55 protein-coding genes (1 of these 55 running past the window's edge) are annotated in these 57,671 nt (G+C 34.4%); 26 read left to right on the top strand and 29 right to left on the bottom strand.

Going from position 1 to position 57,671, the window contains the following annotated elements; all coding sequences use genetic code 11:
• The 6 genes from ACRDEC_RS12825 to ACRDEC_RS12800 form a co-directional block, all read left to right on the top strand.
• Positions 1–744: the 3' portion of a 3-hydroxyacyl-CoA dehydrogenase family protein gene (locus ACRDEC_RS12825; RefSeq protein WP_431498753.1), read on the top strand. Its footprint begins 144 nt before the window's first position; the window shows 744 of its 888 coding nt (coding positions 145–888); the start codon falls outside the window, past its left edge; it ends in the stop codon at positions 742–744.
• Positions 745–831: 87 nt separating this feature from the next.
• Positions 832–2,052 (top strand): DUF1015 domain-containing protein, encoded by a 1,221-nt coding sequence (locus tag ACRDEC_RS12820; RefSeq protein ID WP_431498752.1) that lies wholly within the window; start codon positions 832–834, stop codon positions 2,050–2,052.
• A gap of 29 nt (positions 2,053–2,081) precedes the next feature.
• A complete protein-coding gene (locus ACRDEC_RS12815; protein WP_431498751.1) occupies positions 2,082–2,741 on the top strand; it encodes a YggS family pyridoxal phosphate-dependent enzyme in 660 nt (219 codons plus the stop codon).
• An 85-nt stretch (positions 2,742–2,826) separates the two neighbouring features.
• A complete protein-coding gene (locus tag ACRDEC_RS12810) occupies positions 2,827–4,188 on the top strand; it encodes an exonuclease domain-containing protein (protein ID WP_431498765.1) in 1,362 nt (453 codons plus the stop codon).
• Positions 4,189–4,283: 95 nt separating this feature from the next.
• Positions 4,284–5,207 (top strand): tRNA (adenosine(37)-N6)-dimethylallyltransferase MiaA, encoded by a 924-nt coding sequence (gene miaA, locus ACRDEC_RS12805; protein WP_431498750.1) that lies wholly within the window; start codon positions 4,284–4,286, stop codon positions 5,205–5,207.
• Between the two features lie 167 nt (positions 5,208–5,374).
• Positions 5,375–6,115: an acyl-[acyl-carrier-protein] thioesterase gene (locus tag ACRDEC_RS12800; RefSeq protein WP_431498749.1), complete on the top strand. Its 741-nt coding sequence runs from the start codon at positions 5,375–5,377 to the stop codon at positions 6,113–6,115.
• A gap of 37 nt (positions 6,116–6,152) precedes the next feature.
• On the opposite strand, the gene ACRDEC_RS12795 is transcribed toward ACRDEC_RS12800, so the two are convergent.
• The 16 genes from ACRDEC_RS12795 to ACRDEC_RS12720 all read right to left on the bottom strand — a co-directional run bounded on the left by ACRDEC_RS12795 (position 6,153) and on the right by ACRDEC_RS12720 (position 26,721).
• Positions 6,153–6,863, bottom strand: coding sequence for a response regulator transcription factor (locus tag ACRDEC_RS12795; protein ID WP_431498748.1), 711 nt, complete (start codon positions 6,861–6,863; stop codon positions 6,153–6,155).
• 3 nt (positions 6,864–6,866) lie between these two features.
• Positions 6,867–8,450 (bottom strand): sensor histidine kinase, encoded by a 1,584-nt coding sequence (locus ACRDEC_RS12790; protein WP_431498747.1) that lies wholly within the window; start codon positions 8,448–8,450, stop codon positions 6,867–6,869.
• 68 nt (positions 8,451–8,518) lie between these two features.
• The gene (gene coaE, locus ACRDEC_RS12785) at positions 8,519–9,106 is read right to left on the bottom strand and encodes a dephospho-CoA kinase (RefSeq protein WP_431498746.1); all 588 of its coding nucleotides are present in this window, start codon (positions 9,104–9,106) and stop codon (positions 8,519–8,521) included.
• Between the two features lie 2 nt (positions 9,107–9,108).
• Complete coding sequence (locus tag ACRDEC_RS12780; RefSeq protein WP_431498745.1) at positions 9,109–10,107, bottom strand: glycosyltransferase; 999 nt, start codon at positions 10,105–10,107, stop codon at positions 9,109–9,111.
• A gap of 87 nt (positions 10,108–10,194) precedes the next feature.
• Positions 10,195–12,381 carry a choice-of-anchor J domain-containing protein gene (locus ACRDEC_RS12775; protein WP_431498744.1) on the bottom strand — a complete coding sequence of 729 codons (2,187 nt, stop codon included), beginning with the start codon at positions 12,379–12,381 and terminating at the stop codon, positions 10,195–10,197.
• Between the two features lie 146 nt (positions 12,382–12,527).
• Complete coding sequence (locus tag ACRDEC_RS12770) at positions 12,528–14,324, bottom strand: T9SS type A sorting domain-containing protein (protein WP_431498743.1); 1,797 nt, start codon at positions 14,322–14,324, stop codon at positions 12,528–12,530.
• An 80-nt stretch (positions 14,325–14,404) separates the two neighbouring features.
• On the bottom strand, positions 14,405–16,297 hold the full coding sequence (locus tag ACRDEC_RS12765) for a choice-of-anchor J domain-containing protein (protein ID WP_431498742.1): 1,893 nt from the start codon (positions 16,295–16,297) through the stop codon (positions 14,405–14,407).
• A gap of 138 nt (positions 16,298–16,435) precedes the next feature.
• Positions 16,436–18,946: a T9SS type A sorting domain-containing protein gene (locus ACRDEC_RS12760; RefSeq protein WP_431498741.1), complete on the bottom strand. Its 2,511-nt coding sequence runs from the start codon at positions 18,944–18,946 to the stop codon at positions 16,436–16,438.
• A gap of 146 nt (positions 18,947–19,092) precedes the next feature.
• A complete protein-coding gene (gene fabV / locus ACRDEC_RS12755) occupies positions 19,093–20,283 on the bottom strand; it encodes an enoyl-ACP reductase FabV (RefSeq protein ID WP_431498740.1) in 1,191 nt (396 codons plus the stop codon).
• A gap of 57 nt (positions 20,284–20,340) precedes the next feature.
• Positions 20,341–21,993: a DNA repair protein RecN gene (gene recN / locus ACRDEC_RS12750; protein WP_431498739.1), complete on the bottom strand. Its 1,653-nt coding sequence runs from the start codon at positions 21,991–21,993 to the stop codon at positions 20,341–20,343.
• A gap of 9 nt (positions 21,994–22,002) precedes the next feature.
• Positions 22,003–22,887, bottom strand: coding sequence for a DUF4835 family protein (locus ACRDEC_RS12745; protein WP_431498738.1), 885 nt, complete (start codon positions 22,885–22,887; stop codon positions 22,003–22,005).
• Positions 22,880–24,088 (bottom strand): bifunctional phosphopantothenoylcysteine decarboxylase/phosphopantothenate--cysteine ligase CoaBC, encoded by a 1,209-nt coding sequence (gene coaBC / locus ACRDEC_RS12740; RefSeq protein ID WP_431498737.1) that lies wholly within the window; start codon positions 24,086–24,088, stop codon positions 22,880–22,882. The genes ACRDEC_RS12745 and coaBC overlap by 8 nt, the downstream gene beginning before the upstream one ends.
• Positions 24,089–24,096: 8 nt before the next feature.
• On the bottom strand, positions 24,097–24,411 hold the full coding sequence (locus ACRDEC_RS12735; protein ID WP_431498736.1) for a DNA-directed RNA polymerase subunit omega: 315 nt from the start codon (positions 24,409–24,411) through the stop codon (positions 24,097–24,099).
• 9 nt (positions 24,412–24,420) lie between these two features.
• Positions 24,421–25,215: an outer membrane protein assembly factor BamD gene (locus ACRDEC_RS12730; RefSeq protein ID WP_431498735.1), complete on the bottom strand. Its 795-nt coding sequence runs from the start codon at positions 25,213–25,215 to the stop codon at positions 24,421–24,423.
• Positions 25,216–25,317: 102 nt separating this feature from the next.
• On the bottom strand, positions 25,318–26,199 hold the full coding sequence (gene dapA, locus ACRDEC_RS12725) for a 4-hydroxy-tetrahydrodipicolinate synthase (protein WP_431498734.1): 882 nt from the start codon (positions 26,197–26,199) through the stop codon (positions 25,318–25,320).
• A 3-nt stretch (positions 26,200–26,202) separates the two neighbouring features.
• The gene (locus tag ACRDEC_RS12720; protein ID WP_431498733.1) at positions 26,203–26,721 is read right to left on the bottom strand and encodes a DUF6913 domain-containing protein; all 519 of its coding nucleotides are present in this window, start codon (positions 26,719–26,721) and stop codon (positions 26,203–26,205) included.
• Between the two features lie 56 nt (positions 26,722–26,777).
• Here ACRDEC_RS12720 and ACRDEC_RS12715 point away from each other — a divergent pair, with 56 nt between their 5' ends.
• Entirely contained in the window at positions 26,778–27,560 is a 783-nt protein-coding gene (locus ACRDEC_RS12715; RefSeq protein ID WP_431498732.1) for a 5'-nucleotidase C-terminal domain-containing protein, read from the top strand.
• 5 nt (positions 27,561–27,565) lie between these two features.
• On the top strand, positions 27,566–28,480 hold the full coding sequence (locus ACRDEC_RS12710; RefSeq protein WP_431498731.1) for a bifunctional metallophosphatase/5'-nucleotidase: 915 nt from the start codon (positions 27,566–27,568) through the stop codon (positions 28,478–28,480).
• Here the strand turns inward: ACRDEC_RS12710 and ACRDEC_RS12705 are convergent.
• From ACRDEC_RS12705 to rpsF, 7 genes are all read right to left on the bottom strand, one after another.
• Positions 28,477–29,154 carry a lysoplasmalogenase family protein gene (locus ACRDEC_RS12705; RefSeq protein WP_431498730.1) on the bottom strand — a complete coding sequence of 226 codons (678 nt, stop codon included), beginning with the start codon at positions 29,152–29,154 and terminating at the stop codon, positions 28,477–28,479. The two genes, ACRDEC_RS12710 and ACRDEC_RS12705, sit on opposite strands and share 4 nt — an antisense overlap.
• 10 nt (positions 29,155–29,164) lie before the next feature.
• A complete protein-coding gene (locus tag ACRDEC_RS12700) occupies positions 29,165–29,839 on the bottom strand; it encodes a hypothetical protein (protein WP_431498729.1) in 675 nt (224 codons plus the stop codon).
• Positions 29,829–31,832, bottom strand: a complete 2,004-nt coding sequence (ligA, locus tag ACRDEC_RS12695) for an NAD-dependent DNA ligase LigA (protein WP_431498728.1) — start codon at positions 31,830–31,832, stop codon at positions 29,829–29,831. Before ligA ends, ACRDEC_RS12700 begins: the two co-directional genes overlap by 11 nt.
• A gap of 71 nt (positions 31,833–31,903) precedes the next feature.
• Positions 31,904–32,377 carry a DUF6495 family protein gene (locus ACRDEC_RS12690; protein ID WP_431498764.1) on the bottom strand — a complete coding sequence of 158 codons (474 nt, stop codon included), beginning with the start codon at positions 32,375–32,377 and terminating at the stop codon, positions 31,904–31,906.
• Between the two features lie 204 nt (positions 32,378–32,581).
• Positions 32,582–33,025, bottom strand: a complete 444-nt coding sequence (rplI, locus tag ACRDEC_RS12685; RefSeq protein WP_431498727.1) for a 50S ribosomal protein L9 — start codon at positions 33,023–33,025, stop codon at positions 32,582–32,584.
• Positions 33,026–33,091: 66 nt separating this feature from the next.
• Positions 33,092–33,388 (bottom strand): 30S ribosomal protein S18, encoded by a 297-nt coding sequence (rpsR, locus tag ACRDEC_RS12680; RefSeq protein WP_135526352.1) that lies wholly within the window; start codon positions 33,386–33,388, stop codon positions 33,092–33,094.
• Positions 33,389–33,393: 5 nt separating this feature from the next.
• Positions 33,394–33,735, bottom strand: a complete 342-nt coding sequence (rpsF, locus tag ACRDEC_RS12675) for a 30S ribosomal protein S6 (RefSeq protein ID WP_431498726.1) — start codon at positions 33,733–33,735, stop codon at positions 33,394–33,396.
• Positions 33,736–33,904: 169 nt separating this feature from the next.
• On the opposite strand from rpsF, the gene ACRDEC_RS12670 reads away from it, so the two are divergent.
• Positions 33,905–34,597, top strand: a complete 693-nt coding sequence (locus ACRDEC_RS12670; RefSeq protein ID WP_431498725.1) for a LytR/AlgR family response regulator transcription factor — start codon at positions 33,905–33,907, stop codon at positions 34,595–34,597.
• On the opposite strand, the gene priA is transcribed toward ACRDEC_RS12670, so the two are convergent.
• From priA to ACRDEC_RS12645, 5 genes are all read right to left on the bottom strand, one after another.
• Positions 34,594–37,044, bottom strand: a complete 2,451-nt coding sequence (gene priA, locus ACRDEC_RS12665; RefSeq protein ID WP_431498724.1) for a replication restart helicase PriA — start codon at positions 37,042–37,044, stop codon at positions 34,594–34,596. The genes ACRDEC_RS12670 and priA overlap by 4 nt on opposite strands.
• An 8-nt stretch (positions 37,045–37,052) precedes the next feature.
• Complete coding sequence (locus ACRDEC_RS12660; RefSeq protein WP_431498723.1) at positions 37,053–37,475, bottom strand: DUF2147 domain-containing protein; 423 nt, start codon at positions 37,473–37,475, stop codon at positions 37,053–37,055.
• 4 nt (positions 37,476–37,479) lie between these two features.
• Complete coding sequence (locus ACRDEC_RS12655) at positions 37,480–38,427, bottom strand: YihY/virulence factor BrkB family protein (protein ID WP_431498722.1); 948 nt, start codon at positions 38,425–38,427, stop codon at positions 37,480–37,482.
• A 73-nt stretch (positions 38,428–38,500) separates the two neighbouring features.
• Positions 38,501–39,358, bottom strand: coding sequence for a carboxylating nicotinate-nucleotide diphosphorylase (nadC, locus tag ACRDEC_RS12650; protein WP_431498721.1), 858 nt, complete (start codon positions 39,356–39,358; stop codon positions 38,501–38,503).
• Between the two features lie 321 nt (positions 39,359–39,679).
• Positions 39,680–39,820 (bottom strand): hypothetical protein, encoded by a 141-nt coding sequence (locus ACRDEC_RS12645; RefSeq protein ID WP_431498720.1) that lies wholly within the window; start codon positions 39,818–39,820, stop codon positions 39,680–39,682.
• Positions 39,821–39,910: 90 nt separating this feature from the next.
• Here ACRDEC_RS12645 and ACRDEC_RS12640 point away from each other — a divergent pair, with 90 nt between their 5' ends.
• From ACRDEC_RS12640 to ACRDEC_RS12600, 9 genes are all read left to right on the top strand, one after another.
• Entirely contained in the window at positions 39,911–40,981 is a 1,071-nt protein-coding gene (locus ACRDEC_RS12640) for a tyrosine-type recombinase/integrase (protein WP_431498719.1), read from the top strand.
• 199 nt (positions 40,982–41,180) lie between these two features.
• Positions 41,181–41,537, top strand: coding sequence for a hypothetical protein (locus tag ACRDEC_RS12635; protein WP_431498718.1), 357 nt, complete (start codon positions 41,181–41,183; stop codon positions 41,535–41,537).
• Positions 41,515–41,844 carry a hypothetical protein gene (locus tag ACRDEC_RS12630; protein WP_431498717.1) on the top strand — a complete coding sequence of 110 codons (330 nt, stop codon included), beginning with the start codon at positions 41,515–41,517 and terminating at the stop codon, positions 41,842–41,844. Before ACRDEC_RS12635 ends, ACRDEC_RS12630 begins: the two co-directional genes overlap by 23 nt.
• A 325-nt stretch (positions 41,845–42,169) precedes the next feature.
• Positions 42,170–42,775, top strand: a complete 606-nt coding sequence (locus tag ACRDEC_RS12625; protein WP_431498716.1) for a hypothetical protein — start codon at positions 42,170–42,172, stop codon at positions 42,773–42,775.
• Between the two features lie 178 nt (positions 42,776–42,953).
• Entirely contained in the window at positions 42,954–43,478 is a 525-nt protein-coding gene (locus tag ACRDEC_RS12620; protein WP_431498715.1) for a hypothetical protein, read from the top strand.
• 225 nt (positions 43,479–43,703) lie between these two features.
• Positions 43,704–45,218, top strand: a complete 1,515-nt coding sequence (locus ACRDEC_RS12615; RefSeq protein ID WP_431498714.1) for an MFS transporter — start codon at positions 43,704–43,706, stop codon at positions 45,216–45,218.
• Between the two features lie 191 nt (positions 45,219–45,409).
• Positions 45,410–46,741 carry a hypothetical protein gene (locus tag ACRDEC_RS12610; protein WP_431498713.1) on the top strand — a complete coding sequence of 444 codons (1,332 nt, stop codon included), beginning with the start codon at positions 45,410–45,412 and terminating at the stop codon, positions 46,739–46,741.
• 162 nt (positions 46,742–46,903) lie between these two features.
• Entirely contained in the window at positions 46,904–47,626 is a 723-nt protein-coding gene (locus ACRDEC_RS12605; protein ID WP_431498712.1) for a hypothetical protein, read from the top strand.
• A 198-nt stretch (positions 47,627–47,824) separates the two neighbouring features.
• The gene (locus ACRDEC_RS12600) at positions 47,825–48,322 is read left to right on the top strand and encodes a hypothetical protein (RefSeq protein ID WP_431498711.1); all 498 of its coding nucleotides are present in this window, start codon (positions 47,825–47,827) and stop codon (positions 48,320–48,322) included.
• Positions 48,323–48,502: 180 nt separating this feature from the next.
• On the opposite strand, the gene ACRDEC_RS12595 is transcribed toward ACRDEC_RS12600, so the two are convergent.
• Positions 48,503–48,733 carry a hypothetical protein gene (locus ACRDEC_RS12595; RefSeq protein WP_431498710.1) on the bottom strand — a complete coding sequence of 77 codons (231 nt, stop codon included), beginning with the start codon at positions 48,731–48,733 and terminating at the stop codon, positions 48,503–48,505.
• Positions 48,734–48,816: 83 nt separating this feature from the next.
• Between ACRDEC_RS12595 and ACRDEC_RS12590 the strand changes: the two genes are divergently transcribed.
• The 8 genes from ACRDEC_RS12590 to ACRDEC_RS12555 all read left to right on the top strand — a co-directional run bounded on the left by ACRDEC_RS12590 (position 48,817) and on the right by ACRDEC_RS12555 (position 57,534).
• A complete protein-coding gene (locus tag ACRDEC_RS12590; protein ID WP_431498709.1) occupies positions 48,817–49,371 on the top strand; it encodes a DUF4738 domain-containing protein in 555 nt (184 codons plus the stop codon).
• Positions 49,372–49,549: 178 nt separating this feature from the next.
• A complete protein-coding gene (locus ACRDEC_RS12585) occupies positions 49,550–50,686 on the top strand; it encodes a tetratricopeptide repeat protein (RefSeq protein ID WP_431498708.1) in 1,137 nt (378 codons plus the stop codon).
• 756 nt (positions 50,687–51,442) lie between these two features.
• Positions 51,443–52,459, top strand: a complete 1,017-nt coding sequence (locus ACRDEC_RS12580; RefSeq protein WP_431498707.1) for a hypothetical protein — start codon at positions 51,443–51,445, stop codon at positions 52,457–52,459.
• 159 nt (positions 52,460–52,618) lie between these two features.
• Positions 52,619–53,323 (top strand): TPM domain-containing protein, encoded by a 705-nt coding sequence (locus ACRDEC_RS12575; protein ID WP_431498706.1) that lies wholly within the window; start codon positions 52,619–52,621, stop codon positions 53,321–53,323.
• A gap of 152 nt (positions 53,324–53,475) precedes the next feature.
• Complete coding sequence (locus tag ACRDEC_RS12570; protein WP_431498705.1) at positions 53,476–53,979, top strand: hypothetical protein; 504 nt, start codon at positions 53,476–53,478, stop codon at positions 53,977–53,979.
• A gap of 194 nt (positions 53,980–54,173) precedes the next feature.
• On the top strand, positions 54,174–55,046 hold the full coding sequence (locus ACRDEC_RS12565) for an AraC family transcriptional regulator (RefSeq protein WP_431498704.1): 873 nt from the start codon (positions 54,174–54,176) through the stop codon (positions 55,044–55,046).
• 82 nt (positions 55,047–55,128) lie between these two features.
• Complete coding sequence (locus ACRDEC_RS12560; protein ID WP_431498703.1) at positions 55,129–56,313, top strand: nuclear transport factor 2 family protein; 1,185 nt, start codon at positions 55,129–55,131, stop codon at positions 56,311–56,313.
• Between the two features lie 240 nt (positions 56,314–56,553).
• Entirely contained in the window at positions 56,554–57,534 is a 981-nt protein-coding gene (locus tag ACRDEC_RS12555; RefSeq protein ID WP_431498702.1) for a toxin-antitoxin system YwqK family antitoxin, read from the top strand.
• Positions 57,535–57,671: the final 137 nt, after the last annotated feature.

Below are 57,671 nucleotides of genomic sequence, written 5' to 3'. Positions count from 1 at the left end.
GATCGTATGGTGACTAAGGGAACTATATCTGAAGAAGACAAACACAAAACTATTGGAAACATTATCACCTATACTGACATCAAAGACGGTGTGGTTGGTTGTGATTTAGTGGTTGAAGCGGCTACTGAAAATGTAGGATTAAAAATGAACATCTTCAAGCAATTGAGCGATGCCTGTGAGCATAATGTTATTTTGGCTTCTAATACATCTTCTATCTCTATCACACAGATTGCAGCTCAGGTTGTTCATCCGGAAAGAGTAATCGGAATGCACTTCATGAATCCGGTGCCTATCATGAAATTAGTGGAAATCATCCGTGGTTACAATACCTCTGATGAAGTAACTAAAATCATCATGGATTTATCAGTAAAATTAGGAAAAACACCAACAGAAGTAAACGATTATCCAGGATTCGTTGCTAACCGTATCTTAATGCCAATGATCAACGAATCTATTGAAACATTATACAACGGTGTGGCTGGAGTTGCTGAAATTGATACCGTAATGAAATTAGGAATGGCACACCCGATGGGTCCATTACAACTAGCTGATTTTATCGGATTGGATGTATGTCTTTCTATCCTGAATGTAATGTACGACGGATTCAAGAATCCAAAATATGCACCTTGCCCGCTATTGGTAAACATGGTAATGGCAGGAAAACTAGGTGTAAAATCCGGTGAAGGTTTCTACGATTATTCTGAAAGTAAAAAAGCAGAAAAAGTAGCTAAGCAATTCATATAATATCTAACTGCAAGGTTCGCAAAGTAAGCGTAAAGAACGCTTAATTGTGACCTTTGCGAAAAATTTGGCGCATTTTGCGGTTAAATTATGGCTAAAATAACACCTTTTAAAGCAATCCGCCCTACAGCCGATAAAGTCAGTCTGGTAACTTCCCGTTCCTATGACGATTACGGTGCTGCAGAGTTGGCAGCTTATCTTGAATTCAATCCGTTTTCTTTCTTGCATATCCTGAATCCGGCTTATGTAAACCAGCAGAAATTAGGTTGGGACAAGCGCTTTAAAATGGTCGAACACAAATACCAGGATTTTAAGAAAGAAGGTATTTTGGTTCCGGAAGAAAAAGCAGTTTTCTATGTTTACGAAATTCATTCGAAAAACCACACGTTTACCGGAATTCTGGCTGGAACTTCCATAAAGGATTATCAGGAAAATATCATCAGAAAACACGAGGACACCTTACAGTATCGTGTTGATTTATTTAAAGATTATTTGCATCAAACAGGTTTTAATACAGAACCTGTTCTGATGACTTATCAGGATAATTCCGAATTAAACGAATGGATTACCCGAAAAAAACTGGGAACTCCGTTATACGAATTTTCAACAACCAACAAAGAAAAGCATACTCTTTGGAAAATTGACAGCGAAACCGAAATCAATTGGCTTCAGAATCAATTCGAGGATATCGGCGATTTATACATTGCTGATGGTCATCATCGCTCTGCTTCTGCCGAATTATTATACGAACAGGACAAAGATTCCGGTAATGAAAATCTGAATTATTTCATGAGTTTCCTCATCGCTGATTCTAATGTGAAAATATACGAATTCAACCGTATCATTCGTGATTTAAACGGAAATTCCAAAGATGATTTCATCAAAAGAATAGCGGAAAACTTCGTTATCAAAAGTAAAAAACAAGAGTTGTGGAAACCGAAGCGCAAATACGAATTCGGAATGTATTTCAATGGCGAGTTTTATGCCTTACGACTCAAAGAGGATAATTTCTCTTTCGGAAATGCACTCGAGCAGCTAGACGCACAAATTTTATACGATACGGTTTTAAGTCCCATCTTAGGCTTGGGCGATTTACGTACCGATGAACGGATTGATTACATTCCCGGCACAAGATCCATCACATCCATCAAAGACATGGTCGACAGCGGCGAATACGAAGTAGGCTTCATGCTCTACCCTATCGATATCTCAGAAATTAAAGCCATAGCTGATTTAGGTCTGATTATGCCGCCTAAAAGTACTTACATCGAACCGAAGTTCAGAAGCGGTTTAGTTGTTTATGAACTATAAATCATTGCAAGGAACAAAAATTAACAACAATGTCAATACAGTCCAACCTCGAACATATAAAATCCACCATTCCGCCGCATGTAACCCTGGTAGCGGTTTCTAAAACCAAACCAGTTAGCGATTTGATGGAAGCTTATGAAGCCGGCCAACGCATTTTCGGTGAAAACAAAATTCAGGAAATGACTGAAAAGTACGAGCAGATGCCTAAAAACATCGAATGGCACATGATTGGACATGTACAAACCAACAAAGTCAAGCACATGGCTGAATACGTCGACCTGATTCATGGTGTAGACAGCCTAAAACTATTGGTGGAAATCGACAAACAGGCGCAAAAATACAACCGGGTAATCGATTGTTTGTTACAAATTTATATCGCTGACGAGGAAACTAAATTCGGATTGGATGAAAATGAGTTAAACGAATTATTGCATTCCGAAACATTTCAATCTCTTGAAAACATCCGAATTAAAGGACTTATGGGAATGGCAACATTTACTGAAGACCAAAACCAACTCAAAAAAGAATTCACTTCCTTAAGGACTATTTTCGATAAAATAAAATCAGAACCTATCGTCAATTGCCAGTTATCAACCCTATCCATGGGGATGAGCGGCGATTATCAGCTCGCAATCGAATGCGGAAGCACTATGGTTCGGATTGGAAGTAGTATCTTTGGAGGACGATAAAAATTAAATCGTAAGATTTATAAAGGTTAAATGCTATGAACGCTATGATTTTTTTGCGTACTTAGCTGTTAAAAAAAAGAAGATTATTTACGCAATACTCGACATAGAAACTACCGGAGGTCAGTTTAACGAAGAAGGAATTACCGAAATCGCCATCTATAAATTCGATGGTCAGGAAGTCGTGGATCAGTTTATCAGTTTAGTCAATCCCGAAATTCCCATTCAGCCGTTTGTGGTAAAGCTAACAGGAATCAACAACGCCATGCTGCGTTCGGCTCCGAAATTTTATGAAGTCGCCAAACGCATTATAGAAATCACTCAAGATTGCATCATCGTAGCGCACAATGCTTCATTCGATTACCGCATCCTTCGCACGGAATTCCGTCGTTTGGGTTATGATTTTGAAAAACCAACACTTTGTACCGTCGAATTGTCTAAAAAACTCCTTCCGGGACATCAATCCTACAGCTTAGGAAAATTAGTCCGTGAACTGGGAATCCCTATGGCTGACAGACATCGTGCGACCGGGGATGCCTTAGCAACAGTAAAGCTTTTCAAAATGCTTTTGTCGAAAGATCTCGAAAAAGAAATTGTAAAAAGCTACATCAAAACAGAAATCAAATCGGGGATTTCTCCCAAATTACTGGATATTGTCGAAGGACTTCCGTCAAAAACAGGCATTTATTATATCCATCGCGAAGACGGAACCATTATCTATATCGGCAAGAGCAAAAACATCAAAAAACGGGTCAACCAGCATTTTACGGGTACTTCGCGTAAAGCAAAAAAAATGCAATTAGAGGTTTTCACAGTAACTTTTGAAGAAACCGGAAACGAACTCATCGCTCTTTTGAAAGAAAGCGAAGAAATAAAAATAAACAAACCGGCTTACAACCGTTCGCAAAAGAAAACCATTTTCCCTTTTGCCCTGTATGCCGAAAAAAATAAGGAAGGCTACCTCGCTTTAATCCTCAAAAAAGCAGACGGAAGGAAGAAAGAAATCACTTCATTTTCAACACTTTTAGAAGGAAAAAACATGCTTAACAAGATCACTTCAGACTACCAGTTCTGCCAAAAAGTGAATGGTTTATATGACACCAAAAAGGAATGTTTCCAATACGACATCAAACAATGCAAAGGTGCCTGTATCGGTCAGGAATCCCCTGCTGACTACAACGCCCGCGTCACTGATTTCCTGAAAAACAACCAATTGCAGAACCAAAACATGGTGATTGTCGACCGAGGTCGAAATATCAACGAACGCAGCGCTGTTTTAATCGAAGACGGCGTATACAAAGGCTATTGTTTTTACGATTTAAACCATCAGATCACCAATATCGAAATCCTGAAAAACATCATCATTCCTATGGAAAACAACCGGGATTCCAAAAATATCATTCAGAGTTATATTAAAAAAAGAAGGGTGTCAAAAATTATTAAGTTTTAGAAGCTATTTCCCGCTATCCGTTCCAATCTGTCATTGTTCGTTCCTCGCAATAACAGGATTTACACTACTATCGGGGCTAAAAACGCATACATTAAATGAACTATTTAATTACCATCATCGGCCCTACAGCCATCGGAAAAACAGCCTTGAGTATTGCCTTGGCGCAACATTTCGATTGCGAGATTATTTCCTGTGACAGCCGACAGTTTTTTAAGGAAATGAAAATCGGGACGGCAGTGCCCAGCGATGAGGAATTAACGCAGGCTCCACATCATTTTATCCAGAATAAATCCATTTTTGAAGAGTATACGGTTGGTGATTTTGAACGTGAAGCGTTAGCTAAGCTGGACGAATTATTCCTCAAAAAAAATATTCAGATCATGGTGGGCGGCTCGGGATTGTATGTCGATGCCATTCTCAAAGGGTTTGATACTTTCCCTAACATCGAACCGAATATCCGAGAACAGGTCAGAAGCGATTACGAAGCTAAAGGAATTGACTATTTACAGGAACAATTGCAACTGCTGGATCCGGAATACTTCGGCACAATCATGACTGAAAATCCGCAAACCCTGCAAAACCCGCAACGGATGATGCGTTTTACCGAAGTTTGTTTGAGCACCGGAAAGCCGTATTCATCCTTTTTAAACAAAGAAAAGAACAAACGGAACTTTACCCCTATTGTTATTGGCTTAGAAGCAGACAGGCAGATTATGTACGACAGAATCAATCAGCGTGTTCATCTTATGATGACAATGGGTTTGCTCAAAGAAGCCAAATCACTGTACCCGAATAAAACTTTAAACGCCCTGCAAACTGTTGGCTACCGGGAGCTTTTTGATTATTTTGACGGTACCATTTCATTAGATTTTGCCATAGAAGAAATCAAGAAAAACACACGTCGTTTTTCCAAACGCCAAATGACTTGGTTCAAACGTACGGAAAATACTGCTTGGTTTGATTATCAGACTCCTTTAGCACAAATTATAACGCACATCAAAACCAATATAGAGCAATAAAATACGGAATTAAAACACTATGTTTGGTACAATGCTTATGAACTAGGCACAATAAGTTTTCTCCTTGATCAACAAATCAAATGAAGAAAATTTAAATTAAAATAGTACTACATCAGTTTAAAAACAGGACACAACGCACACAACCTATAATTCATATCACAACCAACATGGCAATTTCACCAAACTTCACCTCCATTTATTCTCACAATTGGGAAATCAATTTTACGCAATGTGCCCCAAACGCTTATTTAAAGTATGCTGACCTTTGCAATTTACTGCAATTAACCGCTGCAGAGCATTCTATCATTGGAGGATTGAGTTTTAATGATATGCAAGAACATCATCAGGCATGGGTTCTAAGCAGAATCCGTGTAGAAATTGATTCGCTCCCAAAATGGCAGGATAAGGTGACTGTAAAAACATGGATAGAAAGTATGGAAGGTTCCCGTTGCATCCGTAATATCGAAATGCATCTCAATGGAATCAAAATTGCCGGCGCCACAACCTATTGGGCTGTTTTCAATACACAATTACGCAAAGCAGAACCACCGATTCTCCCTCATGAACACTTCGAAAAATACCCTGATTACAAAGCAACAGCAGAAAGTTTCTCAAGAATCAATATTCTCAAGGAAACAGAAAAAGTAACTGAAAGAGTGGTGGTTTTATCCGATCTGGATATTGTAAATCATGTCAATAACGTAAAATACCTCGAATGGTGTCTGGATACTTTAGATCCGAAATTAATCCTGAAACAACAAATCAAAAGCTTCGAAATGAACTTTTTGCGAGAATTAAACCTAAACGACAATGTAGAAATAAATCATTCGAAAGAGCAACATCAAAACTACTACTCCGTCACTAAAAGCGGGAAAGTCTGTTTCGCCCTAATCTTAGATTTAAAATAAAAAAAGCTTCGGTTATTACCCCGAAGCTTTTTTTGTTTTATACTGCTGCATTTTTAATGACTAATCTAAATCCTTCACCATGAATATTTAGGATTTCAACGCCATCATCAGCTTTTAAATATTTACGAAGTTTGGCAATGTATACGTCCATACTTCTTGAAGTAAAGTAGTTATCATCTCTCCATATTTTTGTCAGCGCCAATTCTCTTGGCATTAAATCATTTTCGTGAAGTGCCAGCATTTTAAGCAATTCATTTTCTTTTGGTGATAATTTAATTGGCTCATCACCAGGGTAAGTCAGGAAGCGAAGTTTAGAATTCAAATCGAATTTCCCGATTTTAAACTCAAATTTAGCTACATCCGCTTTTGTTTCAGAAGCTTTACGCTGAATAATTGCTTTGATTTTCATCAGTAAAACTTCAGAATCAAATGGTTTATTCAAATAATCGTCTGCACCTACTTTATATCCTTTAAGTACATCCTCTTTCATTGATTTTGCAGTCAGGAAAATTAAAGGCACATCTTTATTTTTCTCACGGATTTCTTTAGCTAATGTATAACCGTCTTTGTATGGCATCATTACATCCAGAATACACAGATCGTAGTTGTCCTTTTTAAATTTTTCAAAACCTTCCATACCATTTTTGGCTAAAGTAACCTCAAAATCGTTCATTGAAAGATAATCACGTAGTATTGATCCAAAGTTAGGATCATCTTCTACTAATAATATTTTTTTGTTTGTTTCCATAATTTAATAAATTAATGGTAGTTTAATTATAAATGTACTTCCTTTTCCCTTTTCGCTCTCAACCATAACTTCACCGTGATGGTCGTCTACGATTCTTTTTACGTAAGCCAAACCTAATCCGTGGCCTTTTACGTTATGAATATCTCCGGTATGTTCCCGATAAAACTTATCGAATATTTTCTTTTGAGATACTTTGCTTATTCCTAAACCCTGATCTTTAATCTTAACAACAATAAAATTCTTAATATTCTCTGAGGTAACTGTTATCACAGGTTTTTCCGGTGAATATTTAATTGCATTTTCCAATATGTTGACTAATACGTTTGTAAAGTGAACATCGTTAAGCAAAACTGTTGTTTTTGTCGCTTTCAGGTTTACTTTGATAGTTCCTTCCCTATCTTCCATAATCATACCTACGTGTTCGACTGCTTCTTCAACAATGTCATGCATATCGTATGATTCCTTTTTTATATCAAGTTCCTTCTTCTCTAATTTAGAGATTCGAAGAACATTTTCAACTTGCGCATGCATTCGTTTGTTTTCATCCTTTATCATTTGAAGATAACGAAAGACTTTTTCCTTATCGTCTATGATTTTTGGGTTTCTAATGGCGTCTAAAGCTAAATTAATGGTAGCAATAGGCGTTTTGAACTCGTGCGTCATATTGTTGATGAAATCGGTTTTAATCTGCGAAATATGACGTTGTTTATTCAATTGATTCAATGCACTGTAATAAGCAACGATAATAATTGCCGTAAACAGAAATGCCAGCAGAGCAATCCCGATTAAATCCGACATCAGAAATAGTTTCTGCTGCGGGAAACTTACCAGTAACTGGTATTTGCTTACACCATCATTATCTGTAAAAACTGGAATATCATACGTGTACCTCTTATCATACTTGAATTTTTCCGATTTTACTTTTGTAGCCAGCCCATTACTGTAAATTCCGAATTCAAATGGCGTTTTAATTCCATATCCTCTAAGTTCCTGAGTCAGTAAATCATGCAATTGTTCGTTTGAAACACGTTGCGTAATGGATCGTGTGGCTGCAATATCTTTAAAATAAATTTCATACTGAACTTTATCTAAAATATCCATTCTTCCTGATTTCTCAATCTTTTCAGATGGCTGAACATCGTTATGAATATCGGAATTATCCAATCTATTTTCGTTGTATACTTCGGTAACCCGCTTAGAAACAAAACTTTTCAGCTTTGTTGAATCATTTTTTTTATCAAAGAACGAAGATGAAACCGAATAATCTTCGGGTATTATGCTATTTGAGTAAATAATAGTTTCGTTAGTAATTGCATTTTTTTCAACATAGAAAAACTTTAACAGCTCGCTTTGTTGAGGAATCTTACCAATACTGTCTTTAAGTTGGTTGAATCTGCTAAGAAAAACATATGTTTCCTGCTCCTGAAGTTTTTTAGAAACATTTCCAACGACTTGTTTAACCTGGTATTTGAACTGTTCGTCTTTATTTTTAAAAGAAGCGTTTATCAGATAACCTTGCACCACAATTATTCCTAACAGGGAAAGTGTCATTAAAAAAACTACAAAACGGAACAATGCTTTATTCATTGAAGCAAAATTAGCTTTTTAACATTTAAAACTTAAAAAGATTAACCAAAGATTAACAATTGGTAAATTTAGTGAAGATTTTTTAATTTTTTAAGAATTCTTTGAAATTGAATTTTAGTCTCTTCTAAATTTTCGTTTTCTATGATGTAATCACTTTTCGCAATTTTCTCACTATCAGACCACTGGTTTTTAATTCTGTCCAAAACCTCTTGTTCTGTCACGTTGTCCCTTTGCATTACTCGCTTAATTCTTGTTTCCTTTGAAGCAATAACTGTAATTATTTTATTACAAAATTTATAACTCCCACTTTCAAAAAGAATAGCAGCCTCTTTAATTATGTAAGGAAATTTTTCCTTTTCGTTAATCCATTCATCAAAATGTTTTTTCACTAAAGGATGTATAATGTGGTTTAACATTTTGAGTTTCTCGGGATTATTAAACACAATTGATGATAAAGCTTTAGTATCGATATAATTGTCTTTTATAACCTCATTCCCAAAAACCGCCACCACTTTCTGGATAGCTTCCGATGATTTCATTATTTTTTTTGCCTCATCGTCAGCAATATATACAGGAATACCTTCGGACTTAAAAAGATTAGCGATGGTTGTTTTACCGCTTCCAATTCCTCCTGTTAATCCTATAATTTTTGTCATTATTATATTTTGAAAAAAAGTTCAGGGAACGCTTCTTGCGGTTTTTTCTTCAGGATATTGATTTTAAAGAACGATAGAATAAATCCTAATCCGTATCCGAAAAACTGTCTCCAAACAGCAATTATAGAAAGAAATCCCACATAAATATTTCTGTTCTGGATGGATGAAACCAAAAATATCAATACTGTATAAGCGAAATATATCTGTAAAATCCAATCAAAATTAAACACTTCCGATATAACACCTGCAAAAAAACCAATCACAAAAAAAGAAGGTAAAAAGAATGTTGGCTTTGCATATTCTGGATACCAATGATTTAAAATCGGTCTTGCCTTTCCAAATTTATTTACTTGAATATAGAATTTTTCCCAATCGATTCTGCGTTTATGGTATACAAAAGCGGGAGAGATTAACTTGGTTTCAAAACCTAATTTCCAAAGTCGTATACTTAAATCCGGATCTTCACCAGGGTGGATATTTGAAAAACCTTTTGATGCCTCAAATGCTTTTTTGGAAATACCCATATTAAAACTTCTGGGTTGAAATTTTTCAATTTTTTCCGAAGCTCCTCTAATTCCTCCTGTAGTTATAAATGAAGTCATCGCAAAATTTATGGCTTTCTGAACAGGTGAAAAGCTTGGTAACATCGCATCAGGACCTCCATAACAATCAACATATTGCTCCGAAAGGCTTTTGGAAACTTCTGTTAAATAATTTTCAGGAATTATACAATCCGAATCTAAAATAATAAAATAATCCCCTTTTGACTGGCTCATTCCGAAGTTACGAGAATCGCCAGGTCCTGAATTGTATTTTAAGTAATACGTAATCGCTAATCTGCTTTTGTATTTTTCTACGACATGTTCGCAAGGGACAGTTGAACCATCTTCTACAATAATAATATCGAAGGGCTGTTTATAAGTTTGTTTGGTCAAACTCTCCAAAAGCTCTTCAATTTCATCAGGGCGATTGTAAACCGGAATAATAAACGAAAAGTTCATTCATAAAAATTTTGACAAAGGTACATTTTTAACAAAAAAAAGCCACCCCAAGAGGTGACTTTTTTAAAATTATTATAACTTATTCAACTATTGTTTTACAATTTTAATTGTTTGCACTAAATTATCTACAGTAACTTTCACTAAATAAGTACCGCTTGACAATGTAGATAAATCCAATTGTGAGTGAGTTGCATTAAGTGTCTTAGTCATGATTGTTTGTCCAACTAAATTATGAACAGATACATTAGAGATTTCTTTTGTATAAGATAGATTCAAAACATCTTTCACAGGGTTAGGATACGCTTTAAATCCATTCATATCAAATGAAGCAGTACTTAACGATGCATCATAAGCCGAAACTCTGAATTGCCCGAATGAATTATTTCCATATTCCCAAACTCTGTAATAAAGAACCTCACCTGGTGTTCTTCCTGTAACTTCAATCATTGGATGATCATCAGAACCTGAGCTGCTTGAATCATCGCAATCAATTAATACTAATGCTCCACATGTCCCACTGTATACAGCACCTGCGGAATCAGTAATTCCTCCTGTCTCTGTATTATTTTCAAAAGTTAAAGATCCTGATGCAGGAACAACGGCAGTATACCAAACATCTCCACCAGCATACGACGCACATCCTGGCACGGTTTCTCCGGCTGAATCTGTAGCACCGATATTTGTGGCAACTAAAGGATGAGCAGCAAAATTTCCACCTGGTGTTAATGCTATCGCAGCAGCACAATTGTCATTTAATGGAGGACAAGTATAAGTAAAAGCACCTAAATTAAGATTGCAAATCGCAGAAGAACCATGATTAACAATTATAGAAGTATTGCTTCCTGATGCGTATGGACCCATTTGGTAATTTCCGGTTGCTGGTACAGGAATTGTAGTGGTACCATCAGTAATTGTTGGTGTTCCGCTTCCTAAAACAGTAACATTTACTGCAACATAAAATTGATTGTTTCCACAATCTGCAGAAACGGCAGCCGTTGCAACAGGTGGTACACATGAAGCCAAGATAACATTTATCGTATAATCTTCAAAAGTACCATAAGCATCGGTATAACAAGTAAGAACCGGACCGCCATCCTGACCACCAATTCTCATTCTGTGGTTACCCAATGATGCTGTACCCGGAACAATAAAAGATCCTGTAAGTGTCGTTGGGTTTGCATTAGTTGACACTCCTGTATACACATCTTCACCGGCATCATCAAAATCATAATCATTATTCCAATCTACCCAAATAGCAGTATCGTATGTATAACCAGTTTCATAAGTTATTGAAAAAGGAACTGCTAACCCTTGAGCAACATCAGTGATCTGAGCAGTATAATCGCCATAATGACCTGCTTCGTCAGTAGTAGAATTGTTAATTGTTCCAATAGTAACATTCGTTATTCCCGAACCGTCAACACTTGTTGGAGCTGGTGTGCAATAACAAGGAGTCACTGCTGTTGTAAAAGTATTTTCGGTACAGCCAACTGCTGATCCAATCCCATTAAATGGTGTTACTTTCCAATAATACGTAGTATTAGCTGCTCCAGAGAAATTGTAAGAAGTAGCAAGAGCAACATTCTGATTGTTTATTACTTCAGTACCGCCTGAAGTTGTTCCAATTGATAGGTTATAACCAGTAGCTCCAATTACAGAAGCCCAAGAAATTGCATTTGAAAAATTTCCACATGAAGGATTTGGAGTACTCACAATGCCTGTTGCACAGTTTGGAACAGTGCTTGGTGGTGCATCATTCACAAAATCGTCAACAAAAAGATACAATCTGTCAGTATCTGTTGCTACGACAGCTACATATACGTTTTGCCCGTTATATGCCGATAAATCATAAGTATATTGCGTATAATTAGCAGCACTTGCATTAGTTGTTGCCGTTTCTGTACCTAAAACAACATTAAAATCAGTAGATGCTGTTCCGGTGGTTGATAATTTAACTTGAAATGTTTCTGTCCAGAAAGTCCCATCAATTCCTGCCCAAAAAGAAACCCTGTTAGTTGATCCGTTAACAACCGAAATACTAGGAGAAATCAAATAATCTTCATGAGCACTAGATTCATAAGTAATACGGACATTTCCTGCACCACTATGTGTGCTTGTAGCATTAGCTACCCAAGTATTTGTACCTCCATCTTGATTTAAAACTGTCCAAGTAGCTGGAATTCCTGAATCGAAACTCTCGGCAAATTGCGCTTTTGCAACACTTGAAATAAGTATTGTGCAGATTAACAATAAATTAAAAGTAATTTTCTTCATAGTTTGTGTTTTTGGTTTGGATTTGATTTAATAATTTTTCACGAAAGTAAATAAAAAGTAAAGAAATAATACAAATGCATTAATTATTTAACATAAAAAAAGCCGTGAAATTACTTTCATGGCTTTTTTGTTAATTATTTAAAACCTTACTCTTTTACAACTTTGATTGTTTTAACCAAGTTATCTACAGTAACTTTCACTAAATAAGTACCACTTGACAAACTTGAAAAATCCAACTGTTGATGAGAATTGTTACTTTTTTTAGTCATTACAATTTGTCCTAATAAATTCTGAACAATTACATTTGAAATTTCTTTGGTATAAGACAGATTCAAAATATCTTTCACAGGATTAGGGTAAATTTTAAAATCAGATTCAACGAATTCCGGATTGCCTAGCGCATGATACACATAAACAGCAAGTCTTCCCGGATTAGATCTCCCGCTTATACATCCGGAATTATCTGTTTGGGCAGCATAGTAAGTCGTCCCATCAACTAATAAAGTACTAGCCGGCAAGATTACTCCTCCATCTTCCTGAGAAAACCAGGTAATGTTATTTCCTGTTACTTCAATATCAGCCAGAGTTTCTCCTGATACAAAACTTTGCATCGCATTTCCAACCGGCGGTCCAGGTATTGTGTTGACAATTAAATTAAACGCTTTCAAAACGCTACATCCTGTTGTCTCACTCGCTATAACAACATTTATTGTTTCCCCTGAACTTGCATATGCCATTGCTGCAGCATTTGGAATTTGAACGGAAAAATCCGAATTAAAATACCAAAGTGTAAAATCATTTGGATTTGCGCCATTTAATATTACTGCAGTATTCTGAGTTAAATCGAAAGTCGCCGGTTGGGATCCCACAACACATGCCGTTAAATCTGTCGGGTCTGAAAGTGCGGACATCTGAGTTTCAATATTTAGCGTAATATTATCCGAAATGGAGGTTATTTCCCCTTCACAATTTGCATAGCTCACAGTAGCTTGGTAAACACCTCCTTCGTTTGTAGGACAAACTGTAATTGGGTTGTCATTAGTAGTACCGGCTATAGGCATGCCATTTAAACTCCATGTCAGTGTTGAAGTTGAATTTCCGTTTGGTGAAAATCTCCAGGCTTCGTTAATTGCAGACCATGAACCGGTATTTCTACCCGGAGGAATTGTTGCAAGGGTCCCACTTTGGTTTTGAATACCAACTACTCCTGCTCCGCCTTGCCAAGAGCTACATGGTGTTCTTTTGCTTATAAGAATATCAATAACATTGGTTGTCTCATACAAAAGAACCTGACTTGTTTGCAATCCGACGGAAGAACCACAACTATACTGAGGAAGTTGATTAAAATTAGCTATAAAAATCCTATTTGGAGCAGTTCCGGTTATATAATAGTTAACATTTTGGACAGAAGGATTAGTTACTGATCCGCTTGGTGCGTTTCTGATATCAGTGTCCTGATATACTCCATAAATAGCATTAGCAGTATGGAAACCAGCATATGGTAAACTTTGATTAAAGCTCCAATTACAACCTTCTGGAAGATGTGAAACTAAAGGCTCTTCAACGCCTCCAGGGATACCACCTGGAACGGAAGGTGCAATATTGAAAGTCACTACTCCATTAGAGCCCACCATGATATGTGTGTATTTTTGCCCGTAAAAACAAAATGGGAAAGGAAGATCAAAAACTGGTGACCAGATATCGTCATCAGCTGTAGTTAAAATAGTCCCTCCTTCAAAAGGAAATAGCGGAGCATAACCTATTGCGTTTACTTGATAAGATGTCGTTTCTTTAACCTCGTCGAAATTCACTTGTAAGTTGACACAGTCTCCAAGATTGCAGACAGGAAGCGGATCATCAATATTTACAGTTAGTGGCAAAGCAGTTTGCCCAAAAGAATGAACTGTTATAAAAAGTAAAACTAAAAAGTAGATTTTTTTCATATTTTTTTTTTGAGCTGTAAATATATAAAAAGCCATCCAGATATCTGGATGGCTTTTGCATTTTAATAGTATACTAAAAACTATTCTTTTACAACTTTGATTGTTTTAACCAAGTTATCTACAATAACTTTCACTAAATAAGTACCACTTGACAAACTTGAAAAATCCAATTGTGATTGAGCTGAATTAAGCGTTTTAGTCATAACCGTTTGTCCAAGCAAGTTATGAACAGACACACTTGAAATTTCTTTTGAATAAGATAAATTCAACATGTCTTTCACAGGATTAGGATACGCTAAGAAGCCATTTGTATCAAATGAAGCTGTACTTAATGAAGCGTCGTAAGCCGAAATTGTAAACTCACCTGTTGTTGTAGCTGGCAAAACAGCCGAATCATACTTCCAAAGACCTATATACAATAATTCTCCCGGAGTTCTACCTGTTAGAGATAAAAGTGACATTAGATTGTTTGGTCCAGCTGGGCCACTATCATCATCACAACCAACTTGAGTTAATGCCCCACAAGTTCCTGTAAAAGCTGCCAGTACTGAATCAGCCATACTGTTTGTTGCTCCAACCTGAGCTTCAATTGTTAAAGTACCTGAGGCAGGAACCACAACTGTATACCATACATCAGCCGTAACATTTGCTTGACAGCTTGGTGTTATCCCAGCGGTTTTTGTAGCAGTATAAACAGTTCCTGTAATATCCTGATCTCCAAATGTGCCTCCAGGAGTTAATGCAATTGCAGCAGCGCAATCATCATTTGCTGGAGGAGTTAATGTTACCAACGTAACTATATTTGTTCCAGTAATAACATTATAATAAAAATCGTAAGGACCAGCACCACAACGTAAATACTCATATACTTTTGCATAATAAGTAGTCGCAGGTGTTAATCCGGTAACTGTTACTGTAGTTCCAGTACCATCATATACGATTTGCTGACCTGAACCAGCATAAACTGTATTTGCAACAAGAGCTGCTGCATTTCCATTTACTGGATCAGTAAATGTAGCAGAATCGCTTAAATACACAACTCTTCTGCTTCCATTTCCTACCACCCAGTTTAATGCAGATGAATTAGAATATGGCACGGCAGCCAAAGCACTTGACTGAACAGAAGGATTCCCCGGAGGAGAAACAGCTACCGAAGCAGTTTGAGAAGATAATGCTGAATTGGTACAAGTAACATTCAGTCTGTAATATATCGTTGCTCCGGCAAAAGCAGGAGGTGTATAAGTAGCAGTAGTTGCTCCTGCACCGCCTACAGCATTTGCCCAAGCGTCTGCTCCTCCATTATCATCTGATTCTTCCCATTGAAATGTTAATCCGGTAACTCCTGAACTATAACCTGCTGCAACTAAATTAGCCGGAGTTGTCCCAGAGCAAAGATTTTGCAATACCGGAGTAACTGTCCCTGCAGTTGGAGTCCCAACACACGGAACAGGTACAGAATCTACAACAATATCATCTAAATAAAGTTCCCATTGGTCCGTTGTTGTAGAACGAAATGCAATGTAAACTGTTTGTCCTACATAAGCACTCAGGTTATAAGTAGCTTGCTGCCAAGCTGTAGTAGGAGTTACAACAGCTGCTATAGTAGCCGTAAAATCCGTTGTAGCAGTTCCTGTATTAGATAACAAAACACTAAATACTTCAGGATATGTATTTGAACGATGCTTATACCACAATGATATCTGATCGGTAAGACCGGCAGTCACTGTAAATTGTTGTGTAATCAAATAATCATCATGCGCAGTCGCCGAATAATTCAGTCTTGCCACATTGGTTCCAGCATGTGCTGTTCCCGTGCCCGGTGTTGTCGCTGTAAATGTATTGGCATCACCTCCGTTAATTACTGTCCAGGTCCCGGGAATACCAGTTTCAAACCCTTGACTGAATTGTGCGTTCATAACACCTGATACAAGCAGTAAGAAAAACATCAATAATTTAAAAGTAATTTTTTTCATAATTTGGTTTTTATAAGTTTTTCACCAAGTTAATAAAAATCAATAAAAAATAAAAATTATTATCAAAACAATCGACTAATTAACAAAAAAAGCCAGTGAAATGCATCTCACTGGCTTTAATACTAATTATATTGAATATTATTCTTTCACAATTTTAACAGTCTTAACTAAATTATCTACAGTTACCTTAACTAAATAAGTTCCTGATGATAGGTTAGACAGGTCAATTTTAGATTGTGGAGCGTTAATATTTTTTGACATTACTACCTGACCTAATAAATTATGTACAGATACTGTTGAAATATTTTTAGAATATGACAAGTTTAATACATCTTTCACAGGATTTGGATAAACCATAAAATTAGTCGTATCAAATGATTGGTTATTTAAAGCCGTATCAGTCAGTTTCAATGTGAACGTTCCTTGTTCAGCAGCATTACTCCAAACCTGAACATAATAAGTATTACCAACAACAAGTCCTGTTAAAGCTTCCGTAGTTGGAGTAACTAAATTTGAATTACAAGTCCCCGTTACTTCAGTCAATGCTCCACACGCTCCAGAATAAACTGTAAAGTTTGAAGAAGTCATTGTACCGTTTGTAACCAAACAATTTACAGCACCTGAAGACGGAGCTACAAATGAAAACCAAACATCTTGAATACTGCCAAATGGATCACATGTAGGTTGGGCTGAACTCACATTTCCATATGAATTATCTGAAACAGTGTCAGTCCCATCAACATTAACCACTAATGATGTAACACAATCCTGGTTAGCAACAGCTGGAGGATTTACAGCTGCACAAGTAACATCCATTGTATAGGTACCAACAGATCCAACATTATAACCTTCAATCGCTATGTAATATGTAGTTGTTCCGTCAGAAGTAAAGTTAACTTTTGAACGAGTACCGTTTGGAGCACAACCAGTGGCATCATCATCATTTCCAGCAATTGCTGTTAACGCTCCTGAAACTCCTGTAAGAACTAACACAGATGAATCGTAATTTGAACCACATAAATTAAGAGTAACTGTTTGTGCAGCACCTGAGCCTGTAAATTTATACCATACGTTTGGAGAATCCAAATCTACACCAAATTGTAAAGTAGCATTAGCCTCATCTATAGTAGCATAACTTGTATTCCCTGAATAATTATTTCCACAAGTAATAGCAATTGCATTAACAAAGTTATCGTTTACCGGAACACTTGCAGGCGTTACCGTAAGAATATTTGTACCCGTAGAAACATTATAATAAAAGTCATAAGGACCCGATCCACAACGTAAATACTCATATACTTTAGCATAGTATGTAGTTCCTGAAGTCAATGCTGTCACAGTAACTCCTGTTCCTGTACCATCATAAACAATTTGCTGACCTGAGCCTGAATAAGCAGTTGCAGCCGTTAATGCAGCTGCATTACCATTTACCGGATCAGTAAACGTTGGCGAATCACTAAAATAAACAACTCTTCTTGAACCGTTACCATTTACCCAGTTCAAAGGAATAGTTGTAAGTGTAGTAGTTCCCATCGCTAAGTTTGTAACTTGCGTTGTAGGATTAGCAGGAGGTGAAACTACAACAGAAGTTGTTTGTGTAGACAGTGCCGAACCACTACAAGTCACATTCAATCTGTAATAAATAGCAGTCCCTGAAAAAGCAGGTGGTGTATAGGTTGAAGTAGTAGCATTCGAACCGCCTACAGCATTAGCCCAAGCATCAGCTACTCCATTATCATCTGATTCTTCCCATTGAAATGTTATTCCTGAAGCACCTGTTGTAAATCCAGCTCCAACCAAGTTAGCCGGTGTAACACCTGAACAGATATTTTGATTAGCCGGTGTAACTGAACCCGCAACAGGAGTTCCTGTACAAAGTGCAGGAGGAGTCCAAGTTAGAGTCAAACCACTGGCAGGAAAATTTGTTGCAGTAGAAAAACTGTTAGCTGCTGAATTCAAAGGTCCTGCTGTAGATGCAGAAGCAAATGAAGTAAATACTCTGTTATTAAAATCAGAAGGAGTCGTTCCTCTTAAACCGATTTGTCTGCTTGTAGCTCCGGTTACTGCTGTTGAACCAACTGCAAAGCTACCTGGTCCGTAAACAATCTTCACTAAATTACCGTTTTCCAATAATCGCACTTGATAATTGAAACCATAAGCATTTGTTGTACTATTTGTATAAGCAGGTCTAAAATCTTTCCATTGAAAAACAATTTCCCTGTCTGGGGCAACTCCAATGGTTTCCCATCTCATCTCTCCAGTTCTTGAACCAAGGTTAAAAAAAGAATTTAAATCCCCTGACCATGGAGAAATAATACCATTAGCTGTCGAAGTAGAACTAATAGGTGTGGTTGTAAAAGCAGATGGTGCTGTAGCTCCTAAAGAAACAAAACCGTTGCTGCTCATAAAAACCGTTGAAACAGAAGTTCCATTATAATTAAAACTGAATGGCAATGCTAAGGCTGATGAAGCAAAACTATCCATCGACCCGCCATTTGTGTTAGCTGTAGCAGTTACAAGAACTGTACCTCCGGTAATTTCTGTAAAAGTGTCATTGGATTGTGAAAAAGAATAAGAACTAACTTGGGCGTAGTTTTTCGTGACTACGGCAAGCATAAACGTAAAAAGTAATAAGGTAATTTTCTTCATAAAATAATTTGTTAGTTTTAATGGCGGTGAATGTACAATATTTAATCATTTTTAACTTCTCAATTTAAAAAAAGGTCGATGAAATACATAAAAAAACCACGATATCTATCGTGGTTGTATTAATTTCTTACATTTTTGATTTTTTCCTAACCAATACTTGATACATTTATCATTTCATTGGTATCCGCAGCATAATCTACTCCGTCAAATCCAAAACCGAATAAGTTTAAGAAATCCTGCTTATAGCCAGCTAAATCTCCTATTTCAGAAAGGTTTTCCGAAGTTGCTTCCAACCAAAGTTTAGCTATTTTTTCCTGCACATCATCACGCATTTCCCAATCATCAATTCTGATTCTTCCTTTATCGTCTGTAGGAATTTCACTTCCATTATATAATCTTTGTGAATACAATCGCTGCATTTGCTCTATACATCCTTCATGAATTCCTTCCGCTTTCATTATTTTATATAAAAGCGAAATATACAACGGAATTACCGGAATAGCCGAACTTGCTTGTGTTACCAAAGCTTTGTTTACAGAAACATACGCTTTTCCGTTGATATCTTTCAAACGATCCGTAATAGAGAAAGCTGTAGCCTCAAGATGATCTTTGGCACGTCCAATCGTTCCTTTTCTGTATACTGGCTCAGTTACTTCCGGCCCAATATAAGAGTAAGCTACCGTAGTGGCTCCATCCGCTAAAACACCTGCCGCCTTTAAAGCATCCATCCACATGGTCCAATCTTCTCCACCCATAACAACCACAGTATTGTCAATATCGTCCTGATTAGCTGGCTCAATAGAAATCTGAGACACTGTTCCGGTATGAAAATCGACTGTCTTGTTGGTAAATGTATTTCCAATCGGTTTCAAAACCGAACGATGCAAAACCCCAGTTACAGGATGCATACGAACAGGAGAAGCCAAACTATAAATTACTAAATCAACCTGGCCTAAATCAGCTTTAATCATATCAATAGTCTGCTGTTTCACTTCATTAGAAAATGCGTCACCATTGATACTTTTTGCATATAACCCTGCCTTTTTTGCTTCATTTTCAAAAGCAGCAGAATTGTACCAGCCAGGGGAAGCCGTTTTTCCTTCCGCTGGCGGCTTTTCGAAGAAAACTCCAATAGTTCCAGCATCAGAACCAAAAGCACTCGTAATTCTTGAAGCCAGTCCGAAACCTGTAGAAGCTCCTATCACTAAAACTTTCTTTGCTCCATCAATTTTTCCTTTTGATTTTACATATTCAATTTGATTTTTTACGTTTTGCTCGCACCCCTTTGGATGTGCAGTCAAACAAATAAATCCTCGCATTCTTGGTTCTATGATCATAATAGTATTGTTTTGTCGTTATCGATTTTTTGTTAAGAACAAATTTAATTTAAAAAATTAGTTCAACAAAGCTTTTGCATGATTAAGAGCCGAATCAGAAATGTCTTTACCTGAAAGCATTTCAGCTATTTCTGCAACACGCTCATTTTGAGATAGTAATTTTAATTCAGAGACTGTAGTTTCACCTTGAATTGATTTAAAAACCTTATAGTGCTGATGTCCTTTTGCTGCGATTTGAGGCAAGTGTGTTATGGCAAAAACCTGCATCTGACCACTCATCACTTTCATAATATCTCCCATTTTATGGGCTATTTCACCTGAAACACCAGTGTCAATTTCATCAAAAATAATAGTCGGGAGTTTTGAATAATTAGCCAAAACTGATTTCACAGCAAGCATAATTCTTGACATTTCTCCTCCTGAAGCTACTTTTTTAAGCAATCCGAAATCAGTACCTTTATTAGCGGAGAACAACAATTGAACTTCATCTTTACCTGTTGGCAAGTAATTTTCAGCTTGTTTAATTTCGAATTGAAAACGGGCATTCGGCATTCCCAATTGAGATAATATTTCTACTATTTTGTCGACCAAAACAGGAACCGCCTTGCTTCTGTTTTCAGAAATTTCAGCTGCAATTTTATTCAATACTTCTACACTATCTGAAATTTGATTTTCCAGCTTTTGAATTTGACTTTCCAAATCGCCGACCAATACTAATTTGGAATCCAAATCATTTTGAATAATCAGCAATTCTTCAATTGAATCCACCTGATGCTTTTTTTGAAGCGAATAAATAACCTGCAGTTTTTGGTTGACCAATTCTAATTTTTCCGGGTCATTTATCAGTTTTTCAGCTTGTTGCAAAAGTTCAGCTGAAATATCATCAAATTCTATCAAAACACTTGAAACGCGTTCATGTAATTCATTAAAATCAGAAGAAAAATTAGCGATTTTATGAAGCGAAGCTTTTACTTCTTTCAGATTTTGAATAATTCCAATCTGCTCTTCATTAGATATAGCTAAAGATTTATCCAAAGACTCTTTAATAAATTCAACATTGTTCAGTTTCTCGAAAACATCCTCTAACTCGGCTTGTTCTCCTGATTTTAAATTAGCAGAAAGCAGCTCTTCCAATAAAAATGAATTATAATCCTGTTCTTTAGTTAAATTTTCTTTCTCAGCCAAAAGCTTTTTCAATTCGCTTTTTGCAGATTTATATTTTGATAAATTTTGCTGGTAATTCTCTAAAACATTTTGGTGATTCGCAATAGCATCCAAAATTTGAATCTGGTATTCTTCATTTGATAATTCCTGCGTTTGATGCTGCGAGTGAATATCCAATAAAAAATCACTTAACTCTTGTAATTCATTCAGATTTACCGGACTGTCATTAACAAAAGCTCTCGATTTCCCTGAAGGTAAAATTTCCCTTCTGATGATCGTTACATCTTCATAATCGAGGTCATTTTTATTAAAAAAAGCCTGTAAATTGTATTTATTAATTTGAAAATGCGCTTCAATAACACATTTCTGCTCTTTATCTTTCAAAGAAGTCAAATCTGCTCTTTTTCCTAAAACCAAACCCAAAGCACCAAGCAAAATAGATTTTCCGGCACCAGTTTCACCGGTAATAATAGATAATTGGTTGGAAAAATTCATTTCCAACTGTTCGATCAGTGCGAAATTTTTTATAGATAATGAGATAAGCATAATGAGAATTTAATAGCTAATTCGTCCCCACTTGCTAGAATTTGTTGGAGATAATCTGTTTAGGTTGTCAATTACACCTGTAATTTCAACTTTTGGTCCATCAGTAAAAATACTTAAGATTTCGTCTGCTTTAGCATCAAAAAACACTCTTGTCAAATAAGCATTTGGTCTTACATTAGAAACTTCAACGAGCGTTTTTAATGCATTTTTAATACCTTCTTTACCTTCTTTCTGATTCTCATTCATTTTGTCTAATGCTTTGAAATGATACTCATACATTGCTTTTCTAAATGGAGCAAAAGTTGGGGAAAGCATATCATTTACTAAATAAAATCTATTTTGATTTCCACTTGAAGTCCACGCTTTTTCCTGAGTTTGTTGTGCAACGTTAACAATATTCTGAGCATTTTCAAGAGATTTTGAACCTCCTTCTAAGGAAAAAGTATCCGCATCGACAGCTACAACTATATTCGCATAAAAAGCTACAATAGATAATAAATTAGAATCAAAAGAATTTGGATTAAAAGTTAAATTCTGAAATTCAGTATATGTAAAATTAACTTCCTTATCGTTTATATTTAAGATTGGTGAAGAATAAGTAGAGTTAAAAACCGGTCTGTTTGCCTGTACCTGTAATGTTGCTGTAAACTGATCTGAACTGTAAGACGTAATGTTAAAAAAGAAGGAACATTCTATTTTTTCAACACCACTATAGGTTTGCTGTGACCATTTGGTATTATTTATAAACTCAGTAAGTGCTTTTTGAAGCGTTTTAAATATTTGCTGGTTTGTAGCTGCAACCTGATCTGTGTTGAATGATACAGAACAATTTAACTCTTGAGCTTGTGCAAACCCAAAAAACAATAGAAAAAAACCAACTACTATTTTACGCATAATGAGAAATAATTTTATTTACAATATCAATCGCAACTTCTTCTTTAGATTTCAGCTCTTGAGCCTCGATTTTAAAGTTCTTATCGATAAAGGTAACCTTATTTGTGGGTTTTCCAAAACCTGCACCGGCATCATTTAAAGAATTAAGAACAATCAAATCTAAGTTTTTTTTCTGAATTTTCAACTTAGCATGTTCAATTTCATTTTCCGTTTCGAGTGCAAAGCCAATTAAAAATTGATTTTTTTTGATTTGCCCCAATGATGCTAAAATATCTTTAGTTTTCTCCAATTCAATAGAAAACGCAGTATCATTCTTTTTTATTTTCTGTGATGCCACATTTTTAGGTTTATAATCAGCTACAGCTGCTGCGGCAATAGTAACATCGACATCATTAAAATAGAGATGACAGGCATTATACATTTCTTCGGCAGAAGTAACTCTTACTAAATTTATCAAAGAATGCTTGCTCTGCAAATGAGTTGGCCCCGAAACTAAAATAACTTCGGCTCCTAAATCGGCTGCAGCTTTAGCAATATCAAAACCCATTTTGCCTGAGGAATGATTCCCTATAAATCGAACAGGATCAATAGCTTCGAAAGTTGGCCCGGCAGTAACCATGATTTTTTTTCCTTTAAGCGGAAGTTTACTCTCAATATCTTTTTCAAGGAAACCAACAATGTTTTCAGGTTCAGCCATTCTACCCTCACCTGATAGTCCACTGGCTAATTCACCGCTTTCAGCAGGAATTATAGTGTTTCCAAATCTTTTAAAGGCTTCAAAACTAGCTAAAGTCGAAGGATGTTTGTACATGTCTAAATCCATTGCTGGCGCGATATAAACAGGACATTTTGCAGAAAGATACGTTGCAATTAATAAATTATCGCAATTCCCATTTACCATTTTAGACATGGTATTTGCTGTTGCAGGCGCAATAACAATATAATCAGCCCAAAGTGCTAAATCAACATGGTTGTTCCAAACTGCATTCTCATCATCTTCATTAAAAAAGCTTGAATGAACAGGGTTTTTGGATAAAGTGGAAAGTGTAAGCGGTGTTACAAAATCCTTAGAAGCAGGAGTCATTATCACTTGGACATGTGCTCCTGCTTTTATAAAAAGTCTAACTAAAGACGCTGATTTATAAGCGGCAATTCCACCAGAAACACCCAGTATTATTTTCTTACCACTTAAAACAGACATCTGTTGTTTTATTTTGTAGATTTATAGTAGATTTTATCATCTAACCATTCCTGAACTGCTAATGCGTGAGGTTTTGGTAATTTTTCGTAAAATTTTGAAACTTCAATTTGCTCTTTGTTTTCAAAAACTTCTTCTAAACTATCATTGTAAGTAGCAAACTCTTCTAACTTTTCAATTAGCTCTTTTTTAATTTCAGAGTTAATTTGATTGGCTCTTCTTGCTATTATGGTAATCGCTTCATAAACATTTCCAGTAGGTTCTTCAATAACATTTTTATTGTATGTTATTGTGTTTACAGGAGCTGTAGTCTTTTTTAAATCCATGACTTTTACTTATTTAGAAAATTGTTGTAAATCCTTATCAATTCTAACCAACATATCGTCAGCTATCTTTTTGTATTCTGTATTGGCATTAAATTTTATTAAAGAAGCATAGGCTACTTTTGCTGCATTTAATCTTTCCTGCATTTTAGCAGGCACACTGTTTATTGCTAAATTATAACAAGAATCCAGTTTGTAATACAATGCTTTTTCTTTAAATGGTGTTCCGGGATATTCTGCAATAAAATTATCCAGCGCTTTAATTGCCGTTTTAAAATCCGAAATCGTATTGTATTGTTTTGCAATTTCGAATGCTTTTTTCTCTAATTTCTCTCTTAACCCCTTAATCATTTCATTCGCTTCCGGCATGTATGAAGAGTTCGGATAAGTATTGATAAAAGACTGTAATTTTGTTATTGCCTTATCAGTATCCGCTTGATCTAATGAATATACCGGAGATAATTGAGCGTACGATTTTGCAGATAAAAAGGCTGCCTCTTCTACTTTTTGGCTTTTTGGATAAAGTGCCACAAAGCTTTCAAACTGGTACCCTGACAAATAGTATTGTTCTGTTTTATAATACGATTGCGCAAACATATAAAACATTTTTTCAGCTTGAGGCTTACCTCTGTAAGCCGGTGCAATCTGCTCAAATAAACGAATTGCTTTTTCGTATTTTCCAGCTTCGTATTTTTTTGTTGCAACATCAAACTTTACAGCTACATCTTCAGACTTAATTGCTCTTTGATATTCGTTACAAGACGAAAATAATACAGCAAGTAGAAATACATAAATTATTTTATTCATATTTTTTTTATAAAACAGTCGGATTTGCTAGCTTTTAGCTTTCTACAAAACGAACCGCAAATTTAGTTAATAATTCTTATATACAAAACTTTATTTTTACTGTTATTTAGATAGTTGTTTTGTAAACGAATCTAGTCTATCTGCTAAATTTGCATTAACATTAACTAACGGCAAACGAACAGTATTTTCAGATAATCCCAATGATTTGAAAATTTCTTTTATTCCTCCCGGATTTCCTTGTTCAAAAATCATATCAATACTATCCATTAACTTATACTGCAAAGCATAAGCTTCGTCAACTTTTCTCTCCAAACCTAAACGAATCATGTGAGAAAATTCTTTTGGATAACCTTCACCAATCACAGATATAACTCCGGATCCTCCTGCTAAAACTATTGGCAGCGCCACCATATCATCTCCAGAGATTACCAGAAAATCCTTTGGTTTTCCTTGAATTAATTTCATCGCCTGAACAATATCTCCTGCAGCTTCTTTAATTCCAATAATATTTTTAAAATCTTTAGCCAATCTTAAAACCGTCTCAGGCAACATGTTACTTGCTGTTCTTCCCGGTACATTATAAACAATTACTGGAAGTGGAGAGGCTTCGGCAATAACTTTAAAATGCTGGTAAATTCCTTCCTGAGTTGGTTTATTATAATAAGGAGAAACGGAAAGTATCGCTTGAAATTTTGACAAATCTCTTGTTTTTAATTCTTCTGCAACCTTATAAGTATCGTTTCCTCCCACGCCAAGAACAAGCGGTAATCTTCCTTTATTAGCCTCAACTATAGTAGCAATCACAATTTCTTTTTCATTTTCACTCAGCGTGGCAGGTTCTCCGGTTGTACCTAAAACAACCAGGTACTCAACACCTCCGTCAATTACATAATCTACAATTTTTTTTAAGGCGTCTGTATCAACAGAAAAATCTTTTTTAAAAGGTGTTACAAGAGCAACTCCAGTTCCAATAAATGCTTGCATGTTTTATATTTTGTTTAAAATTTTTAAATATCTGAATAACTCGTGTGCAAAAACTTTATAATTCTCGGCATTCGTATTAATCATCAAATGATTCAGTCTTTTGTCTACTGTTGAAAAACCTGCCTTAAATAATGCTTTCGAGTGATGTGTTATGAGTAGTAATGGTGCTTTTTCAGTATCATAATAACTGATTAGCATATCAAACGGCGTTTTAATAAATTCAGTAACAAAATCAGGCGATAAGTCCCCTTTCCAACTCATATTTTTATTACTGAAAGTAGGTTGAGTGAATATTTCGTTCTTTTTTATTTTATCTTTAAAAACAATCATTTTAATATTGTTTTCCTGAATTCCGTTAGCAACAATTTCTTTTATAAGTTGCTCTTTCTCTTGAAAATAGCTTTCATCCAACAATATTCCTACTGTTTTAATAGGTGTTGTTAATGAGCTTGGCGTAACATTATGCAGACTACTTTTTAATATTTTTTTTACTGATAATTCTTTTATATACTTTATAAACATAGTACTTTTGTATATTAATCCTGAAAACAAAATTAATCAATTAAGATTCAATTGCCATGGTAAATGTAAAAAAGAGTATAACAGTTTTAAAGCATTTTGTTTTAATTTTAACGTTACTTCTATCCGGAAATTATTGTTCAGCTCAATTAGTAGTAACAAAAATTGAAGGAAAGCAAATTAATGTCAACGAAAAGGCAGCAACTGTTGAAAAATATGACAACTTTATTGCTCCTTACCGCACCCGAATCGATGCTGATTTAGATAATGTACTGGCTATTTGCCCTGAGACTTTAGACAAAAGTACGGGTCAATGGCAAACGCCTATTGGTGATCTTATGGCTAATGTTACTTTAGCCAAAACAAATCCTGTTTTCAGAAAACGTGAAGGTAAAGAGATTGATATTTGCATCTTAAATCATGGAGGGATTCGTGCTATACTTCCTAAAGGAAATGTAACCACAAGAACGGCCTTTGAAATCATGCCTTTTGAAAACACAACCGTTGTTGTAGCACTTAAAGGCGATAAAATTATTGAGCTTGCCAATTATTTTGTAAAAGAGAAAAAACCGCATCCATTGGCGGGAATTACTTTTACAATCACAGCTAACAATGAAGTAAAAGATATTAAAGTTAAAAACCAGCCGTTAATTACAGAGAAAACTTATTATATTGTCACTTCAGATTACTTATCAAACGGAGGAGATAACATGAATTTTTTCAAAGAGCCTATAAAAGTGTATGATCTGGAATATAAACTTAGAAATGTATTAATTGACTATTTTAAAGATGTTGATACTATCCCAGTAGTTCAGGAAGTTAAAGTAACCCAAGAAAAATAAGAAACATGAAAAGAAGAGACTTTATTCAAAAAACTGCAGCAAGCTCCACATTATTAACTCTTGGCGGATTATCATTAAGTAGTTTCACTACTGAGGAAGTAAGAAAAATAACCATTCTGCATACTAACGATGTACACAGTCACATCGATCCGTTTCCTGCAACAGATCCAAAAAATCCTAATCAAGGTGGTGTAGCCCGTCGTGCTGCAATTATTGAGCAAATAAGAAAAGAAGAACCTAACGTTTTACTTTTGGATGCAGGAGATATTTTTCAGGGAACTCCTTATTTCAATTATTATGGAGGTGAATTGGAGATGAAATTAATGAGTATGATGAAATACGATTTGGCAACCATTGGAAATCATGATTTCGATAATGGTGTTGAAGGATTACTGGCTCAAATGCCTCATGCTAATTTTAATTTTGTTTCTGCAAATTATGATTTCATGAATACGGTTCTTTATACTCATATTGAACCTTATAAGATATTTAATAAAGGTGGTATTAAAATTGGTATTTTCGGATTAGGTATTGAACTCCAGGGTCTTGTTGATAAAAAATTATACAGAGAAACCAAATACAACAATCCAATTGAAATTGCACAGGATATGTCACGCATTTTAAAAGAAGAGAAAAAATGTGATCTTGTCATCTGTTTGTCCCACTTAGGTTTCAATTATAAAAATGATCCCGAAAAACCTTCCGATATCAATTTAGCAAGAAAAACGAAGAACATTGATTTGATTATAGGCGGACACACCCATACTTTCCTGGACAAGCCGGTTATTGAAAAAAATATTGACGGTAATGAAGTTCTTGTAAATCAAGTAGGATGTTACGGAATCAACTTGGGCCGAATCGATTTTTATTTGGACAGCAAAAACAATGTTACATCAGGAGGAAAGAAAATTATCATTTAATTTTCGGAAAGAATCATAAATTTATACAAGGCATATTGGGCAAAAATGTATAAAATCATTGCCATTGGCTGAAATATAAATACCGATATGTAGTAAATTTTCAGGATAAGTATTATCTGAATTATTGAAAACAGTAAACTGCTGAGAAAAAGCCAGAAATTTGTTCTGTTATCGTCAATCATATAATTTGCTACTGAAAACCCTCCTAAAAAACTCATAATTAAAACCTGGATGATATAGATGAATAAAGCACTGCCTAATTCATCTATGGTTAAACACCCTATATAAGAGAAAACCGTCAGAAAAGGAATACTGCCTAAGAAAATAGGCAGGTAATTCCTGAGTCCCACTATTTTCAGCACTAAGTAAATAACGATAATCCTATAAAGCAAGTAAAAAAAAGCACCTGCCATTATGGAATTAAAATCTTCTGCCACAAAGAATATGTTCGCCAAGAAGGCAAAAAACATAGCTACAATAAAATAATAATTTCTTTGTTTTGATTTTTTCCAGTAAACAGCTGTCAGTGTTGGAATAAGCAATGGTTTTAATATGTAAATAAATGTTTTATTCACAAACAACTCAGCAATGATTTCTGCTAATCCAATTGTGAAAAATAATACTAGCAAAATCTTAAAATCATCAATTTTCTTATCCGCTTTAGTATTTTCCATTGTTTTAAATTTAATGTGAAATTGACTTACTCGTAAAATACTTTACCATGTAGAAATAGGAAACAAATTGGGCTGTAACATTAAACAGAATGAAAATATCCATTTTTAAATAAAAGTTATAAACTGCAAAAAAAACATCTGAAATCACAAAACAAATACACATGATTAAGGCATAGAAAGTACGAATATTGTGTGAGTTTATATGGTTAAATCCAATTATGGCTGATAGAAAACTTAAAACAACACCGTAAAAAATAAAAACATTAAATGTCATACTATCTAAACTTGTCATCATGTTCAGAATTAACGACAAAACACCAAAACACCCTAAAAAAATAAGTATAAAATAAAGGAATTTATACCCTATTACATCCATTTTTTCAATGTCATTTATAACAAAAAAACTAAAAATGAGATACATCACAATATTTAAGAAAGCGATAGGGATATCACCTTCCGGCATCTGAAACACTACAATCATATCAGCAATAAAGCTGCACAGCACCGCGATAAAAAAAAGCCAATTGACTTTTGTCCTTTTTATCTGCAAATAATGAAAGAAAATTGCAGGAGCAATTACCGGTTTTGCCAATAATACTAAAAATTCACTTCCAAATGCTACCCCAATTACTGCAAAAACTGAAGCTATTAGGTACAAAATAAGTGCCGGAGAATTAACTTTCATTCAATAAATTTACAAAATCATCTTCATTAATAATTGGTACATTCAATTGATTTGCTTTTTCTAATTTAGCAGGACCCATATTTTCACCCGCAATCACATAATTCGTTTTAGCTGAAATAGAACTTCCTACTTTCCCTCCATTGTCTTCAATAGCCTTCTTCAGCTCATCTCTTGAAAATGTGGAGAAAACTCCTGAAACAACAAATATTTTACCTAAAAGCTTATCTGAAACCGAAGTATCGTTTGACACATTTGCCTCTAATTGAATACCATATTTTTTTAATCTCTCAATGATAGTTCTATTTTCTTGATTTTCAAAGAACTCAATAACACTTTGTGCAATTTTTTCTCCAATTTCGTCTACTAAAATCAAATCCGTCAAACTGGCACTGGCAATAGTATCAATAGATTTATAATACTTTGCCAGTTTTTTAGCAACCGTTTCACCCACATATCTGATACCTAAAGCAAATAAAACACGTTCAAATGGTATTTCCACCGATTTTTCAATTCCGTTAATCAAATTATCTGCTGATTTTTCAGCCATCCGCTCCAATGGAATAATCTGATCTTTTTTTAATTCGTACAAATCGGCATAATTTTTAACCAGATCATTATTAAAAAGCAAGGCAACTGTTTCCCCTCCGAGCCCTTCAATATCCATTGCTTTGCGCGAAATATAATGCTGAATTCTACCAATAATCTGTGGTGGGCACCCATAAAAATTAGGGCAATAATGATTGGCTTCTCCTTCTTTTCTTTCTAACTCGGTTTGACACTCCGGGCAATGCGAAATGTATATTGTCGGCAGAGAGTCCGTTTGGCGTTTTTCCAAATCCACACCAATAATTTTCGGGATAATCTCCCCTCCTTTTTCAACAAAAACTTCATCACCAATACGGATATCTAATTTTTCAATTTGATCAGCATTGTGCAGAGAAGCTCTTTTGACTACTGTTCCAGCTAATTGCACAGGCTCCAGATTAGCAACAGGAGTGATAGAACCTGTCCTTCCAACCTGATAGGAAATCGAATTTAATTTCGTTGAAACCTGCTCCGCTTTAAACTTATAAGCAATCGCCCAACGAGGAGATTTTGCCGTATAACCTAATTCATCCTGTAAATGCAGATTATCCACCTTTACTACTACTCCATCCGTTTCATAAGGTAAATCGTGACGGTGTTTGTCCCAGTAATTAATGAAATCTAAAACTTCCTCCATATTCTTTGCCAAACGGCTTTGGATTGGCACTTTAAACCCCCATTTCCTTGCTTTCTCCAGCCCTTCGAATTGTGTTTTAAAAGGTAAATCCGAACCTATTATGAAATACAATAAGCAATCTAAAGGACGCTTAGCTACTTCGGCACTATCTTGCAATTTCAAACTGCCTGAAGCTGTATTTCTGGGATTTGCATAAGGAGTTTCTCCTATTTCTATCAAATCCTGATTCATTTTTTCGAAACCGGCTAATGGCAGTATAATTTCACCTCGAATATCAAATTTCTCCGGAAAATCTCCTTTTAGCTGAATAGGAATCGCTTTTATGGTCTTAATATTATTTGTCACTTCATCACCCTGAAAACCATCACCACGAGTTACAGCTCTTTTCAATCTTCCGTTTTCGTATGAAATACTAATGGATGCTCCGTCATATTTCAGTTCACAAGTATACTCCAGCGGAACATCACCTAAAACTTTCTGAGCACGCTTTTCCCAATCCAATAAATCTTCTTTGGAATAAGAATTGTCCAAGGAGTACATGCGGTATTCATGACGGACTGTATTGAAGTTTTTGGTAATAGAACCTCCCACACGCTGCGTAGGGGAATTTTCGTCAAAATATTCAGGATGTTTACTTTCAAGACTCTGAAGTTCAGCCAATTTTACATCAAACTCATAATCAGAAATGGTAGGATTATCTAAAACATAATAATTATGATTATGCTGGTTTAACTCTTCTCGTAACGCTTGTATTTTTTGTAATACTTTCATAAAAATAAAAATTGGCTATTCTAGATTTTGAGCACTAAAATAACCAATTTAATTGAATTTTATAACCTAAATTACCGCTGAATTACCCCATTAATCTGAATATATAACTGACCGTCACTCAAAATAGCACCCTGAGTAATCAAATTAAAAATAGCAGCATTTCTTTCTTCTTCGTATTCTTTTTTCCCTAAGTGTATTTCCACATTATCTGTAAACATATTATCACTTAGCCACTGCAATCCTTCAACTGTCATCAAATCGATTTCCGGAACCAATGATTTCAGTACAATAGATTGAATTAGTGTTTCCTGGCTGTGGAATAAAAAGATATGATTCTTTGAAAAATGCTCTAAAAACTGCGTGTTATTCAGCACACCATCCCAAATTAAATCTGAAAAAATATCAAGTTCCTGCTCTGCAACCTGAGGTTTATCGGCTTTAATTTCGTCCCATTCCTTTTTATCAATAGATTGTGTTGCTAAAAAGTTAGCAAATTCTGCGTGTAACGATTCGAATTGTTCTTTTGTAAGTCTTTTGTATTTCACCCGAATATATTTATTGTTTTTAAATGGTCTCATGCAACTCGTGCACAAGCTCGTTTCATTTATGCTGAACTTATTTACTGCGTCAGTTCGCTACGCTCGTGTCATATAAGACACAAAATTAATTATAAAAGAATCTGAAGACGAGTTCAGATTAAAAAAAAAGCCCTCTCTTGCGAGAAGGCTTTTTTGAATATTGATTAGAAATTATGCTTGTTCAGCAACAATTTCGTAAGGTAAATCAATTACTACATCACGGTGTAAACGAATAGAAGCAGAATATTTACCAGTTCTTTTCACGATACCTGAAGTGATGAATTTTTTGTCAATAGATTGACCATTTTTTCCTAAAATTTCAGAGATATCAGCATTTGTAACAGAACCAAATAGTTTTTCACCACCTGCTTTTGCAACAATTTTGATTTCTAAAGCTTTTAAAGCTTCAGCTACAGCTTTTGCATCAGCAACTACTTTAGCTTCTTTGTGCGCTTTTTGTTTTAGGTTTTCAGCTAATACTTTCTTAGCAGAAGAAGTTGCCAAAGTAGCAAATCCTTGAGGAATTAAAAAGTTACGACCGTAACCTGGTTTAACAGATACTACATCGTCTTTAAATCCTAAATTTTGAACGTCTTGTTTTAAGATAATTTCCATTTGTTGTCCTTATATTTTAGAAGTTAGGTTCCTTTTAACGGGAAACCAACAAACTAGATTAGTTAATTATTTTAGTAAATCAGCCACATATGGCATTAAAGCTAAGTGACGAGCTCTTTTTACAGCTACAGACACTTTTCTTTGGTATTTCAAAGATGTACCAGTTAAACGACGAGGTAATATCTTACCTTGCTCATTTACGAATTTCAATAAGAAATCAGCATCTTTATAATCGATATATTTGATACCTGATTTTTTAAAACGACAGTATTTTTTCGTTTTATTAGTATCAATGTTTAAAGGCGTTAAATATCTAATATCTCCGTCTTTTTTTCCTGAAGCAGATTGTTGTAATGTTGACATAGTGATTACGCTTTAGTTGCTTTTAATTTTGTTCTTCTTCTTTCAGCCCAAGAGATAGCGTGTTTGTCTAAACTTACAGTTAAGAAACGCATAATACGCTCGTCACGTCTAAATTCAGTTTCAAAACCAGCTAATACTTCGCCTGCAACTGTAAATTCAAATAAATGGTAAAAACCACTTTTCTTGTTTTGAATTTCGTAAGCCATTTTTTTCAAGCCCCAATCCTCTTTGGATACCATTGTAGCACCTTTTGAAGTTAAATAATCTTCAAATTTGCTTACTGTTTCCTTTACCTGTTGTTCAGATAAAACGGGATTCAAGATGAAAACAGTTTCATAATGATTCATAATAATAAATTTTATTTGTTAAAAATATGGGTGCAAAAGTAATACTTTTATTTTAATACACAAACGCAAATACTAATTAATCGATGAAATTGAATATTTTGGCAAAAAAAATTTGGTACTTAAATAAAAAAAGTTATTTTTATCAAACCAATCTATTAAATTGACGCTTATGAAGTTGAACTGTATCGTTGTTGATGATAGCTCTATCCAAAGAATTTTGGTAACGAAATTAGTAGATGCTCATCCTAATTTATCTTTAGTCGGCGAGTTTTCGAACGCTGTTGAGACTAAGAATTGTTTAGCAACAAAGCAAGTTGATTTGTTATTTTTAGACATTGAAATGCCTGTAATTAACGGATTTAACTTACTTGACGGGCTAAAAGACAAACCCCAAATCATTTTCATCACTGCAAAAGCCGAGTATGCTGTAAAAGCTTTTGATTATGATGCTACTGATTACCTACAAAAACCCATTACAAAAGAACGTTTTAATGCAGCAATAAAGCGTGCTATGGATATGTACCAGCTCCGTAAAGACAATCTTGAGGAAGAAGGCGAACATATTTTCATCAAAAGTAACCTTAAAAAACTTAAAATTTATACTTCTAAAATAAAATGGATTGAAGCCTACGGTGACTACGTAAAAATTGTTACTGAAGACGACAGTCATTTGGTTTTATCAACCATGAAATCATTCGAGAAAGACCTATCGAAAGAGAAATTCATCCGTGTTCATAAATCATTCATTATCAATATAGATAAGATAGAGAAGTTCAACAGTAAGTTTGCCGAAATCGGTGTTACTAAAATTCCACTAAGCCGCAACAAGAAAGAAGATTTGGTAAAAGCGTTGGACTCTTAATAGAAATCTACATTTACAGCCACTTTAACGGCCCTGAATTGCGAAACAGCCTCAAAACTATTCAGTATTCTTTGGATAGTTTTTTTTATGCCCGTTAACGACTTCTCCTGCGGAATCTTAATCAGTATGATTCTGATGTATTCGTTTCTTATTCGGCCAACAGGAGGCTCCTCAGGCCCTAATACTGGGATATCGAACTGTTGCTGCAATACCTGATACAACCATAACGAACTCTCTTTAAGTTTTTCGAAGTCTTTGTGCTTTAATGTTAGTTTAATCAGCTTAAAATACGGCGGGTAAAAATAGATCTTACGTTCGTATAACTGTTCCTTAAACATGCCTAGATAATCATTATTCGTTACCTGCTGGATGGTATTATGATCCGGATTGTAGGTTTGAATAATTACCCTTCCCTTTTTGTCTGAACGTCCCGCACGCCCTGAAACCTGCGTCATCATTTGGTAACTGCGTTCGAAAGCACGGAAGTCAGGGAAATACAGCATGGAATCTGCATTGAGGATGCCCACTAAAGAAACATTGTCAAAATCTAAACCCTTAGCTAACATTTGCGTTCCGACCAGAATGTCTGTCTCTCTGTTTTTAAAGCTGTCAATTAATTTCTCGAAGGCGTATTTGCCTCTGGTGGTATCCTGGTCCATACGCGCTATTTTCTTCTCCGGAAACAATGTATTTAATTCCAGTTCAATCTGTTCTGTTCCAAAGCCTTTTGAAGTCAAATCGATACTGGAACACGCATGGCAGCTATTTGGTTTTGCCATACTGTACCCGCAATAATGGCAGCGCAACTGGTTTTTGTATTTATGATACGTCAGACTCACATCGCACTGAGGGCATTGTGGTACATGGCCGCACGTCATACACTCAATTATAGGAGAATAACCGCGGCGGTTTTGGAACAAAATGATTTGCTCGCCATTTGACAGTGCTTCGGTGATGGCTTCAATCAAGAATATACTGAAGTGGCCATTCATTCTTTTACGGAAGTAACTGTCTTTTAAGTCGACAAGTTGTATTTCAGGCAGCACGGCATTTCCATAACGCCGATGCAGTTCTACCAGACCATACTTCCCGTTCTGAGCATTAAAATAGGTTTCGATGCTTGGTGTAGCCGATCCCAATAAGACTTTCGCCTGATGGAAATTAGCCAAAACAATGGCAGCGTCACGCGCATGATATCGTGGAGCAGGGTCTGTTTGTTTGAATGTTGCCTCGTGCTCTTCGTCAATGACAATGAGGCTCAGGTCCTGAAAAGGCAGAAATAGTGCCGATCTCGCCCCGATTACGATTTGTGCTTTATCCGAACGGTTTAAGACCTGATTCCAGACCTCAACACGCTCATTATTATTATATTTAGAGTGAAAAACTGCTACTTTATTTCCGAAATACTGCGTTAACCGGGACACCAGCTGGGTCGTTAGCGCAATTTCAGGTAAGAGGTACAGGATTTGCTTTTCTTCCTTCAGAAAATCCTCTATAAGTTTGATATAGACCTCTGTTTTCCCTGAAGCCGTTACGCCATGCAACAGGCAGACCTCTTTTTGGGTAAAAACAGCTTCTATTTCGTCAAAGGCTTTTGTCTGAAACTCATTGAGCACCACTTTATCCTTTTCGGAATCAGCAAAAGAAACGCGGTCCTCCTGAACATAATATTCTTCAAAAACCTGTTTGTCGATTAATGCTTTTATCACTGCCGATGTAGTCCCTGAGAAATCCGTCAGTTTCTTGACCGAAACGGGCTTTCTTTCTGTAGCCTGCAATTGGAAGTAACTCAGCACCACTTCTTTCTGCTTTTGGGCATTCTTTAGAATCAGGAGCAATTCTTCCAGTTTGTCATTCGTATTAAACTCTGGAAACAATCGAATGTAGCGGACTAATTTCGGCTTGTACTCTTCCACCATTTCTTCCTGTAAGGAAACGGCCTTCTTAGCCAGCAATGACTGGACCACCTGAAGCACATTCTTTTTATTGAGAATGGCGATCACGTCCTGTATTTTAAGAGAACTCTGCTGTCTTAGTGCTTCCATAATCAGGTATTCGTCATCCGAAAGCGTGGCTTCTTCGATAAAGTACTCCCTTGTCGCCGAGATAACCGTTTCGCTCTCGAGCATTAAAGCCGATGGCAAAGCGCTTCTGAAAACCTCCCCGATGGTGCACATATAATAGGAGGCGATCCATTGCCAGTGTTTGAGCTGGGTTTCGGTTACGATAGGTTTTTCATCAATGATCTGATGGATTTCTTTAGCTTCGTATAACGCAGGCTGGTTGTGGTGCAATTGGGCTACCAATCCTGTGTAGAACTTGCTTTTACCAAAAGGAACAGCAATCCGCATACCGGGCTTCAGGTACTGAAACTCAGCTTCGGAAACCCTGTATGTAAAGGTTTGAGGTAAAGCAATAGGCAGAATAACTTCTACAAAGAATGGCATAGGAACCGTTATTTAACCCTTAACCAGGTTTGGGAACGGCCAATTAAAGAAAACCCCATGTAACCACGTACTTCGAGTTTGTCTTTACCATCCAATTTGATAATGCATTTGTAGAGGTTTCCGGATTCAGGATCCAGGATTTTACCTCCGTTGTATTCGTTGTCGTCTTTTTCTAAACTGGTAATGATAACCAGTCCCAAAATAGGCTTGTCTTTGTATTCCTTACCACATTTAACACATTTCCCGTTACGTTTCGCCGGATTCAGGATTTCTACGATCTTACCGCATATCTTTCCGTCTTTCTCATAGATTTCGATGATGGACTTCGGCTGACCTGTATTGTCATCAATAGTTTTCCATTTGCCAATGACCGTTTGTGCATTTAATTGGATGCATCCTAAAAAAAGGGCGAGTAAAATAAGTTTTTTCATAAGATTAAAGATGAGGGTTTTTAGTAGGATGATGTTTAAGTTTATAAATGGAAGCATCGAGTTCGAAGCCCAGCAGTAAGACCATACAGTTTATCCAAAGATAGAACATGACGATCAGCAGGGTTCCGATTGAACCGTATAATTCGTTGTATTTTGAGAATTTCACTACCCATATTCCGAAGAAGTAAGAAGAAACAATAATCAGAATAGTGGTAAACACCGTCCCGATAGTAATGAAAGCTCTCTTTTTTGTTTGTCTGATTCCGAAACGGAACAAAATGGCCGTTGACAGCAATATCATGATAACCAGAAAGATATACCTTCCGAATTCTATTAGTGAGATGCGATCCGAGATTCGGCTGGAAAGCACATCCTGTAGAATTGTTTTCTGTATAAAAACCTCAAAGATAATGATCGTTGCTACCGTAACCAGCAAATTGAACGTTAGCAGCAATGAAATAAAAAGCGCTACAAAATACTGTCTGAAATACGCTCTTTTTTCGATAATATGGTGCGAGGTTTCGAAACCGCTCATGACTGCATTGACCCCATTTGTCATTAAGAACACCGATAAAATAACCCCTGTGGACAGTAAACCGGAGTGACTGTTGTGCAGGATATCGTTGATAATGTTCGATATGGCGTCAAAGGTTGTGGGCGGTACATTCTGCTGTACAAATCCTAAGAAATCCTCCTGGAAGTTATCGATTGGAATGTATGGGATAAGGTTTAGGATAAACAGCGCAAAAGGGAACAAAGCCATGAAGAAGCTGAAGGCAATAGCCGCCGCTCTGTAAGCGATAGCCCCCCGAACGATTCCGTCTATGTAAAACTCGATTAAATCATACAAGGGCACGCCTGCCAGAAAGGGCAACTTGATGTTTTGCAGTACAACCACCAATTGCCTCACCAGAGGAATTTTCTTTAGTATGTCTTCTATTTCTTTACTCATTGGTATCAGGAAAAAGGCACAAACGAAAAGACAATAGACAACACTACCGGCTCCTGGCTTGTGCCTATTTGTTTTATATTGCTTTTAAACTCAAATCCATATTATGGACTGAGTGGGTTAATGCACCGGACGAGATGTAATTGACGCCACATTCGGCATACTCCCGAATCGTTTTTTCGTTGATGTTCCCAGAGGATTCGGTCAAACATTGTGTACCAATCATGGCAACGGCTTTGCGGGTATCTTCAAAATTGAAATTATCAATCAGGATACGATACACGCCTTCGGATTTCAGTATCTCTTCTATTTCAGCGAGGTTTCTGGCTTCGACTATAATCTTTAAATCGAGGTTGTTTTCCTTCAGGTATTGTTTTGTTTTGGCTATGGCCAAAGTAATCCCGCCTGCAAAATCAATATGATTGTCTTTGAGCATGACCATATCATAGAGTGCAAAACGGTGGTTCTCCCCTCCTCCTATCTTCACGGCCCATTTCTCGGCGGCACGAAAACCGGGTGTGGTCTTGCGGGTATCCAGCACTTTGGTATTCGTTCCTTTAAGCAGGTTGACGTATTGTCCGGTTTTGGTCGCAATGGCACTCATACGCTGCATGGAATTGAGCACCAGGCGCTCTGCTTTGAGTATGGATTGTGAGCTTCCGGTTACGTGGAATACTACGTCTCCGTACTTTACGGGTGTTCCGTCCTGAATGAAGGTCTCCACTTTTATCGCAGGATCTACTTCATTGAAAATCATAGCGGCAAATGCTACTCCGGCAATAATCCCTTCGTCTTTGACCAACAGCCTGGCCTTTCCCTGCTCTGTTGCCGGAATACAGGCCAGCGAACTGTAATCGCCCGGGCCGATGTCTTCCCTGATTCCGTTGTGTATAATAGAACGTAATTCCTCTTGAAATTGTGCTTCTGAAATCATGTTTTTAATTTATAACGCTAAAATAAGATATATTTTGGAATCGCGGCGCATTGTTAAAACGATAATGGGAGTATTTTAACAAATTTTATGAAGGGGCTATTTTAAGTTCCTGATTACAGGGAAGTAGTACCATTAGTACGCTTCTGCTCCAAAACGGAACGTAAAGGGAATAAAAAGGGTTTCATGGCTTTGATATGACTTTAGCATGACTTTGATATGGCTTTGTCCCGTCCTAAAATAACTATACAGGTTATTAAATAAATCCTGTTATAACTATACAAATATAATTTTTAATCCTAAACTTACTATACAATTGCTTTTTCATAATCCATAAATCCGGTTGGCTTCCTTGCGAGCTAAACCTCTCTCTACTTCTTTAACAATCTTTAAAATCAGTCGTTTGTCATAACGGCTCTGCTTGTGTTCACGCACAGCATAAACTTCTTGTTCTTTGTGTTCCATACACTCTTGAATTGTATAGCCATTTTTAGGATGAGACGATTTAGGATTGGGGGTGGTTTTTAGGTATATTTGTTTAAACTATACGCCATTATGAATGATTTGACGCCTTTTACTTTTACTAGCGGCAATTGCAATAGCCAAGCGGTAATTTTTATCCATTTTGAAAAAAATCTGGATCTCACTTCACAAATTAAACAACTCACCGGATCAAAATGGAGCTCAAAACACCGGTCTTGGTATGTTCCTGATGTTAGTGAATACCGCAAACATTTTGGATTAACTAATGAATTTACATTAGGGAATCACGTGTTATCAAAAATTCCAATTTTCAATCAATTTGAACTACAAAGAATAATAAATCAATTGAAACTTAAAGGTTATAGCCCTAATACATTAAAAAGCTATACTAATGAATTTGCGCAATTTTTATACTTTTTGAAGGATAGATTGGCAGTTACAAGTGGAGAAAATGAAGTTCGTGATTATTTGCTGTATTGTATCAACGATCTGAAACTGACAGAAAATACTATTCACAGTCGAATTAATGCAATAAAGTTTTATTATGAGCAGGTTTTGTTCCAAAGCAAAATATTTTTGGAAATTCCGCGACCAAAAAAACAAAGCAAATTACCTAAGGCATTGAATGTGTATGAAATAAAACGGTTACTTGATGTGACTGAAAATTTGAAGCACAATACGATGTTAAAACTCTGTTACGGAATGGGTTTGCGTTTGAGTGAAATTCTGAATTTAAAAATTTCTGACATTGACAGTCAGTCGATGCGTGTACATATTGAGTGCGGGAAAGGGAAAAAGGATCGGTTTGTGAATTTACCACAAAGTATTTTGGAACAGCTTCGCTCTTATTACTTAAAATACAAACCAAAAAAATATCTGTTTGAAGGTCAATACGGCGGACAATATAGTGGTCGCAGCATTCAACAGGTCTTTAAGAACTCGCTAGAAAAAGCCAGAATTATTAAAAAAGTAGGCATTCACAGTTTGAGGCACAGTTATGCGACTCATTTGCTGGAAAACGGAACAGACATTCGTTTTATTCAAGAATTGCTAGGACACAAGGATATTAAAACCACTTTGATTTACACACATGTTTCGGATAAATCCATACGAAAAATCATCAGTCCGTTAGACAATTTATAGATTATTGATTACATTTGAAAAATCAGTGACCGAGAAAAAATATATTTTTATATATCTTGAAAATTGCAATGCGTTTTTTTAAATATGTTTTCACAAACAACTGATTATAAGTGAATTAAAAACAAACAAATGCACACATGAGGTGCGTATATTTAAGAGTTAGTGGCAAGCTTACCAAAAATGTGTAAAAACATTACGAATGAATTTTAAAACTGATTTTATAGCATTACTAAAATACAAAAAAACCGAAGAAGGCGGACGGAAAAGTTACGCATTATCAGGATATAGACCTACTATAAAATTTTCATTTTCTGAAATGCAAACTTCAGGAATTCAAACTTTTATTGATAAAGAGAAAGTCTTCCCTGGTGATACTGTAAAAGCAGAAATAAAAATACTTTCCGAAGAATATTTTAAATATCAACTTTGCGAGAATTCAGAATTTGACTTTCGAGAAGGATCAAATATAATAGGAACTGGAAAAATAATTTCTATACTAAATCCTAAATTGAAATCAGAAAAAAAACACAATTATGGATTCAAGAATAATTTATGAAACAAATAAAACTTTTCATAACAAAATTGAATGGCTAATAACTTTACCTAAATCTGAAAGTGAATGGATTTATTTAAATAGTGAAAATTCAATACAAGAAATAATAGAAAGTTATTTTGAAAGTGAAATATTATTCGTTTCACTTACTCGAAATGAATCTTTTCAAACAGAAAAAACTAATATTGTCGGGAAAATCAAAGATTATATAAAAAACCAAGATTTTTCAATTTGGAATCAAGAATTTAGTAAAGTTTTAGAGTTTAATAAAATTGGAATATATAGAAAAGGAATAAAAGCCAGCCACTAACAGGCGTTTGGCAAGATTGCGAATTTTGTGGTAAATTCACGTTTACATTTCGCAAGAAATTTTATCTATAACAGAAAATAATCGGTTCCGAAGTTCGCAACCTCGCCAAGCGCCGGAACGTTGTAAGCAATTTTACCGCACGAAAACCTTAAAAAAGAACATTTGGAAATTTTACAAAACATAACAACCGCAGATTGGATAAACATTGTTATCGCGAGTATAACTCTACTAACCGCAATTATCGCTTTGCTTACGATTAACGAAATGCGTAAACAAAGAATTCATAGCTACTTTCCTGATATAAATATGGCAAACTTTTCTTTCTATGTTTATAAAGGAGATTTTGACGAAGAAAATAAATCAGTTTATCTTTATTCATATAAAAATAAAAAAAAAGGAAAATTCAAAAATTGGAGGATTCAATGAATTGAAAATTGGGATTAATAATATTGGCTTTGGAGTTGCAAAAAATGTTAGATGGAATTGGAATTTTGACATTGAGAACGCTAAAGAAATTATCTGTAATGATGAAAACGTTAAATGGAAAAAAAACGAAGATTTCATTATAATAGATTGTCTTCCCCAAAATGTAGAATGGGCATTTGACATTGAAGAAGATAATATTGGAGGAAGTTTCAATTTTATTTTACCTTATGGAAATGAAAACAGAGAAACAGAAATTGTTATACCTGACTATTTCATAAATTTATATTGGTTATATATGGTAAATCAAATTAGTGGAAAAGAACTAACAAAATCCATTCAAGATTTTTTTCCACTTTTAGAACTTAACGTAAAATATACTGATATACATTCTAATGAATTATCAAAAACCTTTTTAATAGAAATAAGATTTGATATGATTGCAAGTCCAAAAGAAGACACTAAAGAACTTGCCAAATTTAGGTTTGAAATATCTGAAAAACAATAAAAACTGCTTACAACAGCGGTTACAAGAAATGGCGAAAAATGTGCTAAATTCACGTTTATTTTCCGCAAGAAATTTTATCTTAGCAGAAAATACGCAGTTCCGAAGTTCGCCACTTCTTGTAGCCGCGAAACGTTAGCAGTAATTACCAAGAAACACCACGGAAAAAATGACTCGAAAATTGGACGTCTACGATTTAAATAATTCTGCATACTTATCGGAAGATATTGAAAACGTAATAGATCGTATTGGAAAGCTTTATGAAATCCGTTTCTTAAAAGATAAAATTGAGTTTACATCAAAAATAATGTTTCCCGAAAACGCTTCTTGGGTTTCCGACGAAACAACAAAAGTTTTCAATGAAGCAATTCCAGTTATTAAAAGTATAATAACAGACATATATTCAATCTTAGAAGGGATTTTTGTATTTAAAAATGGTGAATTTGACAAACCGAAAGAAGAAAAAAAATATAAATACCTTAAAGAGTTACGAGAATTTAATAACAAATTGAAACATCACAATACAAAAAAAGTAGTTTTTAATTTAACTTCCATTATCAATATTAATCAAAAAACTCTTGATTGTATTATACAGTATAAATATGATACTGACGCGAAAATAAAAATATTATCATTAGTTCAATTTTTTCAACTTTTCTTTGTGATAATGGAAGCTGAAAAAATTATTGAACTCGAAAGGAAGTAACTACTGCTAACAGGCGTTTGGCAAGATTGCGAATTTTGTAGTAAATTCACGTTTATTTCTCGCAAGAAATTTTATCTTTAATAGAAAATAATCGGTTCCGTAGCTCGCAACCTCGCCAAGCGCCGGAACGTTAGGTGCAAGCGTAAAAGACACAACCCAAGAAACTTAAAGTAACTTTTGTAACAATTAAAAGAACAATTAAGCAGAAATTTACAATAAAAAATAATGACAGATAACATAAAACTCGGACTTAAAGAAAATTGGAAGCAGTTCACGATTTTGGTAATCGTAAATGCATTTGTAGGTGGAATGATAGGAATGGAAAGGACTATTTTTCCTCAGTTTGCCGAATTAGAATTTGGAGTTGCTTCCAAGACAGCTATTCTTTCTTTCATAACAGCGTTTGGAGTTACCAAAGCTATTGCAAACTATTTTACAGGTCGACTTGCCAACAAATTCGGACGGAAAAATTTACTTTTATTTGGTTGGCTCATAGCTATTCCAATTCCGTTTATGCTCATTTATGCTCCAAGTTGGAGTTGGGTAATTTTTGCTAATGTGCTTTTAGGTGTTAGTCAAGGACTTACTTGGAGTAGCACCGTAGTAATGAAAATTGATCTTGTTGGAGAAAAAGACCGGGGTTTTGCAATGGGTTTAAATGAATTTGCAGGATATTTTGCAGTTGGGATTGTTGCATTTTTGACAGGTTATATTGCCAACACTTATGGTATAACGCCTTATCCATTTTACATTGGAATTTTCATTTCTATTGTGGGCTTTATTTTAACTGCACTTTGGGTAAAAGATACCAGAGTTTTTGTTCATAAAGAAACTGCCACCGACAATACCTCACAACTTGACAATGTGTTTTTAGAAACCACTTTTAAAAACAAAACATTAAGTTCGGTGACACAGGCAGGGCTTGTAAACAATCTAAATGATGGAATGATTTGGGGCTTACTTCCAATAGTTCTTTTGACACTAAACTTTGACAATGCAAATATTGGAATTATCACAGCGATTTATCCAACTGTTTGGGGTGTAGGACAACTCTTTACAGGAAAAATGTCCGACCATTATTCAAAAAAAGCAATGCTTTTTTGGGGTATGCTATTACAAGGTTTAGCAATATTGCTCATTCCATTTAGCAACGACTTTTATGTTTTAGCTTCTATTTCTGCAATTTTAGGTTTAGGAACAGCATTAGTTTATCCGACATTTTTATCAACTATTGCACAAGCGACAAGTCCAAAACAACGAGCAGAAAGTATTGGCACATTCAGACTTTGGCGAGATTTAGGCTATGCCTTTGGGGCTGTTATTTCAGGAGTCACAGCAGACTTATTCGGAATTCAATATGCCATTTTTCTTATTGGCGGACTAACAATTATTTCTTCAATTATAATCCAAATTCGTATGCCAGAACAAATAAAAATCATCAAAGAATGTATTGAAGTAGATGAAGTAAAACAAGCACTTCAAATCAACAAAAAAATTCAAATCATTGACGTAAGAAGCAAAGAAGAATATGAACTAGCCCATATTCCAAATGCTTTAAATATTTCACTTCAAGACTTAAAACAAAAAATATCACAACTTGACAAAAATGTTCAATTTGTAACAGCTTGTGGTAAAGGTGGCGGACGTTCGGCAGACGGAGCAAAACTTTTAAAAGAGTTTGGACTGAATGCAATTTGGCTTTGTGGTGGAACAAATAAATGGCTAAACATAAACGGATGACAAGAACGCCAGCACCTAACAGCCGTTTTGCGAGATTGCGAATTATGTGGTAAATTCAAGTTTATCTTTCGCAAGAACTTTAATAATAACAGAAAATAATCGGTTACGAAGCTCGCAACCTCGCAAAGCGGCGGAACGTTGGCAGTAATTTTCGAGAATCGGTCCTAGCAATAAACTAACAATTATAAATTATGTTTGGAATTGTAAATAAAATAAATGAACATTCTCTATATCTTCTTAATGACATGGTTGAAAACCAAGTCAGAGCTGCAGAAAAAGAGTTAGCAAATTGTCCCGCCGAAAATACAGAAAGAATTGACTTTTTAATGACACAGATAGGTTATTATAAATCCGAACTGCAAAAATTCAAAGATAATGTTGAAAATCAACGTAAAGAAAAGTTTCAGTTTTCTATTGAAGAACTATATGCAATGTATGGCCAATACGAAAGAAAATATATTTCTGTCGAATTTCACAAGTTTAGTGAATCAGCGACTAAATTTGGGAGAAACATTGCTGGCGTAATAGTCTATTCAAAAGCAGAAAGAGAAGTTTTGGAAAATTTAATAAACTCTGATGTTGTTCCAAGAACTAATGATTATGTGAAGTTTGATTTTTCTAAAAGCGAAACCATCTCAGATGAATTAAGACACGAACTACTAAACACAGGATTTAAAAGCGGGGATATTTATGAAATATTAGCTTCCGATTATCCAATGCAAAAAGCATTTAATCAACCTGGCCAAAAGGAAATTCCAAATACGATAGAAGTGAAAATTGACCCTAGTGGTTTTGATATTAATAGGTCAACACGATGGCTTTTAGGTCAGAAAATAAAAAGTGGGTATAAATTAACCGATATTGAATGGGCAAAATTTTGTGGCCTTTCAATCTATTTAGAACCTGAATCAATAGAAGTTAATATTATTAAAGAAAATGCATTTGATGAAAATGGAAATAAAAAGTATTTAGTTAGATTTTATGAACTCGAAGCAAAATTATATTCCAAAGATATAACTGGAGAAGAAATCATGGAATTCAACGAGTTCTTGAAAACGAGAAAATCTATACGGATTGAATCGATTGTTCGCGAAATTAAACGTTCAACAAATAAAACTATTGAAAAATTTAAAAGCGAATATCCCGAGATTTACGAAGAAATCGAGATTTCAAGAATTCAATTCGATGATGAAACTCTTGTTTATCACAATGTTATAATTCCAATTTTTTGGGATTATGAAAGCTATCTACACATTTATCTTAGGCATTGCGATGAGTTAGGAATTGAAGGTCATTTTGAAAATAAAACTAAATTTCAATATACCCAAAAAGATATTAGACGAATTTTGGTAATCGCAATTGAAAAATTATTACCACAGATTAACGAAAAATTAAAAGCTAACAAGGAGTTTAGAATTTATGGAGATAAATCTTTATACTTTAATGGTAATCACTATTCATTACATATTTTAGCGAATGGAAAGGTTGCTGCTTTTCATCCATTAGAAAATCCAACAAAATAAAACTACTGCCAACAGCGGTTTTAAGAAATTGGGGGTTTAGTGTTTAATGGGACGGTCTTTTTGTATATTTGACTTCAGTCCTAATGGAATGGTTTGGGAATAAAAATCCCCAACTTCTTAAAGCCACGGGACGTTAGCCGTAATGTTAAAAAATCGTACTCAATGGAAATTATCGAAAAACTTGAACCTTATTTTATTTACATTATTTTCGGCTTAATTAGCTTACTGATTTTATTTTTGAAATCATTTGTCCAAGAAAAAGCTAAATGGAAAGCGTTGAAATCTGAAAACAAAAAGTTAGTTGACGAAACTGAAAAGATTAAATCTCAATATAGCCGAGAACTCGAAAACTTAAAAAAAGAACACCAACTTGACCTATCGAAAAGAAAATATCAGTACGAAAGTAAAAAGGAAACGTATTTCAAATTTTTCCAACTAATCGATCAGTTTGCGCTAGATAATAATGTAAAAAACCAAGAGAACTTAATGCCTATTTTAGATGAGTTCAATAGAAATTATTTAAATGCAGCAAGTCAAAATAACAAAAAAAATGAAACGAATGCTGTCACAGTAATGTCAAAAAAAATCCAAAAACTTACTTTTGATGCAGCACAGGATTTAATGAAAATCAAACAAGAAACAAATACTATAAGATTAATAGCAAGTAACGAAATATTACAAAAACTGAATTTGCTTAATTTAGCTTATGATAAATCAATGGAAGTTTCTAATAAAATGATGAGTTCATTACCAGCTTTAATGTTGACAAATGATCAAGACAAAATTAAAAAAGAACAACAAGAAGTCGAAGTTTCTGCTTTAGTTATAAATCAAATTAAAGATGAAATCATTGAATTAATGAGGTCTGAACTAAATGAAATATAAAAAACACTACGGCTAACAGCCGTTTGGCAAGATTGCGAATTTTGTAGTGAATTCACGTTTACATTTCGTAAGAAATTTTATCTTTAACAGAAAACAATTGGTTCCGAAGTTCGCAACCGCGCCAAGCGTCGGGACGTTAGCGGTCATTGTAAGACGACACTGCAAACATTGAACAACTGAAATTTAAAATGTATAAATATGGACTTTGAAAACTATTTAGACAAATTTAAAAAATCTGCTGACAGACTTGACAAAAGTCGTCTAGACAAAAAAGAACTTGAAATTTCTGTTGGAATCGTATTAGATTCCGTGTATTTGAAATTATACAAACGAGAATGGACAAATGATTTAAATAATCCATTAAGTTCAGAAACCAGAATATTTTTTTCGGTTTGGGTAAATGAAAAGACATTAGAGGAGAACAAAGTTTTTTACAATATTCACGCATTGAAACTTAGAAAACTTAAAGGCTATTCTATTTTAAGTACAAAATTTGCAGAGAGTTTTAGGAAAAAGTTTAAAAAGTATCAAGAGAATTGGGACAACGTAAGTGTAAAATTTGGACCATTGACGTTAATGGAAGGTTGGGCATACTTTGAAGAGGAAAATATTGAAAAAATTGTACTACGATTCGCTGAAAATTTTGTAGAAATTGAAAACTTAATTGGCCAGACATTAAAAGAATATGAAAATTAAGTTTGGAATAAAAACAACTTGTTGCGGAAAAACAACGAACCGCTAACAGGCGTTTGGCAAAAAAGCGGGTTCAGTATTTAAATGAAGTTTTGTGCTTCGAGTCAAGTTCAGTGCTGGCAGACAGTTTAGTACTTCGAAATCCGCTTCTTCGCCAAGCGCCAAAACGTTAAGCAACAGTTTTTACTCGAAATGTTTAAATCTATCTTGGCACATTCCAGACGCTCTACTATGCATTATAAAAGGCTTACCACAATTTTTACAAACCGATTGCTTAACACCAGTTTGTTGCAATTGCAAGGCTTGGTTTGTTTCAGTGATTTTCTTTTCTAACCAAATAGCATATTCATTAAGAACAGTATTGTTAAAATAAGAATATCCGTTTTCTTTTATAAATTCTTCTCTAATATTCATAATTTTTGTTATTTTAAGTGTTTAATATTTGCAACTGCAACAAGCTGGAGAACGTTATGGGCAACTTTAAGAAAACGACACAAATGAGAAATAGAATATTAATTTTAACTTTCGCTATTTTACTTTTTGCTTGTAATTCACGGACAGACAAGAAATCGACAACAGTCAATTCTGCAGACAGCTCAACAGTATCTTTAACCAATAAGAAATCAGAAAGATTTTTTCCAGAGACAAAAGGAACTGAAAAATTTGACACGTTAATTGTAGACAGACAAATACAAATAAGAATTATAAAAACTGACCTTGACAGCTACGTGACAAACGAATATGATGAGGAAGGTTTTAAGCAAATTGACAAGTATAGAGACGCGGAAATTGCATTGACAATCAAACAACATTCGCAAACACTTTTGGACACAGTTTTCAGAAAGGAACAGTTTTTGAAATATGGCGACAAAGGATTTATGGACATCGCAATTTTTCACAATTATTGGTTTAACAAATTGGACAAAGACAGATTAGAACTCTTCGGAGTAATTAGTAAACCTGAAACAGATTGGACAATTGATTTTTACCATTATTTCGACTTGACAACAAGAAAGCTGACCTTCAAACAAGAAATAAATGACGAAGAATAGAAAAGCAGCCCATAACAGGCGTTTGGCGAGATTGCGAATTATGTAGTAAATTCACGTTTACATTTCGCAAGAAATTTTATCTTTAACAGAAAATAAAAAGTTTCGAACTTCGCAACCATCGCCAAGCGTCGGGACGTTATAGCCAATGCTAACAGACAACACAACGACATCAAAATATATGAGAAAAACAGCGACATTCATTTTGACAATTTTGCTCTATTCGTTTTCATACGGACAGACTGCAACAGAACTATACAATAGCAAGAACTACCAAGAACTTGTTAAACTTGAAAATAAAGCAGACAAATTAACGCCTGACGAATTGTATATGGTCGGTTTCGCATTTTTCCAACTTGAAAACGACAACAAAGCAATTGAGTTTTACGACAAGGCAATGAAAAAAGGGCTTGACAACGGTTCTGTCCATTTTTACAAAGGACTTTCTCTTTGTTATAAAAAACAATATGACGAAGCTTTGAAAGAAATAGACATTTCATTAAAAAAAGAATCAACTAACCAAGAATTCATGAATCAGAAGGGACAGATTTATAGGTATCAAGGACAAGAAGATAAAGCATTAGAGTTTTTTGTTGAAGCCACAAAATTGCCTAACACTTACGGTGAGCCGTTCTTTTGGGTAGCATATATTTATCACGGTAAAAAAGATTTTAAAAAAGCGTTGACTCTATATTACATAGCATTGGACAGTGTTCCTCAAAAAAATAGTTATTACCAAACGACACTTGAAAGTATCGGTCAACTTGAATATACCTATACGAAAGACTATTTAAAATCTGCTAAAGCATATTCACAGGCAATTCAATTGGACAAAGACAATTATGAACTTTATTACAAACTAATGAAATCCTATAATGCAGCAAAGGAATATGTTAAAGCTGACAGCATATTTGGATTAGTTAAAATTGCTTTTGAAAAGGGGAAATTACCGAAAGAAGATATGGAGATAAAAACCATTGCCATCGCCCAATTTGAATGGAATGGCCAAACAGCGACAATAAGAAAATCACTCATAGACCCAAAGGAAAGTTTAGATATTTCGTATAAGGTTTTTTTGCTTGACAAAGAAGGCGACAAAGTAGAAAGACGATTTGTAGTTGAAAAAACAATACAACTTGAAAAGGACGGTGCAAAACATTTATTATGTGAGCAAGACAAAAAAACAGGCGATCATATCACTTACCCTTATGGTTGGTCAATTGATAATATACCGCTTGACGACTTAGAAAAAGCTGTTAAATTAGTGCTTGACGGAAAAATGAAATATAGTGCGAAATCCAATTTTGGAAAAAAATGACAAGAAGCACTGGCTATAACAGCACTTACCCAAAAGGCGGGGTTATGTGTTCCAAAGACAGTTTTGTGGTTAATGGAAGTTTAGTTTTTCAAATCAAGTTTTGTGGTAAAAGTCCCGCCCTTCGGGTAGCCGCCAAACGTTAGCGGCTATTTCTAGCGACTATCTAATAAATTAAGAAATTAATGAAGCTCAAAAAGTATTTTATAATTGTTTTAATATCAATCATTAGTATAATCGTAAATTATTCTACCTGTTTTATGTTTATGACAAACTCTGAAAGTTTAATTTTTTTATGGCTTATTATTTATACTCTAATTTATCCAATTTCAATATCATACTACATTTATAAAAATGCAAAAACTGATAGTCAAATCAGTTTTATATATGATAGCTTAATAGTTTTAATTTGTTACTTAATAACTTTTATGATTCCGAACTTTGAATACTTTAATTTCGACACATTGTCTTTGAATGGTGATGGTGCAAGTAAAGCTATTTTAAAAGCGATAATATATTTTGGTCTTACAGTAAACATTGTTTCTTTAATTATATTTTATTTCAAATTATTAAGTAACAATAAACCATTGAAAAGTGATGGAAACAGCCGCTAACAGCGGTTTTAAGAAATTGGGGTTTTAGTGTTTAATGGAACGGTCTTTTTGTATATTTGGCTTCAGTCCTAATGGAATGGTTTGGGAATAAAAATCCCCAACTTCTTAAAGCCACTGGACGTTAGCGGTAATTTAACCTCACAACATGAATAAAAAAGAGCATAAATATCTTTCGTTTAGTGACAAACCTCGTGTTAACGCAAATACTGATGCTGCATCAATGATTGTGAATTTTTTATTTGGTAATCAACAATCCTTAAATAAGTGGAGAAAAGACAAAAAAGGTTATAATATAAATTGGACAGATCAAAATCAAAAAAGACAAATAAGTGAATCAATCAATTATATAATTATTTCAAATTTCATTAGAGAAAATGGCTATTTCGACACTAAAAATTTCAACCTCCCTAAAATAGAATGTTTTTGGTTAGATTTTTCTCTAGATATTAAAATTAATTGGCACACGCATGATGAAACTGCTCCGACAGGATTAGCAATCCATGATGGTGTCGGTCAACAACAGTATGGGGAAAAATATCCAATTTCGCCAAAATTAAATCGTGAAGGTCACTCATTTACCACAATGCAACCACAATTATTGCATAGAATAGTAACACTAAGAAACAAACTAATTGAAAACTCACATTTGGCATTAGAAGACGATTGGTTTTTTGATTTAAGAAGTTTAATAAATGAAACTGTCTCAATTGTTGAAATAACTTTAAATCAAATTTATAACAAAGCCGAATATAATCCTTTACCAAATTGGAAATTTGACAAAACTAAACTTGGCGAAAAACATGGTCGCCGCTTTGAAGACAAACTAAGTTGGATATTCAAAATTTCTGGTAATCATTTAGGTGCAGAAAATTATATAGAAGCAGTAAATAATTTGAGAGAATTAAGGAATCATATGATGCATTTTGACCCACCTTCACTTGTAATTACAATTGAAGAAGCATCAATATGGCTAAATCAAGTAATCGATGTTGGATATTTATTAATAAGAATGAGAAAAGCAATTGGAGCAGAAGTTTCACTTCAACTGATAAACTTTATATTACAAAAAGAAGTAATGTTTATTCCTGAAGTGCATTTTTCAAAAAGATTGCCATTGGGAAATCCCGATTTTGATTACGCATCATCTACATGGAAAAAATAAACTACCGCTAACAGGCGTTTGGCAAGATTGCGAATTTTGTAGTAAATTCACGTTTACATTTCGCAAGAAATTTTATCTTTAACAGAAAATAATCGGTTCCGAAGTTCGCAACCTCACCAAGCGCCGGAACGTTGTGCGACATAATCGAAAAAACCGAAAATGAAAAACATAAAATTCCTAATCCTTCTTTATTTAGTTTTCGTAAATATAAATTCAAACGCACAAACTATCACGGATTTATCAATAAAAATATGTGATTCAATAAAAACTCATAAGTATGTTGAATCTGACACAATTGAATTGAAGCAAGCAGAAATATATTCAAAATTATTAAGTGAATATCTTCTCAAAAAAGAACCAAAAGCAAAAAGTTTTAAAAATGATTATAATTCTTTAAACTATAAATTGACAAGAGAATTAAACAAAACTTGTGAAACGTATAAATTCAAAAATTCAGTCCTTTTACCTTTTTCAAATCTTGTAGAAATTGATTCATTGTTTTCAAATGAGCAGAGTGAAAATATAAACAAAATAGCTAAAGAGATTAGAAATAAAAACCAAATACAAATCGTAATATTATCAATTGACGAATTATATCCAAGTGAAAATATCGATGAATTCTCATTCAATAAACTAATAGATTGGAAAGTTGGAGGCGTTTATGAAAAAAGTGGTGTAATTATAGTTTTTAGTAAAAAATTAAGATTGGCGAGAATTTCAACAACATATATTTCAAAAAAATACTTGACTGACGAAAGCTGTGATAAAATTATGCACGAAATAATGATTCCAAATTTTAAAAATGAAAATTATTATGACGGAATATATAAATCATTGGTCTATATAAAGAATATAACCAAATAAAATTACGATCGCACAACAGGGGTTTCGCGCAAGTTGGGTTTCAGGCTAAAATTAAAGTTGGTTTCGTGTTTGTGAACTTAGCTTTAAATTGATACTTTTGGTTTAATCGTTCCCCAACCTTCGCGAAGCCCCGGGACGTTGTACGACATTTTATGCCAAACGAAATCGATAGAAAATTCAAAATATTGTCAATTGTTTCCTTAAGCTTCTTTTTAGTAGTTGGCTTAATCAATTACTTTATTCCAAAACTTGAGTTTAATAAACCTGAATATAATAGGGCTTTTGGGATATTTTTTAATTTGTATTGCTTTTATATTTTCGTCGTATTGTTAAAATTATTTTTAAAGATTAAAACCAAAGTTTTAAAAATAATAGCAATAACTTTAAACTTATTATTGTTATTGATAGCTTTATTGAACTTCCCTCTTTATTTAATGAAAATAGATCCGCAAATTCAATATTATGATGTCGAAGTAAAATACTTTAACAAGAGAAATAAATTGGAAAGTATTACTAGTCAATACCGTATAAATTGGAAAAATAACAAAAAAATATATCAAGAAAATAGAGTTTACGATATTGGCCCTTTCAGATATTTTATAGAATATGACATTGATTCTTCCAAATTAAATAATGATTGGGAAAAAGTAAAATAAAAACGTCGTACAACAGCGGTTTTAAGAAATTGGGGTTTGGGTGTGTATCGGGAAGAGTTAGTGTTTGCACTTCTCTCCTATTATTCAACTTTTTCCATTCCAACTTTTCGGTATATTTGTAAACATCAGTGATAAATCCGCCACCACTGCTTAAAGCCGGCGGGACGTTGGTGGTAATTGTAGAGCGCCTGAAAATGACAACAGACATCATAAAATACGACTTTAAACCTGGGCTTTTACAAGAATGTGAAATTGTAGATTTAGCTAAACTATATGCTGAAAGTAGTGACATTATTACAATTACGCACCGAGCAAAATTTTATCATATTATTTGGTTTCAAAATGGAAATCATTTGCACTTAGTTGATTTTAATCCTATAACTATAACCCCAAATACTTTATTGTTTATAAACAAAGATACCGTTCAAAGGTTTGATAGCAATTCTAATTTTCAAGGAAAAGCTATTTTGTTTACAGACCAGTTTTTTTGCAAAACAGAATCTGACATAAAATATTTAAAAGAAAGTATTTTATTCAACAATTTATTTACTGTTACACAAATAGAAATACAAAATCAATTAAAAATATTTACTGATTTGTTTCAACAAATAGCAGACGAATTGCATAATGAAAAAGACAATTTACAATCTGATATTTTACAAAATTTGCTTCAAAATTTAATGCTTCATTCCGAAAGAGAAAGAAAAAAACAAAATTTTTATGAAATTAAAAAAAGTACAGATCTTGATTATGTCTTATTATTTAAGGACATTTTGGAAACAAATTACACAAATCAAAAACAAGTAAATTTCTACGCCAAACAAATTATCATCACAGAAAAACGCCTAAATCAAGCCACATCAAAGGTTTTAGGTAAAACACCAAAACAAATTATAGACGACAGAATTATACTTGAGTCAAAACGAATTTTGGCTCATACTAATATTAGTATAAAAGAAGTTGGATATAATTTAGGGTTTGATGAACCTACCAATTTTATAAAATACTTCAAAAAACATTCTAATCTAACGCCAATAGAATTTAGAGAAAAAATCACTTCGGCGTAAAAGTATCATTCAAAGGCCTATTTCTACCCTTCACATTTTCTGCTTTTTGTGCAACTTTGCATTGTAATTAAAATATAGCAAAATGAACAAAATATTATTGCGTGCAACGATAATTTTAGGACTTGCATTGTCACCCGCTAATGCTCAAAACAAATCAGTAAAAAAATTAAAAAATAATCTAAAAATGGAACAAAAACATATTCAAATTGTTGGGAATAAATTTAAGGCAGATTTTGGTGAATTTGCTTTTGACCTTCACTTTGAAAGTGAAACCCAATTAACGTGGAGAGCTTTTAACAATTCTGCATTGGGAGCAATTGAAACTGTGAAAATACAAAAAACAGAAATCAGACCAAATGTATATATGGTAACTTGGAAAGAAAAATCGGGCACAACTGTAACTCATTTAGAAGATTTTGAAAAACAAACCGTTTATACAAACATTACAACACCTGACCACAATTTTATCAATTTAAAAGGAAAATTAACACCTATAAACAATACAAATATGGACAACAAGTTGAAAGTAGTAGAATTGCTAAAATCAATCGAAACAGGAGCTTCAGAACCAGTTGCTTACATCAACCCAAACAAATATATTCAGCATAACTTAGCTGTTGGCGAAGGACTTGCCGGTTTTGGCGCTGTATTGCAAGCATTACCAAAAGGTTCTGCAAAAGCGAGCACAGTTCGTGCTTTTCAAGATGGTGATTTTGTATTTGCTCATACAGAATATAATTTCTTTGGTCCAAAAATTGGCTTTGATATTTTCAGATTTGAAGAGGGTAAAATTGTAGAACATTGGGATAATTTGCAAGAAATAGCAAAACCAAATCCAAGTGGACATACAATGATTGATGGGACAGCCAAAATAGAAGATCTTGGCAAAACCGAAGCAAATAAAAAATTAGTAAGCAGCTTTGTGAACGACATTTTGGTAAATGGAAAAATGGAAAAATTGCAAGGATATTATGATGGAGATAATTACATACAGCACAATCCACAAATCGGTGATGGCCTTTCAGGATTGGGAAAAGCATTAGGAGAATGGGCAAAACAAGGAATTACGATGAAATATGATACGGTTCATAAAGTATTGGGCGAAGGTAATTTTGTTTTAGTTGCTAGTGAAGGTCAACTTGGCGGGAAACACTGTTCTTTTTATGATTTATTCAGAGTAGAAAACGGTAAAATTGCAGAACATTGGGATACAATTGAGGAAATTCCAGCAAAAGAAAGTTGGAAAAACAACAACGGAAAATTCTAATAAATAACGTCTTTATTTCTAAAAGCCATTTACATATTTTTGTAAATGGCTTTTACATATAGAAAAAACAACTACCACCAACAGTGGTTTGCAGAAATTGCGAGAAATCTGGTAAATTCATGTTTTACTTTCGCAAGAAATTTTATCTTTAACGGAAAATAAACCGTTCCGAAGTTCGCAACTTCTGCAAGCCACGGGACGTTAGCGGTAATTATCCCTCAGAATCACGAATCTAATTTTATGACACGAAAATTAATAATATTTATATCAATTTTAATTTATGGCTGTAATGGTACTGACATAAACGACAAAGACAAAAGAAATGAAAATTGGATATATTGGATAGATGCAAAAACTGGAAACGCTTCATGGGTACAAATAAGCGGAGATGAAAATACCTTAAAAGATGGAAGATATATCCGATTTTATACAGATGGAGCAATTTATCAAAAAGGAAAATTAAAAAATGGTAAAGATATTGACACGATTTATTTCTATGACCTTAAAGAAAAACTAATACAATATTTATTAGTTAAACCAGATACTTTACTTCATTATTATATAAAAAACGGTCCTTACACCTCATACTCACAAAACGGTAAAATTTTTGAAAAAGGAAATATAGAAAATCATCAGATTGGTAACGAATGGACGAAATATTTTGACAATGGTAAAATTGACTGGACTAAAAAACTTATAAATGGAACTGGTTGGAACTATTGGTATTATAAAAACGGGCAAATCTCATGTATTAATTATCATGTTAAAGGGAAAACAAATGGAGAAGTAAAGACTTGGTTTGAAAATGGTCAAATTAAAGAAATCTCTAACTGGAATAATGGAATACAAAACGGCTTATACGAATCCTATTATGAAAATGGGAAACCTGAAGAAAGAACAAATTGGGTTAGTGACAAAGCAGAGGGTAAAAGTGAAAGCTGGTATGACAACGATAATAGAAAAAATATCAAATTCTTTAAAGCTGATCTTATTGATGGAAATTATAAACAATGGTATTCTAATGGTAAAATGCAAATAAATGCAAATTATTCTTTGGGGCAAAAAAACGGGAAAGTAACTTTATACTACGAAAATGGAAATCTACGAACAGAACAATTTTATAAAAATGACCAACGAAACGGAATTTGTAATTGGTATGATGAAAATGGTAGGTTAATAAAAAAAGAAAATTACGTTAATGGTCAACTTATAGCTGAGTAAAAAATAACTCCCCCGATCGCGCATTCTATGATAAAAAACAAGTAAAATTATAAGATTAACAGGCAAACTTATACGTGTTTATAAACGGAGTTTGTCTGTTAACTACACTAAAAACCCGACTTATAATTTTACATTTT

Source organism: Flavobacterium sp., from assembly GCF_050696275.1.
Taxonomy (GTDB): Bacteria; Bacteroidota; Bacteroidia; order Flavobacteriales; family Flavobacteriaceae; genus Flavobacterium.
The sequence above is the reverse complement of the archived record's forward strand: the minus strand, read 5'-3'. Positions and strand labels throughout refer to the sequence as shown.

What these genes read in the sequence shown, in the direction of transcription:
- ACRDEC_RS12820 (WP_431498752.1), top strand. Translation starts at nt 832, where the DNA reads ATGGCTAAAATAACACCTTTTAAAGCAATCCGCCCTACAGCCGATAAA.
- ACRDEC_RS12815 (WP_431498751.1), top strand. Translation starts at nt 2,082, where the DNA reads ATGTCAATACAGTCCAACCTCGAACATATAAAATCCACCATTCCGCCG.
- miaA (WP_431498750.1), top strand. Translation starts at nt 4,284, where the DNA reads ATGAACTATTTAATTACCATCATCGGCCCTACAGCCATCGGAAAAACA.
- ACRDEC_RS12800 (WP_431498749.1), top strand. Translation starts at nt 5,375, where the DNA reads ATGGCAATTTCACCAAACTTCACCTCCATTTATTCTCACAATTGGGAA.
- ACRDEC_RS12795 (WP_431498748.1), bottom strand. Translation starts at nt 6,863, where the DNA reads ATGGAAACAAACAAAAAAATATTATTAGTAGAAGATGATCCTAACTTT.
- ACRDEC_RS12790 (WP_431498747.1), bottom strand. Translation starts at nt 8,450, where the DNA reads ATGAATAAAGCATTGTTCCGTTTTGTAGTTTTTTTAATGACACTTTCC.
- coaE (WP_431498746.1), bottom strand. Translation starts at nt 9,106, where the DNA reads ATGACAAAAATTATAGGATTAACAGGAGGAATTGGAAGCGGTAAAACA.
- ACRDEC_RS12780 (WP_431498745.1), bottom strand. Translation starts at nt 10,107, where the DNA reads ATGAACTTTTCGTTTATTATTCCGGTTTACAATCGCCCTGATGAAATT.
- ACRDEC_RS12775 (WP_431498744.1), bottom strand. Translation starts at nt 12,381, where the DNA reads ATGAAGAAAATTACTTTTAATTTATTGTTAATCTGCACAATACTTATT.
- ACRDEC_RS12770 (WP_431498743.1), bottom strand. Translation starts at nt 14,324, where the DNA reads ATGAAAAAAATCTACTTTTTAGTTTTACTTTTTATAACAGTTCATTCT.
- ACRDEC_RS12765 (WP_431498742.1), bottom strand. Translation starts at nt 16,297, where the DNA reads ATGAAAAAAATTACTTTTAAATTATTGATGTTTTTCTTACTGCTTGTA.
- ACRDEC_RS12760 (WP_431498741.1), bottom strand. Translation starts at nt 18,946, where the DNA reads ATGAAGAAAATTACCTTATTACTTTTTACGTTTATGCTTGCCGTAGTC.
- fabV (WP_431498740.1), bottom strand. Translation starts at nt 20,283, where the DNA reads ATGATCATAGAACCAAGAATGCGAGGATTTATTTGTTTGACTGCACAT.
- recN (WP_431498739.1), bottom strand. Translation starts at nt 21,993, where the DNA reads ATGCTTATCTCATTATCTATAAAAAATTTCGCACTGATCGAACAGTTG.
- ACRDEC_RS12745 (WP_431498738.1), bottom strand. Translation starts at nt 22,887, where the DNA reads ATGCGTAAAATAGTAGTTGGTTTTTTTCTATTGTTTTTTGGGTTTGCA.
- coaBC (WP_431498737.1), bottom strand. Translation starts at nt 24,088, where the DNA reads ATGTCTGTTTTAAGTGGTAAGAAAATAATACTGGGTGTTTCTGGTGGA.
- ACRDEC_RS12735 (WP_431498736.1), bottom strand. Translation starts at nt 24,411, where the DNA reads ATGGATTTAAAAAAGACTACAGCTCCTGTAAACACAATAACATACAAT.
- ACRDEC_RS12730 (WP_431498735.1), bottom strand. Translation starts at nt 25,215, where the DNA reads ATGAATAAAATAATTTATGTATTTCTACTTGCTGTATTATTTTCGTCT.
- dapA (WP_431498734.1), bottom strand. Translation starts at nt 26,199, where the DNA reads ATGCAAGCATTTATTGGAACTGGAGTTGCTCTTGTAACACCTTTTAAA.
- ACRDEC_RS12720 (WP_431498733.1), bottom strand. Translation starts at nt 26,721, where the DNA reads ATGTTTATAAAGTATATAAAAGAATTATCAGTAAAAAAAATATTAAAA.
- ACRDEC_RS12715 (WP_431498732.1), top strand. Translation starts at nt 26,778, where the DNA reads ATGGTAAATGTAAAAAAGAGTATAACAGTTTTAAAGCATTTTGTTTTA.
- ACRDEC_RS12710 (WP_431498731.1), top strand. Translation starts at nt 27,566, where the DNA reads ATGAAAAGAAGAGACTTTATTCAAAAAACTGCAGCAAGCTCCACATTA.
- ACRDEC_RS12705 (WP_431498730.1), bottom strand. Translation starts at nt 29,154, where the DNA reads ATGGAAAATACTAAAGCGGATAAGAAAATTGATGATTTTAAGATTTTG.
- ACRDEC_RS12700 (WP_431498729.1), bottom strand. Translation starts at nt 29,839, where the DNA reads ATGAAAGTTAATTCTCCGGCACTTATTTTGTACCTAATAGCTTCAGTT.
- ligA (WP_431498728.1), bottom strand. Translation starts at nt 31,832, where the DNA reads ATGAAAGTATTACAAAAAATACAAGCGTTACGAGAAGAGTTAAACCAG.
- rplI (WP_431498727.1), bottom strand. Translation starts at nt 33,025, where the DNA reads ATGGAAATTATCTTAAAACAAGACGTTCAAAATTTAGGATTTAAAGAC.
- rpsR (WP_135526352.1), bottom strand. Translation starts at nt 33,388, where the DNA reads ATGTCAACATTACAACAATCTGCTTCAGGAAAAAAAGACGGAGATATT.
- rpsF (WP_431498726.1), bottom strand. Translation starts at nt 33,735, where the DNA reads ATGAATCATTATGAAACTGTTTTCATCTTGAATCCCGTTTTATCTGAA.
- ACRDEC_RS12670 (WP_431498725.1), top strand. Translation starts at nt 33,905, where the DNA reads ATGAAGTTGAACTGTATCGTTGTTGATGATAGCTCTATCCAAAGAATT.
- priA (WP_431498724.1), bottom strand. Translation starts at nt 37,044, where the DNA reads ATGCCATTCTTTGTAGAAGTTATTCTGCCTATTGCTTTACCTCAAACC.
- ACRDEC_RS12660 (WP_431498723.1), bottom strand. Translation starts at nt 37,475, where the DNA reads ATGAAAAAACTTATTTTACTCGCCCTTTTTTTAGGATGCATCCAATTA.
- ACRDEC_RS12655 (WP_431498722.1), bottom strand. Translation starts at nt 38,427, where the DNA reads ATGAGTAAAGAAATAGAAGACATACTAAAGAAAATTCCTCTGGTGAGG.
- nadC (WP_431498721.1), bottom strand. Translation starts at nt 39,358, where the DNA reads ATGATTTCAGAAGCACAATTTCAAGAGGAATTACGTTCTATTATACAC.
- ACRDEC_RS12645 (WP_431498720.1), bottom strand. Translation starts at nt 39,820, where the DNA reads ATGGAACACAAAGAACAAGAAGTTTATGCTGTGCGTGAACACAAGCAG.
- ACRDEC_RS12640 (WP_431498719.1), top strand. Translation starts at nt 39,911, where the DNA reads ATGAATGATTTGACGCCTTTTACTTTTACTAGCGGCAATTGCAATAGC.
- ACRDEC_RS12635 (WP_431498718.1), top strand. Translation starts at nt 41,181, where the DNA reads ATGAATTTTAAAACTGATTTTATAGCATTACTAAAATACAAAAAAACC.
- ACRDEC_RS12630 (WP_431498717.1), top strand. Translation starts at nt 41,515, where the DNA reads ATGGATTCAAGAATAATTTATGAAACAAATAAAACTTTTCATAACAAA.
- ACRDEC_RS12625 (WP_431498716.1), top strand. Translation starts at nt 42,170, where the DNA reads ATGTTTATAAAGGAGATTTTGACGAAGAAAATAAATCAGTTTATCTTT.
- ACRDEC_RS12615 (WP_431498714.1), top strand. Translation starts at nt 43,704, where the DNA reads ATGACAGATAACATAAAACTCGGACTTAAAGAAAATTGGAAGCAGTTC.
- ACRDEC_RS12610 (WP_431498713.1), top strand. Translation starts at nt 45,410, where the DNA reads ATGTTTGGAATTGTAAATAAAATAAATGAACATTCTCTATATCTTCTT.
- ACRDEC_RS12605 (WP_431498712.1), top strand. Translation starts at nt 46,904, where the DNA reads ATGGAAATTATCGAAAAACTTGAACCTTATTTTATTTACATTATTTTC.
- ACRDEC_RS12600 (WP_431498711.1), top strand. Translation starts at nt 47,825, where the DNA reads ATGGACTTTGAAAACTATTTAGACAAATTTAAAAAATCTGCTGACAGA.
- ACRDEC_RS12595 (WP_431498710.1), bottom strand. Translation starts at nt 48,733, where the DNA reads ATGAATATTAGAGAAGAATTTATAAAAGAAAACGGATATTCTTATTTT.
- ACRDEC_RS12590 (WP_431498709.1), top strand. Translation starts at nt 48,817, where the DNA reads ATGAGAAATAGAATATTAATTTTAACTTTCGCTATTTTACTTTTTGCT.
- ACRDEC_RS12585 (WP_431498708.1), top strand. Translation starts at nt 49,550, where the DNA reads ATGAGAAAAACAGCGACATTCATTTTGACAATTTTGCTCTATTCGTTT.
- ACRDEC_RS12580 (WP_431498707.1), top strand. Translation starts at nt 51,443, where the DNA reads ATGAATAAAAAAGAGCATAAATATCTTTCGTTTAGTGACAAACCTCGT.
- ACRDEC_RS12575 (WP_431498706.1), top strand. Translation starts at nt 52,619, where the DNA reads ATGAAAAACATAAAATTCCTAATCCTTCTTTATTTAGTTTTCGTAAAT.
- ACRDEC_RS12570 (WP_431498705.1), top strand. Translation starts at nt 53,476, where the DNA reads ATGCCAAACGAAATCGATAGAAAATTCAAAATATTGTCAATTGTTTCC.
- ACRDEC_RS12565 (WP_431498704.1), top strand. Translation starts at nt 54,174, where the DNA reads ATGACAACAGACATCATAAAATACGACTTTAAACCTGGGCTTTTACAA.
- ACRDEC_RS12560 (WP_431498703.1), top strand. Translation starts at nt 55,129, where the DNA reads ATGAACAAAATATTATTGCGTGCAACGATAATTTTAGGACTTGCATTG.
- ACRDEC_RS12555 (WP_431498702.1), top strand. Translation starts at nt 56,554, where the DNA reads ATGACACGAAAATTAATAATATTTATATCAATTTTAATTTATGGCTGT.